59 protein-coding genes and 7 pseudogenes (1 of these 66 cut by a window edge) are annotated in these 55393 nt (G+C 49.9%); 33 read left to right on the forward strand and 33 right to left on the reverse strand.

Annotated features, from left to right (window positions below; genetic code table 11):
- Positions 1 to 70: 70 nt before the first annotated feature.
- On the reverse strand, positions 71 to 1090 hold the full coding sequence (gene pdhA / locus A3SI_RS12185) for a pyruvate dehydrogenase (acetyl-transferring) E1 component subunit alpha (protein ID WP_009056296.1): 1020 nt from the start codon (positions 1088 to 1090) through the stop codon (positions 71 to 73).
- 173 nt (positions 1091 to 1263) lie between these two features.
- Here pdhA and recF point away from each other — a divergent pair, with 173 nt between their 5' ends.
- Positions 1264 to 2400, forward strand: coding sequence for a DNA replication/repair protein RecF (gene recF, locus A3SI_RS12190; RefSeq protein ID WP_009056297.1), 1137 nt, complete (start codon positions 1264 to 1266; stop codon positions 2398 to 2400).
- 47 nt (positions 2401 to 2447) lie between these two features.
- Here recF and A3SI_RS12195 read toward each other — a convergent pair whose 3' ends face one another.
- Complete coding sequence (locus A3SI_RS12195) at positions 2448 to 2861, reverse strand: DoxX family protein (RefSeq protein WP_009056299.1); 414 nt, start codon at positions 2859 to 2861, stop codon at positions 2448 to 2450.
- A 24-nt stretch (positions 2862 to 2885) separates the two neighbouring features.
- A complete protein-coding gene (locus A3SI_RS12200) occupies positions 2886 to 3785 on the reverse strand; it encodes a sugar phosphate nucleotidyltransferase (protein WP_009056300.1) in 900 nt (299 codons plus the stop codon).
- A gap of 359 nt (positions 3786 to 4144) precedes the next feature.
- Between A3SI_RS12200 and A3SI_RS12205 the strand changes: the two genes are divergently transcribed.
- Complete coding sequence (locus A3SI_RS12205; RefSeq protein ID WP_009056301.1) at positions 4145 to 4483, forward strand: P-II family nitrogen regulator; 339 nt, start codon at positions 4145 to 4147, stop codon at positions 4481 to 4483.
- 111 nt (positions 4484 to 4594) lie between these two features.
- Positions 4595 to 5824: an ammonium transporter gene (locus tag A3SI_RS12210; RefSeq protein ID WP_009056302.1), complete on the forward strand. Its 1230-nt coding sequence runs from the start codon at positions 4595 to 4597 to the stop codon at positions 5822 to 5824.
- Between the two features lie 172 nt (positions 5825 to 5996).
- On the opposite strand, the gene nadC is transcribed toward A3SI_RS12210, so the two are convergent.
- Together nadC and A3SI_RS12220 are read right to left on the reverse strand one after the other, a co-directional pair.
- Positions 5997 to 6857, reverse strand: a complete 861-nt coding sequence (nadC, locus tag A3SI_RS12215; protein WP_009056303.1) for a carboxylating nicotinate-nucleotide diphosphorylase — start codon at positions 6855 to 6857, stop codon at positions 5997 to 5999.
- 90 nt (positions 6858 to 6947) lie between these two features.
- Complete coding sequence (locus tag A3SI_RS12220; RefSeq protein ID WP_162098453.1) at positions 6948 to 7340, reverse strand: DUF4783 domain-containing protein; 393 nt, start codon at positions 7338 to 7340, stop codon at positions 6948 to 6950.
- 255 nt (positions 7341 to 7595) lie between these two features.
- Here A3SI_RS12220 and gpmI point away from each other — a divergent pair.
- The 3 genes and pseudogenes from gpmI (at position 7596) to A3SI_RS12235 (ending at position 9930) form a co-directional block, all read left to right on the forward strand.
- A pseudogene (gene gpmI, locus A3SI_RS12225) lies at positions 7596 to 9124 on the forward strand (2,3-bisphosphoglycerate-independent phosphoglycerate mutase).
- Entirely contained in the window at positions 9121 to 9714 is a 594-nt protein-coding gene (locus A3SI_RS12230) for a hypothetical protein (protein WP_009056305.1), read from the forward strand. Before gpmI ends, A3SI_RS12230 begins: the two are co-directional and overlap by 4 nt.
- A 3-nt stretch (positions 9715 to 9717) precedes the next feature.
- Complete coding sequence (locus A3SI_RS12235) at positions 9718 to 9930, forward strand: hypothetical protein (protein WP_009056306.1); 213 nt, start codon at positions 9718 to 9720, stop codon at positions 9928 to 9930.
- A gap of 69 nt (positions 9931 to 9999) precedes the next feature.
- On the opposite strand, the pseudogene A3SI_RS12240 reads toward A3SI_RS12235, so the two are convergent.
- Positions 10000 to 11441, reverse strand: a pseudogene (locus A3SI_RS12240) (sodium:proton antiporter).
- Positions 11442 to 11847: 406 nt separating this feature from the next.
- On the opposite strand from A3SI_RS12240, the pseudogene A3SI_RS12250 reads away from it, so the two are divergent.
- Positions 11848 to 13073: pseudogene (locus A3SI_RS12250) on the forward strand (Glu/Leu/Phe/Val dehydrogenase dimerization domain-containing protein).
- Between the two features lie 132 nt (positions 13074 to 13205).
- Here the strand turns inward: A3SI_RS12250 and A3SI_RS21695 are convergent.
- From A3SI_RS21695 to A3SI_RS21705, 3 genes are read right to left on the reverse strand one after another with little or no spacing between them, the layout of a single operon-like run.
- Positions 13206 to 13412 carry a hypothetical protein gene (locus tag A3SI_RS21695; protein ID WP_262491785.1) on the reverse strand — a complete coding sequence of 69 codons (207 nt, stop codon included), beginning with the start codon at positions 13410 to 13412 and terminating at the stop codon, positions 13206 to 13208.
- Positions 13342 to 13839, reverse strand: coding sequence for an anhydro-N-acetylmuramic acid kinase (locus tag A3SI_RS21700; protein WP_316929193.1), 498 nt, complete (start codon positions 13837 to 13839; stop codon positions 13342 to 13344). Before A3SI_RS21700 ends, A3SI_RS21695 begins: the two co-directional genes overlap by 71 nt.
- Positions 13812 to 14291, reverse strand: a complete 480-nt coding sequence (locus tag A3SI_RS21705; protein ID WP_262491786.1) for an anhydro-N-acetylmuramic acid kinase — start codon at positions 14289 to 14291, stop codon at positions 13812 to 13814. The genes A3SI_RS21700 and A3SI_RS21705 overlap by 28 nt, the downstream gene beginning before the upstream one ends.
- Before the next feature lie 104 nt (positions 14292 to 14395).
- Between A3SI_RS21705 and A3SI_RS20925 the strand changes: the two genes are divergently transcribed.
- The 15 genes and pseudogenes from A3SI_RS20925 to A3SI_RS17625 all read left to right on the forward strand — a co-directional run bounded on the left by A3SI_RS20925 (position 14396) and on the right by A3SI_RS17625 (position 27523).
- On the forward strand, positions 14396 to 14638 hold the full coding sequence (locus A3SI_RS20925; protein WP_009056318.1) for an acetate and sugar kinases/Hsc70/actin family protein: 243 nt from the start codon (positions 14396 to 14398) through the stop codon (positions 14636 to 14638).
- 64 nt (positions 14639 to 14702) lie between these two features.
- Positions 14703 to 15113, forward strand: coding sequence for a type III pantothenate kinase (locus A3SI_RS20930; RefSeq protein WP_009056319.1), 411 nt, complete (start codon positions 14703 to 14705; stop codon positions 15111 to 15113).
- A 59-nt stretch (positions 15114 to 15172) separates the two neighbouring features.
- Complete coding sequence (locus A3SI_RS18980; protein ID WP_009056320.1) at positions 15173 to 15916, forward strand: hypothetical protein; 744 nt, start codon at positions 15173 to 15175, stop codon at positions 15914 to 15916.
- A gap of 134 nt (positions 15917 to 16050) precedes the next feature.
- The gene (locus A3SI_RS18985; RefSeq protein WP_009056321.1) at positions 16051 to 16389 is read left to right on the forward strand and encodes a hypothetical protein; all 339 of its coding nucleotides are present in this window, start codon (positions 16051 to 16053) and stop codon (positions 16387 to 16389) included.
- Between the two features lie 18 nt (positions 16390 to 16407).
- Positions 16408 to 17706, forward strand: coding sequence for a tetratricopeptide repeat protein (locus tag A3SI_RS12270; protein ID WP_040670858.1), 1299 nt, complete (start codon positions 16408 to 16410; stop codon positions 17704 to 17706).
- Between the two features lie 234 nt (positions 17707 to 17940).
- A complete protein-coding gene (lptC, locus tag A3SI_RS12275) occupies positions 17941 to 18414 on the forward strand; it encodes an LPS export ABC transporter periplasmic protein LptC (RefSeq protein WP_009056324.1) in 474 nt (157 codons plus the stop codon).
- Positions 18415 to 18435: 21 nt separating this feature from the next.
- Positions 18436 to 18663 carry a hypothetical protein gene (locus tag A3SI_RS12280; protein ID WP_009056326.1) on the forward strand — a complete coding sequence of 76 codons (228 nt, stop codon included), beginning with the start codon at positions 18436 to 18438 and terminating at the stop codon, positions 18661 to 18663.
- A 2-nt stretch (positions 18664 to 18665) separates the two neighbouring features.
- Positions 18666 to 19957: pseudogene (locus tag A3SI_RS12285) on the forward strand (hemolysin family protein).
- An 80-nt stretch (positions 19958 to 20037) separates the two neighbouring features.
- The gene (locus A3SI_RS12290; RefSeq protein WP_009056329.1) at positions 20038 to 22146 is read left to right on the forward strand and encodes a peptidylprolyl isomerase; all 2109 of its coding nucleotides are present in this window, start codon (positions 20038 to 20040) and stop codon (positions 22144 to 22146) included.
- Between the two features lie 106 nt (positions 22147 to 22252).
- On the forward strand, positions 22253 to 22519 hold the full coding sequence (locus A3SI_RS12295; RefSeq protein ID WP_009056330.1) for a DUF493 family protein: 267 nt from the start codon (positions 22253 to 22255) through the stop codon (positions 22517 to 22519).
- Between the two features lie 12 nt (positions 22520 to 22531).
- The gene (locus A3SI_RS12300) at positions 22532 to 22771 is read left to right on the forward strand and encodes a 4a-hydroxytetrahydrobiopterin dehydratase (protein WP_009056331.1); all 240 of its coding nucleotides are present in this window, start codon (positions 22532 to 22534) and stop codon (positions 22769 to 22771) included.
- Positions 22772 to 22774: 3 nt separating this feature from the next.
- Positions 22775 to 23482: a 16S rRNA (cytidine(1402)-2'-O)-methyltransferase gene (gene rsmI, locus A3SI_RS12305; RefSeq protein WP_009056335.1), complete on the forward strand. Its 708-nt coding sequence runs from the start codon at positions 22775 to 22777 to the stop codon at positions 23480 to 23482.
- A gap of 60 nt (positions 23483 to 23542) precedes the next feature.
- Entirely contained in the window at positions 23543 to 24250 is a 708-nt protein-coding gene (locus A3SI_RS12310; RefSeq protein WP_316929190.1) for an inositol monophosphatase family protein, read from the forward strand.
- A gap of 260 nt (positions 24251 to 24510) precedes the next feature.
- Complete coding sequence (locus A3SI_RS12315; protein WP_162098454.1) at positions 24511 to 27072, forward strand: AsmA family protein; 2562 nt, start codon at positions 24511 to 24513, stop codon at positions 27070 to 27072.
- 94 nt (positions 27073 to 27166) lie between these two features.
- Complete coding sequence (locus A3SI_RS17625) at positions 27167 to 27523, forward strand: hypothetical protein (RefSeq protein WP_009056341.1); 357 nt, start codon at positions 27167 to 27169, stop codon at positions 27521 to 27523.
- A gap of 23 nt (positions 27524 to 27546) precedes the next feature.
- Here the strand turns inward: A3SI_RS17625 and A3SI_RS12320 are convergent, their stop codons facing one another.
- Positions 27547 to 28467, reverse strand: a complete 921-nt coding sequence (locus tag A3SI_RS12320) for an AEC family transporter (RefSeq protein WP_009056343.1) — start codon at positions 28465 to 28467, stop codon at positions 27547 to 27549.
- A 204-nt stretch (positions 28468 to 28671) separates the two neighbouring features.
- On the opposite strand from A3SI_RS12320, the gene A3SI_RS12325 reads away from it, so the two are divergent.
- Positions 28672 to 28923, forward strand: a complete 252-nt coding sequence (locus A3SI_RS12325) for a hypothetical protein (protein ID WP_009056346.1) — start codon at positions 28672 to 28674, stop codon at positions 28921 to 28923.
- Between the two features lie 101 nt (positions 28924 to 29024).
- On the opposite strand, the gene A3SI_RS12330 is transcribed toward A3SI_RS12325, so the two are convergent.
- On the reverse strand, positions 29025 to 29399 hold the full coding sequence (locus A3SI_RS12330; protein WP_009056348.1) for a hypothetical protein: 375 nt from the start codon (positions 29397 to 29399) through the stop codon (positions 29025 to 29027).
- A gap of 426 nt (positions 29400 to 29825) precedes the next feature.
- Between A3SI_RS12330 and A3SI_RS12335 the strand changes: the two genes are divergently transcribed.
- The 4 genes and pseudogenes from A3SI_RS12335 to rpiB all read left to right on the forward strand — a co-directional run bounded on the left by A3SI_RS12335 (position 29826) and on the right by rpiB (position 32397).
- A complete protein-coding gene (locus A3SI_RS12335; RefSeq protein ID WP_009056350.1) occupies positions 29826 to 31094 on the forward strand; it encodes a serine hydroxymethyltransferase in 1269 nt (422 codons plus the stop codon).
- 24 nt (positions 31095 to 31118) lie between these two features.
- Positions 31119 to 31295 carry a twin-arginine translocase subunit TatC gene (locus A3SI_RS20935; protein ID WP_238531744.1) on the forward strand — a complete coding sequence of 59 codons (177 nt, stop codon included), beginning with the start codon at positions 31119 to 31121 and terminating at the stop codon, positions 31293 to 31295.
- Between the two features lie 116 nt (positions 31296 to 31411).
- Positions 31412 to 31947: pseudogene (gene tatC, locus A3SI_RS12340) on the forward strand (twin-arginine translocase subunit TatC).
- 18 nt (positions 31948 to 31965) lie between these two features.
- Positions 31966 to 32397, forward strand: coding sequence for a ribose 5-phosphate isomerase B (rpiB, locus tag A3SI_RS12345; protein WP_009056351.1), 432 nt, complete (start codon positions 31966 to 31968; stop codon positions 32395 to 32397).
- Between the two features lie 774 nt (positions 32398 to 33171).
- On the opposite strand, the gene A3SI_RS22790 is transcribed toward rpiB, so the two are convergent.
- From A3SI_RS22790 to rbfA, 3 genes are all read right to left on the reverse strand, one after another.
- On the reverse strand, positions 33172 to 33630 hold the full coding sequence (locus A3SI_RS22790) for an ABC transporter permease (protein ID WP_316929191.1): 459 nt from the start codon (positions 33628 to 33630) through the stop codon (positions 33172 to 33174).
- A 77-nt stretch (positions 33631 to 33707) separates the two neighbouring features.
- Complete coding sequence (locus tag A3SI_RS22795; RefSeq protein WP_316929192.1) at positions 33708 to 34403, reverse strand: ABC transporter permease; 696 nt, start codon at positions 34401 to 34403, stop codon at positions 33708 to 33710.
- Positions 34404 to 34411: 8 nt separating this feature from the next.
- On the reverse strand, positions 34412 to 34798 hold the full coding sequence (gene rbfA, locus A3SI_RS12355; RefSeq protein WP_009056352.1) for a 30S ribosome-binding factor RbfA: 387 nt from the start codon (positions 34796 to 34798) through the stop codon (positions 34412 to 34414).
- Between the two features lie 91 nt (positions 34799 to 34889).
- Here rbfA and A3SI_RS12360 point away from each other — a divergent pair, with 91 nt between their 5' ends.
- From A3SI_RS12360 to A3SI_RS12370, 3 genes are all read left to right on the forward strand, one after another.
- Positions 34890 to 35798 (forward strand): hypothetical protein, encoded by a 909-nt coding sequence (locus tag A3SI_RS12360; RefSeq protein ID WP_009056353.1) that lies wholly within the window; start codon positions 34890 to 34892, stop codon positions 35796 to 35798.
- Between the two features lie 253 nt (positions 35799 to 36051).
- Positions 36052 to 36291 carry a hypothetical protein gene (locus A3SI_RS12365; protein WP_009056355.1) on the forward strand — a complete coding sequence of 80 codons (240 nt, stop codon included), beginning with the start codon at positions 36052 to 36054 and terminating at the stop codon, positions 36289 to 36291.
- 34 nt (positions 36292 to 36325) lie between these two features.
- On the forward strand, positions 36326 to 38245 hold the full coding sequence (locus A3SI_RS12370; RefSeq protein ID WP_009056356.1) for an ABC-F family ATP-binding cassette domain-containing protein: 1920 nt from the start codon (positions 36326 to 36328) through the stop codon (positions 38243 to 38245).
- 169 nt (positions 38246 to 38414) lie between these two features.
- On the opposite strand, the gene A3SI_RS12375 is transcribed toward A3SI_RS12370, so the two are convergent.
- From A3SI_RS12375 to A3SI_RS12405, 7 genes and pseudogenes are all read right to left on the reverse strand, one after another.
- Complete coding sequence (locus A3SI_RS12375; protein WP_009056358.1) at positions 38415 to 38927, reverse strand: hypothetical protein; 513 nt, start codon at positions 38925 to 38927, stop codon at positions 38415 to 38417.
- A 33-nt stretch (positions 38928 to 38960) separates the two neighbouring features.
- Positions 38961 to 39871: pseudogene (sdaAA, locus tag A3SI_RS12380) on the reverse strand (L-serine ammonia-lyase, iron-sulfur-dependent, subunit alpha).
- Between the two features lie 150 nt (positions 39872 to 40021).
- Positions 40022 to 41011: an FKBP-type peptidyl-prolyl cis-trans isomerase gene (locus A3SI_RS12385; protein WP_009056364.1), complete on the reverse strand. Its 990-nt coding sequence runs from the start codon at positions 41009 to 41011 to the stop codon at positions 40022 to 40024.
- Positions 41012 to 41134: 123 nt separating this feature from the next.
- Positions 41135 to 41437, reverse strand: coding sequence for a hypothetical protein (locus A3SI_RS12390; RefSeq protein ID WP_009056365.1), 303 nt, complete (start codon positions 41435 to 41437; stop codon positions 41135 to 41137).
- Positions 41437 to 42384 (reverse strand): hypothetical protein, encoded by a 948-nt coding sequence (locus A3SI_RS12395; RefSeq protein ID WP_009056366.1) that lies wholly within the window; start codon positions 42382 to 42384, stop codon positions 41437 to 41439. Before A3SI_RS12395 ends, A3SI_RS12390 begins: the two co-directional genes overlap by 1 nt.
- A complete protein-coding gene (locus tag A3SI_RS12400; RefSeq protein WP_040670862.1) occupies positions 42365 to 42913 on the reverse strand; it encodes an RNA polymerase sigma factor in 549 nt (182 codons plus the stop codon). The genes A3SI_RS12395 and A3SI_RS12400 overlap by 20 nt, the downstream gene beginning before the upstream one ends.
- Positions 42914 to 42985: 72 nt before the next feature.
- Positions 42986 to 43393: an OsmC family protein gene (locus A3SI_RS12405; protein ID WP_009056371.1), complete on the reverse strand. Its 408-nt coding sequence runs from the start codon at positions 43391 to 43393 to the stop codon at positions 42986 to 42988.
- Positions 43394 to 43463: 70 nt separating this feature from the next.
- On the opposite strand from A3SI_RS12405, the gene A3SI_RS12410 reads away from it, so the two are divergent.
- Both A3SI_RS12410 and lipA read left to right on the forward strand, forming a co-directional pair.
- The gene (locus A3SI_RS12410) at positions 43464 to 44210 is read left to right on the forward strand and encodes a hypothetical protein (protein WP_238531745.1); all 747 of its coding nucleotides are present in this window, start codon (positions 43464 to 43466) and stop codon (positions 44208 to 44210) included.
- A 47-nt stretch (positions 44211 to 44257) separates the two neighbouring features.
- On the forward strand, positions 44258 to 45136 hold the full coding sequence (lipA, locus tag A3SI_RS12415) for a lipoyl synthase (RefSeq protein WP_009056384.1): 879 nt from the start codon (positions 44258 to 44260) through the stop codon (positions 45134 to 45136).
- A 149-nt stretch (positions 45137 to 45285) separates the two neighbouring features.
- Here the strand turns inward: lipA and A3SI_RS12420 are convergent, their stop codons facing one another.
- Genes A3SI_RS12420 through A3SI_RS12430 form a run of 3 tightly spaced genes read right to left on the reverse strand, consistent with a single transcriptional unit; the run spans position 45286 to position 46914 of the window.
- Positions 45286 to 45720, reverse strand: a complete 435-nt coding sequence (locus tag A3SI_RS12420; protein WP_009056386.1) for a UPF0158 family protein — start codon at positions 45718 to 45720, stop codon at positions 45286 to 45288.
- A 58-nt stretch (positions 45721 to 45778) separates the two neighbouring features.
- Positions 45779 to 46435: an alpha/beta hydrolase gene (locus A3SI_RS12425; RefSeq protein WP_009056387.1), complete on the reverse strand. Its 657-nt coding sequence runs from the start codon at positions 46433 to 46435 to the stop codon at positions 45779 to 45781.
- Positions 46432 to 46914, reverse strand: a complete 483-nt coding sequence (locus A3SI_RS12430; RefSeq protein WP_009056388.1) for a cytidine deaminase — start codon at positions 46912 to 46914, stop codon at positions 46432 to 46434. Before A3SI_RS12430 ends, A3SI_RS12425 begins: the two co-directional genes overlap by 4 nt.
- Positions 46915 to 47075: 161 nt before the next feature.
- Here A3SI_RS12430 and A3SI_RS12435 point away from each other — a divergent pair, with 161 nt between their 5' ends.
- Positions 47076 to 48425 (forward strand): saccharopine dehydrogenase C-terminal domain-containing protein, encoded by a 1350-nt coding sequence (locus A3SI_RS12435; RefSeq protein WP_009056389.1) that lies wholly within the window; start codon positions 47076 to 47078, stop codon positions 48423 to 48425.
- Between the two features lie 89 nt (positions 48426 to 48514).
- On the opposite strand, the gene A3SI_RS12440 is transcribed toward A3SI_RS12435, so the two are convergent.
- The 9 genes and pseudogenes from A3SI_RS12440 to A3SI_RS12470 form a co-directional block, all read right to left on the reverse strand.
- The gene (locus A3SI_RS12440) at positions 48515 to 49387 is read right to left on the reverse strand and encodes a DUF4249 domain-containing protein (RefSeq protein ID WP_009056390.1); all 873 of its coding nucleotides are present in this window, start codon (positions 49385 to 49387) and stop codon (positions 48515 to 48517) included.
- Positions 49279 to 49581, reverse strand: a complete 303-nt coding sequence (locus A3SI_RS20940) for a DUF4249 domain-containing protein (RefSeq protein ID WP_238531746.1) — start codon at positions 49579 to 49581, stop codon at positions 49279 to 49281. The genes A3SI_RS12440 and A3SI_RS20940 overlap by 109 nt, the downstream gene beginning before the upstream one ends.
- A gap of 52 nt (positions 49582 to 49633) precedes the next feature.
- Positions 49634 to 50779 (reverse strand): TonB-dependent receptor plug domain-containing protein, encoded by a 1146-nt coding sequence (locus A3SI_RS20945; RefSeq protein ID WP_009056391.1) that lies wholly within the window; start codon positions 50777 to 50779, stop codon positions 49634 to 49636.
- Positions 50780 to 51107: 328 nt separating this feature from the next.
- Positions 51108 to 51986, reverse strand: a complete 879-nt coding sequence (locus A3SI_RS20950; protein WP_238531747.1) for a TonB-dependent receptor — start codon at positions 51984 to 51986, stop codon at positions 51108 to 51110.
- A gap of 10 nt (positions 51987 to 51996) precedes the next feature.
- Positions 51997 to 53268: an IPT/TIG domain-containing protein gene (locus A3SI_RS12450; protein ID WP_040670864.1), complete on the reverse strand. Its 1272-nt coding sequence runs from the start codon at positions 53266 to 53268 to the stop codon at positions 51997 to 51999.
- 290 nt (positions 53269 to 53558) lie between these two features.
- Positions 53559 to 54167: a methyltransferase gene (locus tag A3SI_RS17630; protein ID WP_238531748.1), complete on the reverse strand. Its 609-nt coding sequence runs from the start codon at positions 54165 to 54167 to the stop codon at positions 53559 to 53561.
- 32 nt (positions 54168 to 54199) lie between these two features.
- Entirely contained in the window at positions 54200 to 54367 is a 168-nt protein-coding gene (locus A3SI_RS19370; protein ID WP_162098455.1) for a hypothetical protein, read from the reverse strand.
- A gap of 5 nt (positions 54368 to 54372) precedes the next feature.
- Positions 54373 to 54828, reverse strand: coding sequence for a ribonuclease HI (gene rnhA, locus A3SI_RS12465; RefSeq protein ID WP_009056404.1), 456 nt, complete (start codon positions 54826 to 54828; stop codon positions 54373 to 54375).
- A 2-nt stretch (positions 54829 to 54830) separates the two neighbouring features.
- Positions 54831 to 55393 (reverse strand): annotated as a pseudogene (locus tag A3SI_RS12470) (MarC family protein) (it continues 18 nt past the right edge of the window).

Consider the following 55393-nt stretch of genomic DNA (forward strand, 5'->3'; position numbering starts at 1 on the left):
TCTCTACATTATCCTAGCCTGTAGCAATAAAAAGCGGTAGTTTTCATCCACCGGCTTTCCTTGGCCGGAGCTATTCCATTACGAAAGGATAGTCTTCCTGCTGGTACACATCTTTAAAGGCGTCCTGCCCATCTGGCCACGGAGACTCCTCAGCGAACTTCACAGCATCCTCTACTTGTTTCTTTACGCGCTTATCGATTTCCTTAATCTCCTCTTCGGTCATCAGGCCATTTTCTAAGATAGTGGCTTTCACCTGCTCGATCGGGTCACGCTGCTTGTACTCTTCTACCTCCTCGCGGGTACGGTATTTCTGCGGGTCGGACATAGAATGCCCTTTATAGCGGTAGGTTCTAAACTCCAGAAGGGTCGGGCCTTCGCCAGCGCGCGCACGCTCTGCAGCTTCTGCCACTGCCTCGTGCACGGCCTCTACATTCATGCCGTCCACGGCGAATGAAGGCATGTCGTAAGCTTCACCGATGGTGTACAGTTCCTCCACATTCGAGGAGCGCTTCACCGAAGTTCCCATGGCATAGCCATTGTTCTCGATAACGAAGATAACGGGCACCTTATATAACATCGCCAGGTTAAACGCTTCATGTACAGCACCCTGACGCACGGCACCATCCCCCATGTAACAGATACATAGGTTTTTCGTACCTTGATACTTCTCAGCGAAGCCGATTCCCAAGCCCATCGGCACCTGAGCCCCTACGATTCCATGGCCGCCCATAAAGTTTTTTTCCTTATCGAAAATGTGCATGGAGCCTCCTTTACCTTTCGTGGTGCCTGTAGCCTTTCCGTAAAGTTCCGCCATGACAGCTCCCGGGTCAGTGCCTAAGCCCAGTGGGTGCGCATGGTCCCGGTAAGCGGTGATCCACTTGTCGTCCGGAGTTAAGGCAGTGATGGCGCCAGAGGCGCAAGCTTCCTGCCCAATGTATAAATGACAGAAGCCACGAATTTTCTGCTGTCCGTAGAGCTGACCCGCCTTCTCCTCAAATCTCCTCATCAGGAGCATGCTCTCGTACCAGTAGGCATAGGTCTCTTTCGAGTATTTCGTTTTTGACTTTGCTGTCGTGCTCTTTTTTGCCATATGATTAAATCTTATCTATCTTTGATACTTATTCCGGCTGCGAAAGGGCCTTATTTCGCTCCTGAAAATAGGAAGGGAAAGCGCTTCCGCTAATTACGCTGCAATATAAGGATTTAGAATGAAAATCGTATCGGAAGTACCGGAATTCGGATATTTCCGCTCCCACACCCGCCATGCACCTCGCTCAGTTACACCTGCACTTCTTTAAAAATTATGAACGTAGCGACCTGGAGTTCGTGGCGGGAATCAACTGTTTTGTAGGGCCTAATGGGAGTGGGAAGACGAATTTACTCGATGCCATTCACTATCTCTGCCTGACGAAAAGCGGCTTTGGCTTCACCGATTCTCAAAGCATCGCCCATCAATCCCAATTTTTTACGCTGCAAGCGGAAGTGGAAGGAAACACGGCCTTTTCCCTCTTAAAATGCATCCAAGAGCAGGGTAAGCGAAAGCTGTTTTACCAAGATGGGCGGCTGCTCGAACGCCTCGGGGAACATGTGGGCGCCCTGCCTGTGGTCCTGATCGCTCCCGATGATGCGGACATGGTGAAGGGGCCGGAAGAAAACCGGCGCAAGTTTTTCGATAACACACTCTGTCAGCTGGACCCCGTCTATTTGAAACGGCTGAGTCGCTACCAGCACCTGCTCAAGCAGCGGAACGCACTGCTGAAAACCATGCAGGCGAAGGGCCGTTTTCAAGCAGACTTCCTGGCTCCTTACGATAGCCAGCTCATACCGGAGGCGATCTGGATCGCCGAACAGCGCCAACAATTCCTAATGGATTTCGAACCTCTCCTGCAGGCGCAGTATCAGGCCATCACGGCCGGGCAGGAGCATCTGCAGCTGCAGTATGAAAGCCAAGCCCGCGACCCTGAGCAGTTCGAGAAGATGTTTCGCGAAGCGGCCTATCAGGATTATCTGGCCAAGCGCAGTACAGTGGGTGTCCATAAGGATAATTTCCACTTGTATCTGGACGGCCATCCGATTCGCAAGTTCGGATCGCAGGGGCAGGTGAAATCGGCCGCCATTGCCTTGAAGTTAGCGCAGTTTCTGGCCCTGAAGGCACGCGTGGGTTTTCCGCCGATTTTGCTGCTGGATGACATTTTCGATAAGCTGGATGATAAGCGGATTCAGTTTCTTTTGCGCCTCGTGGCGCAAAATGAATTTGGCCAGCTTTTCCTCACCGATGCCCGCCCAGAGCGCTCAAAAAAAATGCTCGCCTCCTTACAGACGAGCATTCGCGTATTTCCTGTGGAAAAAGGAAGGGTCTTGGCCGCTGAGGACATCGGACAGGTTCCTCCCTCGGAGTAGGCGTTTAGATGCATCTGGCCTCTTTTAGCTGGAGACCATCAGCACCGCTATCTTCTGCGTGGAAGGAGTTGCTTATCTAGGGATAGCGTCCCAGGCCCTGCCAGAAACTGAATCACAAAAATCAATAGAAACAAGAGCGATTTTTCCTGCTGCGGAAAAGGGTCCGCTCCATGCACCACGAAGGCAGCAACCACCATCGTGATGATGAGTGGAATCAGTGCGATGCGGCTCATAAACCCTAAGAGTAGGAGTATCGCACAGAAGAACTCAGCGAAAATAGCGAGCTGCAGCGATACTGCGGGTCCTAGGCCGATCGGGTCTGGAAAGCGCTCTAAGTTCGTGGTGAAGTTCGCGATTTTCGCCCAGCCGTGGGTCAGCATCATCAATGCGGACCCGATGCGCAGCAGGCTCAGGGCGATGCCGCTGAAGAATGGCTTGCTACTGAATAGGATTTTTTTCATTGTGATTCGGGTGGTTTTAGGAAGTTAAGACCAAAGTCCATCGGGGTATTCCCCCGCCTCATGAAGGGCTTTTAGGGCCGCGATCACCACGGGCTTATCCGCAGTGTAGGTGACGCCAAACCAGGTTTTGCCGCCAGGCAAAATCTCGAAGGCGGCCTTCTCCTCTTCGATCAGGGTATTCGCCACAGTCGGAATGTAAAATTCGGACTTGATATTTTCTTTATTAGCCGGTAAAAAGGCCTCCCACATGCGGGCAGTGTCCTGAAATACGCTATGGTGAAAGCCCCAGCAGTTCATGGATACGGGCGTGTCGGGCTGAATTTCGATTACTTCTTCGCCGTCTTTGTGGAGAATGCGGTCGCCGTCCAGTGCGATGGCCGTGCGCTCGGTCATGCCGATGAGCTGCCCTTTCTCGTTCGTCTCACAGATCCCGCGGCTGACGGTACCATTTTCGGAAAGCACGTTTTGGATCGCGAAACCCACCATGGCATGCAGGTCCGGACGCACCTCCTCGCTCAGGAAGCGGCCGAGCACCTGAAAAGCTTCCTTGCCATAGAAATCATCCGCATTAATAACCGCAAAAGGGGTCTGAACGGCCTCCTGCGCGCACAACATAGCATGTGCCGTGCCGTACGGCTTCTTGCGCTCTGGGTTCTGGAAGGCGGCAGGGACGTGGCTTTCGAGTGCTTGCAGCACAAAGTCCACTTCGATTTTTCCCTCCAGCTTGGGAAGAAACTTCTCTTTTACTAAATCTAAAATTTCTTCGCGGACGATAAAGACTACTTTACCGAAACCGGCTTGGATGGCATCAAAAATAGAGTATTCTAAAATAGTTTCACCGTTCGGGCCGAAGCCATCGATCTGCTTATTTCCGCCATAACGGCTTCCCATACCTGCAGCCAGTACTAAAAGTGTTGGTTTCATCTGTTTGTGTAGTTACATCAAAACCCAAAGGTAAGGCTTTTCATGGATACCGAAAATTTTTTTCTGTAGTCGGTTCCGTTACTTGCTGAGGCGCCCCTCATCTACATGCAGGCGCCTTCTCCAGATGTTCAGTCTAAGAAAAAGGGTGTTTTTTCTGAATCAGGGGGTGTTTAAGAGGTTGTTTTCCCTATAAAGATGCTTAGGAGTTATTTTTAGGGGTTTAAAAGTGGGTGCTCAAGCGATTTTTGCAAAAAAAATTCAGAAAAGTGCTTAAAAAAATAAGCCTGACTTTTCATTTTCGAGAATTTCGCGTACATTAGCTGCATATTTGCAATGAAACCACTAATTTATTATGTAAAATGAAAAAAATTGAAGCAATTATTAGGACTTCGAAATTTGAGGCCATCTACAGTTGTGTCGCAGGCTTAGGCGTGAAGTTCCTCACCTTTTATGAAGTGAAGGGCATGGGCTTAGAGCAGGCCCGTCCGCAGACCTATCGTGGCGTGGCCTATGAGCCGGCGTTTATTCCCCGCACGAAGCTCGAAATCGTGACCGTGGACGCACTCGTGCAGCCAGTGATCGACTGTATCCTGAATGAGGGGGCCACCGGTGAAGTGGGCGATGGGAAAATTTTCGTGTATGATGTATTAGAAGCCTACAGAATCCGAAATAAGGAGCAGGGCGAGGACGCACTGTAAAAGACTCAGCACCCGTATCCAAGTGGGGGATGTCCGTAAAGGCCTTTCCCTTTGCGCCTGAGGCGCAAAAAAATAGTACACGATTTAAAGCATTTTAAACCTATACAACCTATGAATCAAGAAATCTTTACCATTAACAATTTGTGGATTTTGGTTGCCACAATTTTGGTATTCATCATGCACCTGGGCTTCGCGAGTCTCGAAGCAGGGCTAACACGGTCTAAGAACACCGTTAATATTCTCTTTAAAAACACGCTTATCCCAGCGATCGGGCTCCTGACCTATGCCTTCATCGGCTTTAATCTCATGTATCCAGGCGATGCTTTCGCGGGAATGTTTATCGGCCTCGGTGGGATTGGGCTGAGCCTACCGGAAGGCTGGAATACCAGCGAGTATGCTGACTTCACCTTCTACACGGACTTTATATTCCAGGCCATGTTCGCAGCTACCGCGGCGACGATCGTGTCGGGAGCGGTGGCGGAGCGAATTAAGTTGGGGCCATTTTTGACTTTTTCCATCCTCTATGTGGGAATCTGTTATCCCATCGTAGGGATGTGGAAATGGGGCGGAGGCTTTTTAGATACGCTAGAGACTCCTTTTTATGATTTTGCTGGCTCCACCATCGTTCACTCCGTGGGTGGATGGGGTGCCTTAGTGGGGGCATATCTTTTAGGGCCACGTATCGGGAAATACACAGAGAAAGGCATGAAAGCGATTCCCGGGCATAGCATACCCATGGCCACGATCGGAGTCTTCTTACTTTGGTTCGGATGGTTTGGCTTTAATGGCGGTTCGGTGCTTTCCGCAGATCCAGGGGAAGTGTCACTGGTTTTCGTGACCACAGCCATAGCCGGCGCAGCTGGCGCATTCGGAGCTTTGCTGGCCTCTTATCTGAAGTTTAAAACCTATGACATCACGATGGTGCTAAATGGTATTCTCGCTGGGCTAGTCGGCATTACCGCGGGCGCAGATTTAATGGGCCCCGGAGAGGCGGCCATCATCGGATTTGTTGGCGGCATCTTAGTAGTACTTGGTGTCGTCTTCTTCGACAAATTAAAAATAGACGATCCCGTAGGAGCCATCGCGGTCCACTTGGTGGGGGGTATTTGGGGAACCTTGGCCGTCGGATTATTTGGTGACCTGGCAGGCGGGGCGCAAGTGCTCAGTCAGCTGATTGGTATCGGTGCCACCGCAGCATTCTGCTTCGGTACCAGCTGGTTAATCTTCTTTAGCTTGAAGCGCACCATCGGTATCCGTGTACCCGCAGCCGAGGAAATCGAGGGCTTGGATATCAATGAGCACGGCATGCATGCTTACCCAGATTTCGCTAAACAGGGGTAAGTAAAGTGAAAAGGATTTATTTTTTTAAGTGGGGGAAGGCGCTGCCGCTTTCCCCCTATTTTTATGTTGCTCAAACTGATCCTGTCTTATCCTTTCAGGGATACTGTACCAGCTTGAGGTAAAGTCCATAAAAGAGCCTTCAGAAGCCTGATAAGACCCAGCGTTTTTACCTTTAGCAGGCTTTCAGCGAGATATCCATGCTTTTCACATGATGGGTAAGCGCTCCGATAGAGATATAGTCCACTCCACACTCGGCCACATCGCGCAGCGTTTTTTCTGTAACACCGCCAGATGCCTCCACTGGAAAGCGACCATCGATTAGGGCTACAGCCCTTCGCATGGTCGGATAGTCCATGTTATCCAGCATAATTAAGTCGATTCCACCGACGCGCAGCACTTCCTCTACGTCTCCAAGGGTTCTGGTTTCCACTTCTATTTTTAGCTGTAAGTTTTCGGCTTTTAGGTAGGCCTGAGTGGCCCGTATGGCGGCTTCTATACCTCCGGCAAAGTCGATGTGGTTGTCCTTCAGCATCACCATATCATAAAGTGCATAGCGATGATTCAGGCCACCGCCTAGGATAACAGCCCATTTTTCCAGCATTCGAAAGCCAGGAGTCGTTTTTCGGGTGTCCATGACCCTCGCTTTCGTGTGAGCGATCAGACTATTAAAGTAATGTGTCTTCGTAGCGATGCCACTCATGCGCTGCAGGCAGTTGAGCACCACACGTTCGGTGCTTAATATCGCTGCGGCGGGCCCCTGGACGAGGAGACCTATGTCGCCCTGCTGCACCTCGCTACCATCGGCGAGCAGCAGGTCTACCTGTAAACGTGGCTCATAGGTTTGAAAAATCTTTTTCGCTAATTCCAGGCCGGCTATGATGCCCGAATCTTTTATGAGTAGGCGGGCACTGCCTTCACGCTCAGCAGGAATGCTGGCTAAGGTCGAATGATCTCCCGGTCCGATATCTTCTGCGAGGACAGCACGAATAAACTGATCCAGTTTTTCGTCACTGAGATAAGGTAAATTTTTCACGCCGTAAAGGTAAGCAATTCTATGGGAAAGCCGTAAAGTGCCCGTTACGCGGGCACCGTAAAAGCGCCGCCTACAGGTGTAAGCCCTGGCCTAACGTTCTACGATGGCCAGATAAAAGAGGGTGGTTTCCTCCCGCTGCTGGTTGAGCTTAATGATGACCTGAAAGCGTAGTGATGAGGTACTTAGTTCCCCCACATAGGTCTGTACCTGCTGCTGGCGGCTGCTATGGGAGATGGAAAAATCCTTCGGAGGGAAGCGTTTAAAAAAATCTTTTAATACGTATTCGGCTTGGACAGGGGAGTATTCCGCCTGCATGCCGCTCAACTTAATCTCCGCGCTGGAGCTGATCATGCGACTCAGACTGCGTGCATCTCCGCTCATAATGGCATCCACCAGAAAAGCTTCGTCCATGCGCGCTGCCGGACGCTCCACCCCGATGAAGGTGAGTAATAAGAGGATGCCGATATAACTGAGTACTTTCATTTCCATCACTTACACAAAGTGTGCGCCAAAAATAAATGTTGATTCTTTTTTTTGCAACCTTCCCGCCTGCGTGTTCGTTTGGAGACGCTTTTTATCTACCTGCAGGCGTTAGCGAAGGTGGTGGCTCTTGGTTTTCAGGGGGATTCTTGAAAAAAAAGGAAAGTTTAGGGCTGATTTTTTTACAAATGTGTAATTTAGCGCTGGCGAAAATTTCTCGCTCTTCTATTTCATCTGCAAATTTAAGCCAAGTATATAATGGACAAGAAGGTCTTACTCATGATCTTAGACGGCTGGGGGCTGGGCACAGACCCTTCCGTATCGGCCATCGCGAAAGCGAAAACGCCTTTTATCGATAGCCTTTTCGCGGACTATCCACATAGTAAGCTGGAGGCTTCTGGCCTTCAGGTCGGTTTGCCCGAAGGGCAAATGGGCAACTCCGAGGTGGGCCACATGAATATCGGTGCGGGCCGGATCGTGTATCAGGATCTCGTCAAAATTAATCTGGCTGTCCAGAATGGGGAGCTGAAGGAACATCCCGTGCTTCAGGAAGCCTTTCAGTATGCGAAGGCGCAGGGGAAGCGGGTGCATTTTATCGGATTAGTGTCCGACGGTGGTGTGCATGCGCATGTGGACCATGTGAAGGGGCTCTGCGATGCGGCGGCGGCTCATGCCTTAGAGGAGGTGTACGTCCATGCTTTCACGGATGGTCGCGATACAGATCCGAAGGGCGGGGTAGGCTATCTGCAGGACTTGATGGCGCACATGGAGGGCAGCACGGGTAAGCTGGCCAGCATTATCGGGCGCTATTATGCGATGGATCGCGATAACCGCTGGGAGCGTGTGAAACTGGCTTACGATGCATGGTGCATGGAGAGGGTGAAAGGGCCTATGACCTGATCGCCGCCCTGGAAAAGTCGTATGCTAATGGGGTTACAGATGAGTTCGTGCGGCCGATTATCGCCGTGAACAGTGAGAAGCAGCCGCTGGCTACGATCGCAGCAGATGATGTGGTGATCTGCTTTAACTTCCGCACAGATCGGGGTCGGGAGATCACGCAGGCGCTGACGCAAAAGGATTTTCCTGATTTTGCGATGAAAAAGCTTCCCCTGCACTACATCACATTTACAACTTATGACCATACGTTCTCCGACGTTCGCGTCCTGTTCGAAAAGGACAACTTGACGAATACGCTCGGTGAGGTGCTTGCCCGTGCGGGCAAAAAGCAGATTCGCATCGCAGAGACGGAAAAATATCCCCATGTAACATTTTTCTTTTCTGGCGGCCAGGAAGTGGAGTTTGCGGGTGAGCAGCGGATTCTCTGTCCCTCTCCGAAAGTGCCTACCTATGATTTAAAGCCGGAGATGAGTGCCTTTGAAATCGCGAGCAAAATCAATGTAGAGCTGCAGCGAGGAGAGGTGGATTTTGTCTGTTTGAATTTTGCTAATCCGGATATGGTCGGCCACACGGGTGTTTTCGATGCGGCTGTAAAAGCCTGTGAAGCAGTGGATACCTGCGCAGAAAAAGTCATTAAGACGGCTTTGGCCAAAGGCTATACCACCATCGTGATCGCCGATCATGGCAATAGTGATGTGATGGTGAATCCGGATGGCAGTCCGAACACGGCGCATACGACTAATCTGGTGCCGTGTATTCTGGTGGATGCAGCAGATCGTCTACCCATCCGTGATGGCAAGTTAGGGGATTTAGCGCCTACGATTTTAGCGCTCATGGGCATAGAGAAGCCGGATGAGATGACGGGCGTTAACCTGGTGGAGGCACTATGAGAAAGTGCACGTATAGCAGCCTTTTCTTGGCACTGCTGCTCCTTTTGGGCGCTTGTGGCTCAGGAGGGAGCGAGAATCAGGAAGAGGCTGCCTATTTTCCGATTAAAACTTGGACTGAGGTCCAGGCGGAGAATTTGGATGGCTTCCAAGTGCGCAAACAGGTGCGTGTCGGGAGTCATGAGGAAATTCTGGAAGATACCTTGGATGCTGGGGGCTGGTTAGAACTTTTCGAGGTTTTCTTAGATGCCGATATCAATACCTCTTCTTTGGCGGCGGCTTACGAAACGAGCCGTAAGGATAATGTGCTTCGGCATGAGCTGCGTCCAGGAGAAAAGGGGCGAGTCAAGTGGATCGAGGTGCGCTACCTGCAGAATGAGGTGAAGGAGGTGTCGTTTTCTGCGGAAACAGATAATTTTTTCTATCAGACGTCGGTTTCAGGGCGCTTGATCATGCATGCTGCGCGTCAGCATTTAGATCAGTTTCGGATTTCTGCTGAGCAGAAAATTTTATTCCGAGCGCCGACAGTGCTGCAGGTGACGGGGCATGTTTTGCCAAAGGCGGATGCCGTGCTGCCACGCTTGGACCCTTGAGCTATGGGCCTGAGCCCTACTTTCCTATTTTGGGATGAGGGGGCAGGCCGAAAAGCTTGTTTTAGTGATTTTGGGGAAAAAGAAAGCAAACGAAAGCAAACGAACATCAAAAAGAAAGTAAACGAAGCCAAACGAAAGCAAACGAACACGATTTTTCCTCAAAACGAAAGCAAACGAAAGCAAACGAAAGCGATCAAAAAAACAGCTCTAAGTTAGAACACGCCCGATCGCTTAAATTGAGAGCCGCGCATAGCGGCTCATTAAAAACGCATATTGCCTATTTTTTTACCCTGCAAAGGCGAAAAACACCAGCCATACCAAGAAGAGCACAGGAAGCAGCAGCGGGAGAGAAAAGCGCAAGATGTACCCAAAGAAAGAAGGCATCTTAATGCCGCTTTGTTCAGCGATGGACTTCACCATAAAGTTCGGCCCATTTCCGATGTAGGTCATGGCGCCGAAAAACACCGCCGCTATGGATATGGCCATCAGCTCGAAGGCAGAGTTTTCGTAGCCGTCCAGGGCAAATTCCCGCACCATCTCGAGTGTGCCGATACTCGCCCCCTGTGAAGCCATGGCCGCGGCCAGAAAATTCAGGTAGGTGGGGGCATTATCCAAAAAGCCCGAAAGAATGCCTGTGCCCCAGAAGAGGCTGTTCGGTGTGATGAGGGCGGCACCTTCGGGGGACTTGGCAAAATTCCCAACCAGTTCCAGAGCCGGCATCATGGTGCCGAAAATCCCGATAAAGATAAAGGCCACTTCCCGTATAGGCTCGAAGTTAAACTCATTGCCCTTCAGGGCCCGCTTATCCGCCAGACGATAGGACAAATAAGCGACGCTAAGCATGATCAATTCCCGCAGAAAAGAGAAGGTCTGTCCGTCATAGTGGATTCCCGGCACCCATGGCAATACATTCGGGTCAAGAAATACGGCGACGATGACGATCAGAAGCCAAAGAAAATTTTTACCTCCGATCAGCTGGAAGCTACTGGCAGAGGGAGTGGAAAGGGGCTTTTGCTGCTCTGCAGCGCCACCAAATTTCCGATCGATAACGTAAAAGGCTACTGCGAGCAGGCTGAGGGCAAAAATCCATGCGGGCCAGTTATGGCTGAGGGTCCAGAAGAAGGGCACGCCTTTCAGGAAGCCCAAAAACAGGGGCGGGTCGCCGATCGGGGTGAGGGCTCCGCCGATGTTACTGACCATGAAAATAAAGAAAATGATGTGGTAAGCCTGAATAGTGTCTTTGTTTAAACGAATAAAGGGTCGGATAAGCAGCATACTGGCCCCGGTGGTGCCGATGACGTTCGAGATGAGTGCGCCGATGAGCAGGAGGCTGACGTTCGCCAGTGGGGTGGCCTCCTTGTCGATCTGGATGAGGATGCCCCCGGAGGCGATGTACAGGGAGGCCAGCAGGGCGATAAACTGGACATATTCCGCCAAGGCATGGACGGCTCATGTGCATTATGCAGCACGAAAAGGTAGTAGCTGATCACCACGGCGGCCAGGCCCATAGCTACTTTCGGGTAGTGGTGGTGCCAAAAATGTTCATAAAAAAGAGGACCGGTGGCGATCATCAGCAGCAAGGTCACAAAGGGAATAACCAGCCAAATGGGTGCTGTGGCATGTTCCCCGTGCTCTTCTTCGGCAGGATCTAAGGCGTGAAGGCCTCCCTCCGTAGCTGCTAACTGCGCGTTGTCCGCTTCAGTGCCGTCACTGAGCTCCTCGGCCAGTGCTTTCGTTTCTTCTGAAAGTATCTCATCTACTACCACGGTGGCATAAGGAGCTGCATCGCGGGTATTTTCGGCGAAAGGGTGCCCGCTTAGGGGCAGGAAAATCAGTGTCAAGAGGAAAAATAAACCTAGTAAAGGAGACTGTTTCATTCGGGTGTTTCAGCTATAAGGGTGTTGGCTAAATGCCTCCCATCCCTGTGGGCGGCATGCAAATCGGGCATTAAACTACAGATATTTTTGCAATGCAGCCTAATTTTTCCCGGACTTACGCAAGAATTTACGGTGTCGGCTTTTTTATTTGCTGATTGGTCGCTGCAACATGTGTTGAAATTTACGGTTTAAACAGCTGAGGCGCCGAAACGCAGTTAAATTTAGCTATTTTTGTGCGCGATAAACCCTATATAACATGAAAGAGCTACTGAAAAAATTTGAGAATCAAGCGCCCGAGGTGGTATTCGAATGGCATGATAGCGAGACGGAGGCCTGCGGCTGGGTGGTGATTAACTCGCTCCGCGGTGGCGCGGCGGGTGGCGGGACGCGCATGCGCAAAGGCCTCGACAAGCGCGAAGTGGAGTCTCTAGCCAAGACCATGGAGGTGAAATTTACTGTCTCTGGCCCTGCCATCGGAGGGGCGAAGTCGGGCATCAACTTTGATCCGGCGGATCCACGTAAGGCGGGCGTGCTGGAGCGATGGTACAAGGCGGTGATGCCACTATTAAAAAACTATTATGGCACGGGTGGCGACCTGAATGTAGATGAAATCCATGAAGTTATCCCGATTACGGAGTCCTATGGGCTTTGGCATCCCCAGGAGGGGGTGGTAAATGGCCATTTTAATGCGACCGAACCTGAAAAAATCCGTAAAATCGGGCAGCTCCGACAGGGGGTTTCTAAGGTGCTGGAGGATCCAAAATTCACCCCGAACGGACCGAAAAAATACACTGTAGCCGATATGATCACGGGATACGGTGTAGCCGAAGCCGTGCGGCATTTTTATGGCATTTACGGTGGCGCCTGGCGGGCAAAAAAGCCATCATTCAAGGCTGGGGAAATGTGGGCGCAGCAGCGGCTTGCTTCCTAGCCGTGGAAGGGGTGAAGGTCGTGGGGATCATCGACCGTGCAGGCGGGCTGATTCGAGAGGAAGGCTTCAGCTTGGACGAAATTCGGCAGCTTTTTATCGACCGGAAGGGAAATACCCTGGTCGCAGAGGATATGTTGTCTTTTGAGGAAGTGAATGCGAAGATCTGGGATGTGCCGGCAGAAATTTTTATCCCTGCGGCTGCCTCTCGTTTGGTAACGGCGGATCAGGTGGAGCGCATGGCTTCGGCTGGCTTAGAGGTCATCTCTTGGTGGGCGAATGTGCCTTTTGCGGATCCTGAAATTTTCTTTGGCCCGATCGGGGTCCTGGCGGATGAGCGCGTGGCTGTAATTCCAGATTTTATCGCTAACTGTGGCATGGCGCGTGTGTTCGCGTATCTGATGAGCGAGGGTGCCCAGGTGACGGATGAGGCGATTTTTCAGGATGTCAGCGAGACGATCGCGCGGGCGCTTCGGAAAACCTATGCGGATAACGCCGCTAAGACGGGAATCGCTCAGCGTAGTTTTTCTTTGGCGCTGGCGCAGCTGGTGTAAGTGGGCTCACCTGTAAAAAATAGGAGGAGCTAAATGCTGGCTCAGACCTGAAATGAAAAAGGCAGATTCCTGAGGGGGAGTCTGCCTTTTGGTGTTTTTTGCCCTTCAGGCAAAGGGCTCGTCGCGGACAGTTTAGTCCATGCTGCGCTCTCCGAAGAAGGCACCTCCTAAGCTGTCTCGGCTGGCCCCGGTGACGGCGTGGAGGGTATTTACGGCGCCGCTTGCTTTCAGGGCGGCCATGAAGGCGAAGATGAGGGCCTCTTTAAATTCAATCAACTGGGCCGGGGCCGGAAAAATGGAAAGGTGCTTGCTGCGAAGTGCTTTGGCGAGCTGCAGCATGAAGAAGCTGTTGTAGGCACCACCTCCGGTGACCAGGATTTGGGCGTGCTGTTCGGCATCCGCGCGGGGGAATGCTAGCGGCGATGACCTCTGCAAAGTGCCGGACGAGGGTGGCGAGGGCATTTTCCGGGGCGATACCTGTTCCGAGGGCCTCGAAAAAGGTGGGCATATCCTCTCTTCCGAGTGATTTGGCACCTGTGCGCTGGTAATAAGGCAGGGTTCGGAGTCGGGCGAGGGCCTCTTCGTCCACCTGTCCGCTGGCAGCTCCCTCACCACCGGCATCGTAGGGCTGCCCCCTTTCATTCGCAAAATGATTCAGCATGAGGTTAAAGGGGCTGCAGTCGAAGGCGCGTCGCTGTCCTCCTTCGGTAAAGCTGATATTCGCGATACCACCGAGGTTCAGGCAGGCATGGAAGGAGCCGAACAGGAGGCGTCGCCGATAGGAACGAGGGGAGCTCCCTGTCCGCCGAGCTGCACGTCTAAAGTTCGAAAGTCCGCATAGACGGGGATTCCTGAGGCAGCGTACAGGGCCCAGGGATTGCCGATTTGGATGCTAATGCCCGCGTCAGGACGATGAAATACGGTATGTCCATGGGAGGCGATAAGGCTGGGTTTCAGTTTGTTTTCGGCACAGAATGCCGCCACGGCCTCCCCCATCCAAGCTCCCAGTTCGCGATCGAGGAGGAAGAGTGCTTCAGCTTCGAGGGTATGCGCCTGGGGAAGTTTTTCGCCTAATTTTTTAGGGAAAGGGAGCGTTTTGGAGGCGAGTATGCGGTAGGACCAGTTTTGGCCTTCTTCTTTTTTAAAGGTGCAGCAGGCCAGGTCCAGTCCGTCTCCGGAGGTGCCTGACATGAGTCCTAGGGTGGTAAATGTTTTCATGATCGGGTTAATTCTTGTTAAAATGGCGCCTTCTCTGTTAAATCTTTCTCCTCTTGCCTGTAGACCAAAGGTATTTGGTTAATTTAGCATTTAAAAGCGTACAAGTGAGGAATTTTCTAGTCGTCGATAGTGGTAATACATGGGTGAAAGCTGCGCTCTTTCAGGAGGATAGCCTTCAGGAGGTCTTCATTTCGGAAGACTTGCGGGAGGTTTTGCGCTGGGCGCAAGGTTTTTCCTATCAGGAGGCGCTGGTGAGTTCGGTCAAGTATGATGTGGCGGAAATCCAAGCTGTTTTTGGCTCCGATGTGCGAATTTTAGGCCCTGAAACCCTGTGCCCATACAGGTAGCTTATGCTACCCCGGAGACTTTAGGGGTGGACCGAAAGGCGGCTTTAGTGGGTGCGCGTGCTGGGTGCCTGAGGGGCCTCTGCTGGTGGCGGACATGGGAAGCTGCGTGACCTATGATATCTTGACGGCTGAGGATGTATTTCCTGGAGGGGTGATCGCTCCAGGCTTTCGGATGCGCGGGCGGGCGATGCATGCCTTTACGGCACGGCTGCCTGAAGTGGCGATCGCCCGATTCGATCCGGTGCCTTTAATTGGGAATGACACCATTTCTTGTATGCGCAGTAGTTTGTATTATGGGATTGAGTTCGAATTACTTGGCTATTATGAGCGCCTGAAGGCTGAATATCCGGGTTTACGGGTGATTATTTCAGGAGGAGATGCGCATTACTTTGAAAGATTAGTAAAAGACCACATATTTGTAGTTCCGAATTTAGTTCTGTACGGGCTGAATCGCATATTGAAGTATCATGTATAGCAGATATAAAAGGAGTGTAGTGGCTGCGCTGGCAGCCTTTTTTTATAGCAGGTGGCGCCATGGCGCAAACGGGCGTCAGTACCTACAGTGCTTTAGGCTTAGGGGAGTTTAACTTCAGTGGCCTAACGCATAATCAGGCGATGGGGGGGCTAGGGATCAGCTATGGCTCCGGCTGGGCGATTAACAATGTAAATCCAGCGTTATCGACCAAGAATACGGTTTTCAACTTTCAGTCCGCCTTAAATTACCGAAATGTGCAGGCCACCACCACGGAGCAGACGGAGCAGTTAGATGGTGGAGGGCTTTCTTACTTGGCGATGTCACTGCCTATAAAATCTGGAAAAACCACAGTAGGGCTTGGCCTAAATCCGATTACAGGGTCTAACTTTTCCTTGCAGGCGGAGCGACCTGTGGTGAATAGCGATCTTTTATCCCGTTCTGAAACTACTGGTGGCGGGGGGATCTCGGAGGCTTACTTGTCATTGGGTCAGGAGTTGTTTAAGAATTTCAGTTTAGGTGTTCAGGGCTCTTTTTTATTCGGCTCGGTGACAACCCTTAACAGGATCAGTTTATTAGACGCAGAGGGGAATCAGACGGGAACACGTTCGGAGTTATTCAATCGCTTTTCGGCAGCACATTTTTCGTATAAGCTCGGGGCGCATTATTTTTTCCGCATGGGAGAACGTAATTTCATTCACTTAGGAGCCATTTATCAAGCGTTTGGGGATATAGGTGGAAATCAGTTGCTCAGATCGCAGATTTTGGCGAAGCTCGTGATCCTAATTCAGGTGGAAATATTCTAATCGATAATGAAAATACATCCTTTTTCCTGCCTCCACGCATAGGATTTGGTGTAAGTTATGAAAAAATTAATAAATTTGTATTAGGCCTTGAAGCACAGTATCAGGACTTTTCCCAGGCCACAGGATTCGATGGTTTGAATGCGGGACTGGGAGAAACGATTCACATCGGACTAGGCGGTCAGTATGTTCCAGACTATTTTGCTTTCGGTAATTTATTCAAAAGAATCACCTATAGAGCAGGTCTGGAATTTCAACAAACGCCTTTTGTTGTGAATCAAACCCAAATAAATGATATTGGCATAAATTTTGGCGGATCCATTCCGCTGAACAGTTTGTCTCTCGCCAATGTAGCCGTGAAATTGGGGATGAGGGGAACAACAGACGGTGGTCTTATCCGAGAGAATTATGTGAATGTGAGTTTAGGATTTAGCTTAAACGACAACACTTGGTTCTTTAAACGAGAATTTGATTAAACTATACTAATTACTATCATGAATTTAAAATCTGCATGTATTGGTTTGATGGCCTTCGCTATAGCGGGAGCAGCACAAGCGCAGGTCTTTAACTGGCCTGAGGATGAACAAATGGAGGCCAAAGCGCGCGAGTATAATGCCGCTTATGTGGACTACATGAAGTCAGAGCAGTTCGTAGAAGCGACGAAACCGCTGCACTGGTTATTGGTTAATGTGCCTAATTTAAATGAGTCTATTTACATTAATGGTGTGAATGTCTATAAAGGTGCTGCTGACCAAGCTACAGATGCCGCGAAAAAGCGTGAGTATCAGGATTCTGTCATGACAGTCTACAACCTCAGAAACGAGGTGTACCAAAATGAGAATAAGTGGGTAGAAACGAAGGCCTTCTATGCGTATCAGTTTTATAAGGATGATAAGGCCATGCTCGGCGATGCGCTCGGAGTTTTCGATCGCGTTTTCGAAGTGAATGGTACGTTAAATTACCCTTACACAGTGGCTTACTTTGATCTGGTAAGAAGGCATTATGTGTTTAATAAGGCCTTCGAAGATGCTGAGATCTTAGAAGTCTATGATAAAATCGATGCTATCCTGAAGGAAGCGGAAGGTGACGGCAAAGACGTTTCTACGCAGAAATCACAGATGGAACAGCTATTGGTTTCCATGAACTTAATTGACTGCGACTTCATCGAGAATACCTTAGGCCCACGCTTTACCGCAGATCCTGCTAACGAAGTGCTCGCACAGCAGATCTTCAAGTATGCGTACCAGTATAAGTGTATGAATACGAATGCGTTCTTAGCGGCTTTAGAATTAATCGACTCTAATGACCCTACTTTCTCTACCTCTCAAGTGCGCGCGATGCGTTATATGCAGAATAGAGAGTATGATAAAGCACAGCCTGTATTAGAAAAAGCACTTACTTTGGCAGAAACAGACGTTCAGAGGGCTTCTGTTCAGATGGACTTGGCACGTATTCATGCGCAAAACGGTCGTAAAAGTGCCTCAAGAGCCGCGGCTTTGGAAGCTGCTAAATTAGATGCAGAGAAAGCAAAAGATGCCTGGGATTTAGTGGGCAACTTATACATGACTTCCTTTAACGACTGTAAAGGTGGTGTGAGCCGTGCGAAAGACATGGCGGTATACATCGCAGCTTATAACGCTTTCCAAAAAGCAGGTAACAGCAAAGGGATGGCAGATGCGAAGTCACGCTTCCCATCTAAGGAAGAGCTTTTCACGGAAAGTTTGGCAGTTGGTGACAGCATGAGTGTAGGGTGCTGGATCGGTGAAACAGTAACCTTAGCCACGCGCGACTAATTATCTTATCGGATTTATACGTTGGATATAAAGGGTTTGGGACGGCTTTTGAAGTCGTCCCTTTCTTTTTGTTGGGGCAGAATTGTTAGGTTGGCTGTGCGTACGTATAGCTGCAGTGTGAATTAGGGTGTTAACCTGCTTGTAAATTTGTGTTATCTTTGCGCTATGGATAGGTTGAGAATAGTTTTATGCCTACTGGTTTCCGTTTGGATACTGATCGGCTGTAGGGAAAGCATGGACACTTCTCTGCTTCAGCCTTATTTAGGGCCTATTTCTACAGTTTATGATGTGGATTTAGTCCATTCCGATTCCGCCATCGTTCGTATTCGGATGGAGGCAAGAAAGCAGCTGGACTTTGAGGATGGTAACAGAGAGTTTCCGGAAGGTATTTTCATTCGTTTTTATGATGAAAATGGAAAAATGACTAGCACCATTCGTGCGGATGTCGGCTACTACGATCGGAATGCCAACCTGTACCGAGGTGTGGGGGATGTGCAGGTGGAAAACATAGAAAAGGAGCAGCGCCTAAATACAGAGGAGTTATTTTGGGACCCTACGGCGAAAAAAATCTTTACAGAAAAATTCGTTACGATTCGTGAAGGAGAAACCTTTTTACAAGGTACTGGAATGGATGCGAAAGACGATTTTTCTGAGTACACGATTTATAAAATTTCTGATGGAAGGACGATTCTTCCGGAGGATTCCTAAGCCTAAAAGCTTTAATTTGACGTGAAGACAGCAGATACGATATTACTTTCCTTAACAGCAGCTTGTTTTATCATCGCTGCACATCAGACATTGGTGGCGGGTATTATGGTAAGTTATCCTTACTTTATGTTGGTGGCGGCCATGCTTTTCTGGTATCAGTTCCGTAGGAAAAAGCGCGAAGAAGCTGAAAAGTCTGCCGAAAATCAAAATCAGGCAAGGTCTAAACCGAAGAAAAAGCCGAGGCGTTAACTATGATAAGCACGACATTTATTTTTCCTGTACTCGCTACCCTATTTTTTTCGGCCTTTTTCTCAGGCTTGGAAATGGCCTTTATCTCCGCGAACAAGTTGCAGATAGAGGTAGAAAATAAACAGGGGGCACTGACGGGAAAGATTCTTTCTTCTTTTTTACAGCAGCCGGGGCAGTTTCTGGGAACCACGCTGATCGGGAATACCATAGCCCTGGTTCTTTACGGGATTTTTATGGCGAACCTATTAGAACCGCTATTTTTAGAGCTGCTACCGAACAGCATGGAGAATCAAGCCACCCTACTGGTCACACAGACCGTGGTGGCTACTATCGTCGTCCTGATTACGGCTGAGTTCATTCCCAAGAGTATTTTCATGCTGAATCCGAATGGCCTTTTAAATGCGCTGGTCATTCCATTTCTTTTCGTCTTTTATTTGATGTATCCTGTCGTATGGATCGTGGTAGGCCTGAGTCGTTTTTTTATCACCCAGGTGTTACGCTTGCCTTATAGCGAAGACAAGCCCGTCTTTAAAGTGACTGACTTGAATGCGTTTATTCAGGATAAGTTGAGCTTAGCGAAGGGAGAGTTAACCGAAAGGGGCATGGAGGTGGATGCTAAAATTTTAGATAAGGCAGTAGAGTTTAAGACCATTCGCATCCGGGAATGTATGGTTCCGCGTACAGATATCGTGGCTGTGGAGGTGGATGATAGTATCCAGGAGTTGCAGGAGGCCTTTGCGTCGAGCGGGCACTCGAAAATAATCGTTTACAAGGAATCCATCGATGATGTAATCGGTTACTGTCATCAGCTGGAGCTTTTTAAACATCCGAAGACTATTCAGGAAATTCTTACCCCGATTATTATCGTCCCGGAGTCCGCTTTAGCGAATGAGCTACTTATACAGTTTATTCGGGAGCGAAAAAGTATGGCCTTAGTGGTGGATGAGTTTGGGGGCACCTCGGGGATCGTAAGCATGGAGGATATCATCGAAGAAATCTTCGGTGAGATTCAGGATGAGTACGATACGGAAGAGCTCACCGAGCAAAAAGTATCCGATACAGAATATCTACTAAGTGCCCGGCATGAGGTAGATTACTTAAATGAAAAGTATAATTGGCAACTCCCCTATGGAGAGTTTGAGACCTTATCAGGATTTATACTATCTTTGACCGAGAATATCCACAAAAGGGAGAATCCGTGACTTTCGGCCCATTTACCTTTACAGTGGTAGCCAAGCAGGACCATCGGATAGAAACCATACGCGTAAAAATTCATGAGCCGTTAAATTCTTAATACTTACTGTATTGATGGACATTTAATTTTGAATTTCCATTGAGATGTAATTATTTTGCGGCACTTCAAAAATTAGAAGAATGGCATTAATAAAGAAAATCAGACAGAAAACAGGTCTAGCGATTGGAGTTATCGCAGTAGGGTTAATTTTTTTCCTCGTAGGGGGAGATATTTTAAGTCCGAACTCTACTCTATTAGGAGGTACTTCTAACAAGGTAGGTGAAATCGCTGGTGAATCGATCACCTATGAAGAATACATGGCCGCGATAGAAGAGGCGAAGTTTGTCTTCCAAAATAATACGGGAAGAAGCCCCTCGGATGCAGAGATGTTTAGCATCCGTGAGCAGGCCTGGCAGGCCCTTATCGTGGAGCGTGTGTTTCAAAAGCAATACGACGCCCTAGGTATGATGGTTTCTGATGCTGAGCTTGTGGACATGGTTCAGGGTAGAAATATCATCCCAGAACTGCGTCAGTCGCTTACGAATCCCGAAACGGGAGAATTCGACCGTAGCCAGCTGATTGCCTTTCTTCAATCTTTAGACGGAGCCGGACCAGAGCAGCGTGCCTTTTGGGCGCAGCAAGAGCAGACTTTCGCAAATGCCAGGCTACGCTTAAAGTACGATAATTTACTTGCTACCTCAGAATTTGCTAATTCGAAAGAGGGGCGCATGGAGCATATCGCTTCGAACTCTGTGGCGGATGTAGACTTGGTGTTTATTCCTTTCTACGCCCTAGAGGATGCTACAGTGGAAGTAACTGACGCTGAAATCAAGCGTTACTATGATGCCAATAAAGAAAAGTTCCGTGTCGATAAAGCAGCTGACTTGGAGTATGTACGCTTTGACATGCGTCCGAGTGCTGAAGATTCTGCAGCTGTTCGTGATGAAATCTTACGCTTAACGGAAGAACTCAAAGGAACCACACAAGATTCAGTTTTTGTGCTGCGTAACTCTGACATGAGAAGACCTTTCTTGACCGTTCTTCCTGGAGATAACCTACCGGAAACACTTCGTTTAAATGTAGATGAAATCGAAGCAGGCGAAACGTACGGGCCTTTCCTTTCCTCTCGCTCTACTTTCGTTTCGTATAAGATTACAGATAAGTTCGACGGAACACCGCGCATGCGCGCACGTCACATTCTTTTCGGTACGCAAGGTTTAGACGATAGCGAAAAAGAGGTCGTACGTGAGCGTGCAAGAGGAATTTTAGCAGAAATCAAAGACGGCTTGGAGTTTGCTGCGGCAGCAGCGCAGTACGGCGAGGACGGGACCTCTCAGCGTGGTGGTGATCTTGGTTGGTTCGCAAAAGAAGATTTCGTAGATGAGTTTGCGAATGCGGTTTTTGCAGCACGCAACACGGGACTCTTGAATGATGTCGTGGAAACAGAGTATGGCTTCCATATTATCAGCGTGACAGAGATGCCAAAATCCGAGACCCATAAAATAGCGGTTTTGGAGCGTGAATTAGGGCCTTCTGATGCTACACGTAATGAGGCTTTCAGAAATGCAGATCTTTTCGCTGCTACGGCAAATGATAAAAAATCCTTCGAGGCTTTAGTTGAACAAGAAGGGTATAGAAGATTACAGGCGAATGGCTTAGCTCCTTTCTCGCGAAATCTAAACAATCTGCAAAACGCGCGTGAGGTGATCCGCTGGGCATTTAATGATGCCTCAGAAGGCAAGGTGTCGCCTGTTTTCGAGCTGGATGATACGTATGTGGTGGCCTTACTTGTATCGCGTACAGATGAGGGATATGCTTCCTTAGCTAACGTTCGTAATGAGATTCTAGCACAACTTCGTAACGAGAAGAAAGGGGAGAAAATTAAAGAGCAGCTCGCTGGCTTAGAGTCTTTTGATGCGATGAAAGAAAAGTTCGATGAGTTCGCTTCTAGAGAAAATGTGGCGGATCTACGTTTGAGCTCTAATGTGCTTCCAGGAGTGGGCTTTGCGCCGAAGGCGATAGGTGCCATCTTCGGTATGGCTGAAGGAAAAATCGGGGCTCCTATTTTAGAAGAGAATGGTGTGATCATAGCGCGCGTTAATAGTCGTGTAGATGCCGGTGAAATCGCAGACTACACCAACTATCAGCGTCAGCTGGCAGCCAGTTCTTCGCAGCGAACAGCGTATATGATTATGATGGCTTTAGAGGAGCTAGCGGATGTAAAAGACTTCCGTTATAAGTTCTTCTAAATCACAAATGAGACAAGAGGGCCCGTGGAAGTGATTTCACGGGTTTCCTTTTTTTAGGTGAATGGTTATCTGCGAACCAAATGGACACGTACAAGTTACTATTCTAATGAAAGAGAAGTTTAATGAAGCGGCTTTTAAGGAGCGGTTAGAGGCACAGACCAGCTTTCCGACCCTATATCCCTTTAAATTTATTGTTCCTAAGAAGAGTTTAGCGGAGCTTAAGGCACTTTTCCCGAATCGTCAGCTCGTGTTTAAGGACAGCTCTAAAGGAAATTACACCAGTGTTTCCTTTCAGCTTATGGTGCCGAATAGCGAACGCATCCTGGAGGTGTACCGAAAGGCAGCTACTGTCGAGGGACTTATCGCCTTATAAAATAAAAAGACTATGTGGAAAGAAGTAGATCAAAAACTGTGTAAAACATTTACCTTCGGAGACTTTCAGGAGGCTTTCGCTTTTATGACGCGCGTAGCTTTTCTAGCTGAGGCGCAGGGACATCACCCGAACTGGAGCAATGTGTACAATACAGTCGAAATTCAGCTGACGACGCACGACGCGGGTAACACTATTACGGAGAAGGACCATCAGCTGGCAAAGGCCATAGATGCTGTTTTGGAAGCGAAGTAAGCCATGGATTCAGCGGAAATTCAAGCGTCCACACAGCTCTTTCTAGTGCCTACGCCTGTGGGTAACCTGCAGGACATGACGTATCGTGCGGTGCAGGTGCTTCAGGAGGTGGATGTTATCTTAGCAGAGGATACGCGGACGAGTAGTAAGCTGTTAAAGCATTTCGCTATTCAGCGCCCACTGCAGGCGTATCACATCTTTAACGAGCATAAGGCTGTGGATCGCCTCATCGAGCGGATGCGCGCCGGAGAGGTTTTTGCCCTCATTTCGGATGCCGGTACGCCGGGGATTTCGGATCCCGGATATCTGCTCGTACGGGCTGTGGTGCAGGCAGGGCTGCGGGTCTCTACCTTGCCGGGAGCTACGGCTTTCGTGCCGGCACTGGTCAACTCAGGGCTGCCGAACGATCGGTTTGTGTTCGAGGGTTTTCTGCCCCATAAAAAAGGCAAACAGCGGAAGCTAGAAAGTCTAGCAAAGGAGGAACGCACCCTGATCTTTTATGAGTCGCCGCATCGAATCGCGAAAACTCTCCGCATGATGGAGGCTGTTTTCGGTCCCGATCGCGAAGCCTGTCTCTGTCGTGAGTTATCGAAAAAGTTCGAAGAAAATAGGTACGGTACCTTAGCGGAGTTGGCAGCAAGTGCTGAAGCCGAGGAGGTGCGAGGAGAGCTGGTGCTGATCGTAGCAGGAGCTGCTCCCGAGCTGTGGTGAGTGGTGCAGATCGCCCGAAAAGAAGTAAAAAATGGGATAGATTAGCAGTAGATGCTGCTGATGAAACAGAAGATGATGGATAAGTATACGCAGCCCGCCCTAGTGGAGGGGCTTTTGGCGGTAGCCAAAAAAGCCGGCGCCTACATCCGTAAGGAACGGGAGAGCTTTTCTTATGAAAATGTGGAGCATAAGGGCTTTAATGACCTGGTTTCTTATGTGGACCAAAATGCCGAGCGCATTATCGTGGAGGGGCTTTCTGGCCTGCTTCCTGAGGCGGGGTTTTTAGCAGAGGAGGGTACCGCCGAGGAGGGGAATCAAGCGATTAAATGGATCATCGACCCCCTAGACGGCACGACGAATTTCGTGCACGGTATTCCTGTATTTTCCGTCAGTATCGCACTCGAAGTAAATGGTGTGCTGACGCTCGGGGTCGTGTATGAAGTAAATCGCGATGAATGCTTTCATGCCGTTAAGGGGCAAGGGGCTTTCCTAAACGGGAAGGCGATTCGTGTAAGTCCAGCTACCTCGCTGTCGCAGGCTTTGATTGCGACAGGTTTTCCTTATAGTGAATTCGATAAGCTGCCGGCTTACATCCACGTGATGCAATTTATGATGAAGAATTCTCACGGGCTGCGCCGCATGGGAAGTGCGGCGGTGGACCTGGCCTATGTGGCCTGCGGGCGTGTAGAAGCTTATTTTGAGTATAATTTAAATGCGTATGATGTGGCAGCTGGTGCGCTGCTTGTCCGTGAGGCTGGGGGCAGGTGAGTGATTTCTTCGGTGGTCCCGCTTATGTATATGGAAGGAGTATCGTCGCGGTTACGCCGGCGCTACAGCAAGAGGTCCTGGCGGTGATTCAGGAGGCTTGGGAGCAGTAAGCTAGGCGTTTTGCTTCTAAAAAGAGGGGCTAAAATGACTGGTCAGGCAGCGCATCCTTTGGTGAAAGGTGCGCTGCTGCTATTTCAGTAGTTTTTTGGTGCGGCTTTTGTGCTTATTTTTAGGAATTTCGACCAAATGCTATGTCTTCCATGAAAAAAGCGCTCAAAATCTTCGGCCTGTCCCTAGCAGGTCTATTTTTAGTCGTACTCCTTCTTCCCTTTCTTTTCCGCGGCAAAATCATCTCGATGGTCGATGAGGCCATTCAGGAGGCTGTGATCGGAGAGGTGTACTATGACCGGGAGCAGGTAAGTTTAAGCCTTTTTAGCCGCTTTCCACACATGGCGCTTCGTTTAGGTGATTTCGGTATCGTCGGTGAGGAGCCGTTTCGAGGGGATACACTCGTCCACGTGGAGGAGCTGCAGGTGGACTTTCGGCTTTGGTCGCTGCTGTTCGGTGATTACCCTACGCTATCAGGCATCCATCTGAAAGGGGGAGAACTTTATGTGAAGGTATTGGCCGATGGGACGGCAAATTATGACATTCTCCCGCCCTCAGCAAGTGAGGAGGCCCCTGTGGAGGCAGGTAATTTCCGGATTGGCATCGATGTCTTAGAGCTGCAAGATGTTTCCGTCATCTACGATGACCGCGAGCTAGACTTTTTTATGGCGCTAGGTGGGATCCGTGCGCTCGGTTCGGGAGATTTTACGAGCAGCACCTTTGAAATGCCCTTACGTATGGAAGCGTTTCTGGCAGATATGCGTTATGAGGGCATTTCGTACCTTTCCCAAAAGCACTTTAAGGGGACCACTACCGTAGATGTGGACTTGGACGCCATGCGCTTTGGCTTCCTGGACAGTGACTTATACCTGAATGCCTTTCATTTCTTCTTAGATGGGTCCCTCTCGCTTCCTGAGGAGGGAATTGGCTTTGACCTACGTGCCGGGACGCGGGAAAGTGATTTTAAGACCTTACTGTCTTTGGTCCCCGGCATGTACTCGGAGCAGTTTTCGGCTATCGAAACGGCGGGTACTATCGAGTTTTTAGCAGAGGTGAATGGAATTTATTCCGATGATGCCACTCCTGCTTTCCTCGTGCAGCTGGGTGTAAGCGAGGGCATGTTCCGCTTTCCGGACCTTGCGCTGCCAGTGCGTGATGTAGGCCTGGAGCTGGTGCTGGCGAATACGACAGCCGACTGGACGAACACGCGCTTGAAATTAAGTGATTTCCGTATGCTGTTTGGTGATAACCCTTTTGCAGCAGAGCTGCAAATCGAGAATTTTAAAGATTTCCCGATGGAGGCGCGTCTGGATGGGCGGCTGAATCTCGGGGAGCTGACGGCTATTTTCCCTATTCCTGACCTGACGCTGGGAGGAGAGCTTAGCATGCGTGGGGAGGCCAAAGGAACCTATGACAGCACACTGCAGACCTTGCCTGTTTTTTCGGCTGACTTCACACTGAAAGATGGCTTGGTACGGAGAAAGGATCTCCCTGCTGCGTTAGAGGCGCTTCAGGTGCAGGCGCGTATCGGTAGTGCCAGCGGGCGTTTTGAAGATTTCATGGCGGTGGTCTCCCGCATGTCGGCGCAGATCGATGGAGAAACACTTAGCGGGGAGGCGACGTTCAGAGACCTTTCCAACCTTAGCTGGGACCTGCGGGCCTCAGGTGCTGCCAACTTGGCTACGCTGATGGCGCTTTTCCCTCAGGAAGGCATGCAGCTGGCGGGTCGTGTCGGTGGGGAGATCGCCGCTCGTGGGGATATGCGCACCTTAGAAGCGGGTCGCTATACTTCCCTTTACAATGCCGGCACCGTTACGCTATCAGATTTTGTGTTTCGCTCGGCGGATGTACCGCAGAAAGTCGAGATCAAGCAGGCAGAGGCCAGTTTTAACCCGGACAACATAGCCTTGAAGCGCTTTTCTTCTGTGCTAGGAGAGAGTCCACTGGAGGCTTCTGGTACGCTGAGCAACTACATGGGCTATCTTTTCCGAGAGGGAGAGGTGCTCCGAGGTGAACTTATACTTGCTTCAGCGCGCTTTAATGCGAACGAGTGGCTTAGCGCAGATGCCAGTGCGACGGAGTCCACCGAGTTAACAGTTTTAGCCCTGCCGCGCACGATAAACTTTCAGCTTGGCCTGGCCATAGAGGAGCTGCTGTATGATAATTTACGTTTGGAGGCTGTTCAGGGCACCGCTCAGCTGGCGGATGGTGTGCTTCGTGTTCGAGATGCTGGCTTGAGGACCTTGGGCGGACAAGTGCGTATGTCGGGAAGCTATGATCCGCGGGATCTGGCTGCTCCTCGCTTTGATTTTAACTTCGGGGTGGAGCGCTTGGATATTCGGCAGGCTTTCGAAGCGTTTAATACGGTTCAACTTTTAGCTCCTGTGGCGCAGCATCTGGAGGGTGTATTTTCCACAGACTTGTCTTTCGGCGGGCTTTTAGCTTCGGATATGATGCCGGTGATGGCTTCACTGGATGCGAAGGGCGCTATCCGCATTTTAGAGGCAGCGTTCCAAAACCCTTCGTTTACTTCAGGAATCAGTGGTCTAATCGGCCTTCGTCAGGAAGAAACGCTACGTTTTCGAAATATGCGCATTCCGATCACCATCGATAATGGTGTACTAGAAGTAGAGCCTTTGATCTTCGGCTTTGGGACTATGAGGCAAGGCTGCAGGGGAGCACTGCCTATAACGGAAGTATTCGTTATTTACTAAATCTGCAAATCCCAGCCGGTCGATTCGGGCAGCAACTGAATTCGGCGCTGGCACGAGTCAGCGGGGCGACGATCGCTGAGGATGCCCCATTCCTGTGGCCTTATCGATAGGGGGCACCTATGCACGTCCGACTTTCGGTTTAGCGGGAGAGGGAAGTATCGAGCAGCTTTTGGCTTCTGCGGTGCGTGCGCGACTCGGTCAGGAGCGTGAGCAGCTCCAGCGAAGTGTAACGGAGGAGTTTCGTCAGCGGGAGGATAGTGTAAAAACAGTGCTTAAAGCAGAAGCGGAGCGGGTGCAGGACAGTGTGCGCAGGGAGGCAGAACGCCGCGTGGAGCAGACTCGTGAGCGTGCGGCGGAAGAGGCCCGTAACTTGATCCGAGGGGTTATCGGGGGCAGCAGAAATCGTCCTGCTACCGTCCCCGATACGACGAAGCGGAATAATGAGGAGTAGGTGGCGGCAGGTTGTTTTGGCCGTCAGGCCAAAATAAACGACTCTACTACCCAGTACCAGAGCGCGATGGTAAGGAAGCTGAGCGGGATGCCCACGCCTACCATCAGGGAGGCCAGTCGCGGATTTAGGTTATAGGAAATGGCCAAGATGGAGCCAGTAATCATGGGTGCCATAGCCATTTCTAAAACGGTGATTTTAAGCGGAAGACCTCCGAGAGGGCTAAGGCCTCCGAAAAGAAGCCAGATTCCAGCGGGGAGTAGGAGGAGCTTAAAGGTCAGACCTGTCCAGAGTTGTCGGTCGCGGAAGGCGGATTTTTCGATTTGCAGTTGGAGTCCCACGGCCCCTAGCGCCACAGGGGTTAGTGACTGCGCGAGGGTTTCCAGTCCAAAACCGAGGATGGGGTGTACGGTCAGCTCGAGTAGGTTCATGCTGATGCCGATGATAAAAAACAGGAAGGGAGGGAAGGTGATCACCTTTTTGACTAGTGAGCTTTTGCTGCTTTTAGCTGCGCTGTAGGTGTTCGCGACGATCACGGCCAGGGTGCTGACCAGGATAAAGGAGCCTGCCTGATCGATCAGTAGTGCGATTTTTAGTCCTTCGGTTCCGTATAAGGCATCGATAATCGGGAAGCCAACGAAGGAAGTGTTCGCGAGTCCTCCTGTCAGGGTTAGGCAGCCGATGGTGCCAGGGCCCCAGTTTCTCCAGGAGCCGATGAGGTGGAAGAAACCCCAGGCCAGCAGAAAGCTGAGCCATGCTGCTGCGATGGGCAGGAGAAGCTCGGGGCTGAGTGGCAGCGTGGGCAAGTATTTCAGAGCGATGGCGGGCAGCACCACGAAGATCAGGTATTGGTTTAGGAGTTTGGCCAGTTTTTCTGGCTCTCTGAGCTGTTTGCGTAGGTACATCCCCAAGCCCAGAGAAATAAAAATGAGTGCTATTTTCGCCATAATGTTGTCCGTGTAGGGCTAGTGGCCTTGGTCGGAGATTTAATTTTGCGCTGTGCGCAAATATACGGAAGAAAGCCGCTGTGGGTGTGTTTTTTCTTTTCTACTTTTAGGTTATGCCGTCCGTCTGGGACTTAACAGAAAGATAACCCATTAACTTTCAGTGGTCTTGTGAGGTGATGTACCTTTGTGTCAAAGATTAAGGCAATGCGTGTAATTCCAATTCAGATTAATGGCGAGCAGTTCATCCCGGTGGATCATCTGCATTTCGATCAGGCAAATGATTTACGGGCTTGGTTACCGAATGAAGCATTTCGGTCGGTGCGCTATGAGGGTTTGGTGATAGAGAACTGTATAGCGTATGCGTCCTATGTGGCTTGGTGCAAGCTAAACGGTGTGGGCATGCAGTCGACTCCTCGCGGGGCAGACAGTGTGGCTGCATACGATCTCTTTTTTTAAGGGGCTTTTTTTTCGTGTTAACGGCGTGCTAGTGGATGCTAGAGTTAGCGGCGCTTGCTCGTGGATGATTATCGCGAATGTGGTGGACAGGGTGTAGCAGTTTAGGGCAGCCCGAACTGTTTTCTTTTTTCGGCGAAGAATTTTTTTAGCTCTGGGTAGTAGGGGCTTTCAGCCTCGGGGATGCCTGAGACTGTCAGGGCCAGGTTTCCTGTGGCGTCTAGACCTTCTTCTGCTTCGAGGGTTTCGATCATGCGGATGACCTCTTCTAAAGCGAGTGGCTGTGTGCAGGATTCTGGGCTTATGAGGATTTCATTCCCATAGAAGTCTACTGCGTCAAATCCGTATCCAGTGGGGCGTTCGTGTATATAAATGGTAATTTCTTCACCCCAGGCGCTTTCCGGGTAGTGTAATTTAACGAAGATGTTATTGTTTTTAGAGAGGTCTGAGTAGTCGGCTGGTGTAAAACTATAGTTCATTTTCGCGTGCGTTAGGTGGCAATAAAAGGCCTTATGCTGACAAAGATTCACCGCTCTCTTACAATAATACGTAATACCTTGTGCATCGGTGGCCAAATGAGTACTTTTACATATCACAAACTGAACAAAGGTAGTCAATTTCCGTAATGGGGTACTATCGAAGGAGTCACTTTTATGGATTCTAGTGTCAACCTTTCTAGGTTCTGTGAGTTTATATCTTGTGAATTCTTTTTTAATACACTATAAAATGCGGAAAGGGCTTCGGATGTACCGGAGTCTTTTTTTTTGTTTTTGGCCCTCAGCTACAGGCTTTTGGCCCAAGCCTACTTTTAGGAGACACAGCGGGAATTCTTCAGGCTAATTCAGGGGTTTAAATTGGAATAATAGTCGAATAGCCCTAATTTTACATTCAAATCATTTTGCATTATGAAAAGAGATCAGGTTGTATTTGACCTTATAGCACAGGAGGAGACCCGTCAGCGGGAAGGTATCGAGCTTATCGCGTCAGAAAATTTCACTAGTAAGCAGGTAATGGAAGCTGGTGGCAGTGTGCTGACGAATAAGTATGCCGAGGGATTACCGGGTAAGCGTTATTATGGTGGCTGCGAGGTAGTGGATGAGATAGAGGAGTTGGCGATATCCAGAGCGAAGGAGCTATTCGGTGCCACTTGGGCGAATGTGCAGCCTCACTCAGGTGCACAGGCAAATGCGGCCGTATTTTTAGCTTGTTTACAGGCTGGTGATGCTATTTTGGGTTTTGATTTAGCGCATGGAGGTCACTTGACCCATGGTTCTCCGGTGAATTTTTCGGGTAAACTCTATTCTCCACATTTTTATGGTGTGGAAGAGGAGACTGGCTTGATCGATTACGATAAAGTAGAGGCAAAAGCTTTAGAGGTGAAGCCGAAGTTATTAATATGTGGTGCATCTGCGTATAGCCGTGACTGGGATTATGAGCGTTTACGTGCGATCGCCGATGAGGTGGGTGCGCTATTGTTAGCAGATATTTCGCATCCTTCGGGTTTAATCGCGAAGGGGCTGTTAAATGATCCTTTGGAGTACTGTCATATTGTAACGACGACGACACATAAGACGCTACGCGGTCCTCGAGGGGGCTTGATTTTAATGCGTGAAGATTTCGATAATCCTTTTGGCATCACGAATCCGAAGGGTGAGCTGCGCAAAATGTCTGCACTTTTAGATAGTGGCGTGTTCCCGGGTACGCAGGGAGGTCCTTTAGAGCATATTATTGCGGCGAAGGCCGTGGCCTTTGGCGAAGCCCTAAGCGATGAATACCTCCACTATGTGGTGCAGGTGAAGAAAAATGCTTCCGTGATGGCTGATGCCTTCGTAGCCAAAGGGTATCAGTTGATTTCTGGCGGAACGGATAACCACCTTATGCTTATCGACCTAACGAACAAGGGGATAACTGGAAAGTTAGCAGAAGAAACCCTCGGTAAGGTCGCGATAACGATTAATAAGAACATGGTTCCTTTCGATAAGCGTTCGCCATTCGTTACTTCGGGTATGCGTGTCGGTACAGCGGCAGTGACGACGCGTGGTCTAGTAGAAGCAGACATGGAGCGCATCGTGGATTTAATAGACCGTGCGCTAGTCGCTCATGACAACGAAAGTGAATTGGCGGCGATTCGTAAGGAAGTGAATGAGTGGATGGTACAATTTCCTTTGTATTAATTTCAGACAGGTAGGAGCTAACAGGTGGCATTAGATCAGTATAGAGAAGAGGAAGAAGAGGGCATGTCCTTTTTAGACCATTTAGAGCAGCTGCGCTGGCATCTGCTTCGGTCTGTGGCGGCTGTCCTTATTTTAACAATAGTGGCTTTTTTAGCGAAAAGCATCGTGTTCGGGCAGGTGATCCTAGGCCTTCTAAGGTAGAGTTCATTACGTACACGACCTTATGTCGGGTGGCTGAGGCGCTGAGTATTCCGGCCTTATGCATCGATTCTCTTCCTTTTACGATACAGAGTCGGCAGATGACGGGGCAGTTTTCCATGCACTTGACGAGTAGTGTGGTGGTCGGCATCATCGTGGCGTTCCCGTACATTTTCTGGGAGTTTTGGCGCTTTATAAGCCAGGGCTTTATGAGAAAGAGCGGAATGCAGCGCGTGGGGCGGTGTTCTTCGTTAGTTTGTTGTTTTTTATGGGAGCGAGCTTTGGGTATTTTATCCTCTCGCCCTTGTCCATAAATTTCTTATCCAACTACCAGCTGGATCCGTCTATTTTAAATGAATTCGATATCACCAGTTATGTGACCACGCTGATGATGCTGGTCTTAGCTTCAGCGATCATGTTTCAGCTGCCGGTGGTGATTTATTTTCTGTCTATGTCCGGGCTGATTACTGCCGCTGTGCTAAAGGTGTACCGTCGCCATGCGATCGTGGGTATCTTGGTTATCGCGGCGATCATTACGCCACCAGATGTGATATCGCAGATTTTGATCGCGATGCCGATTATGGCGCTATATGAGGTCGGTATTATGATCGCGAAGCGACTAGAGAAGAAACGCAAAGATGAATTAGCCTCTTAACGTATACGTAAACACATTATGAAGATTGGAATAGGGGGAGATCATGCAGGATTTTCCTATAAGCAAGCGATAATCGCTGTTCTGGAAGAGCAGGGCCATGAGGTAAAGGACTTTGGTCCTTTCTCAGATGCTTCTGTGGACTACCCAGACCATGTACATCCTTTATGTCAGGAGTTGCTCGATGGAGCCCTTGACAAAGGCATTTTAATTTGTGGAAGTGGCAATGGTGTAGCGATTACCGCGAATAAATATGCGGCTATTCGGGCTGCCTTAGTATGGGAACCCGAGTTAGCGCGCTTGGCACGGCAGCATAATGACGCGAATGTTCTCGCCCTGCCGGCACGCTTCATCTCTTTGGATGTGGCGCAAGCTTGTGTCGAAGCCTTTTTGCGTACGGATTTTGAAGGTGGGCGCCATGCTGGGCGTGTCGCTAAGATTTCTTGTTCTTAAAGCCGATAGTTGAGATTCGATTTTCTAGGGTACCTGTAGTAGCTGCAGGTGCCTTTTTTTATGGCCAATTTTGGAGGTGGTGCCAAGCAAAGAAAAAAAAGAAAAGGGCATAAAAAAAAGCTGTAAGACAGAATCTAACAGCTTTAGTCAATTAACAATAAACCCAAAATAACCAGCTGTAAGGGAAGGATTCGAACCTCCACGAGGCGGTTAGGCAAGAACACGAGCTCCATGTTCGCTTTATTCCGGACTCCTCACCCCCGAGACAGGAGGGCTTGTCTGCCAGTTTCAACACCTTACAGTATATGTTTGATCGCTTGATAAGGAGAAAACCTTCTGTTTTCTCTATCGCTGTAGGGGAAGGATTCGAACCTCCACGAAGCAGTTAGGTAAAATACGAGCTCGCTATTTACTTTATTCTGTGCTCTTCACCCCCGAGACAGGAGGGCTTGTCTGCCAGTTTCAACATCCTACAAGATGGTATCAAGAGTAGCTATTTTTTTCTGGTTGTGAGAACCTTATGTCCTTCTTGATGATGTAAAGGTAAGAAAAGGATTGATATTTTAAAAATTAAGCAATGAAATAGCTTAAAAAATACGTAAAAAATAATGAAGAGTCGATTTTATTGCGTTATCGTTAATTTAGGTTGTGCGAACTGCCTTGATTTTATAAATATCGCAATCTTAATGGAGAAAAGTGCGCATTTAGAGGTGATTTTTTTCGAAAGAGGTAAAAATAGCCGATTTCTATTGAGGTTTTCGTAAAATAGACGCCTTATAATCCTTTCGCGTCCACTTGTGAAGCGATCCAGGCAGGGCGATAGGAGGCGAGTGCAGTGATGATACACACTGCGATACCCGTCCAGAGGAAGTCCGTCCAGATCATTTTTACGGGATAATATTCGACGATGCTGCTTTCCACCCCGAAACCTACAAGGCCGAACTGTTCTTGGAGAAAGCATATCAAGAACCCGAGTATCAAGCCGATACCAGCGCCTGTGCTGGCGATAAGGGCACCCTGCTTTAAAAAAATGCGGCGCAGAAGGGACTTTGGCGCGCCCAGCGCCACCAGTAAGGCAGTATCTTTCTTTTTTTCGATTGCCATCATGGAGAGGCTAAAGAAAATATTAAAGGAGGCGATGGCTAAAATGAAGGTGAGCGTGATAAACACAAAGAGCTTCTCGATTTTTATCGTGCGCAGGATCGCGGCATGCTGTTCATCGGTATCTTTCACGCTGAAATCTTCCCCGAAGAGCTGTTGGATTTCGCGCTTCAGTTTGCCGATGGCGGCTCCAGGGCGTACCTGAATTTCTATGGCAGTCCTGCGGCCTCATAGCGAAATAGGTCCTCCACAAATCCCAAGGGGGCGATAATGTAGCTGTCGTCAAATTCCTTTTCCACACTAAAAAAAGAGGAGGCGCGTATCGCGGCTGCATTATACAGCTGTCGGGGGTCGATAGAACCTGCCCGTGCTGTGGCGCGCGGATAAAAGACCTGCAGCGGTTCGAATTCATTTTGTAAGTCCAGCGAAAGGAAATAGCCGACCCCTCTTCCCACGACGGCGAGCGGCTTTTCATCCGTTCCCAGGTCTAAGGTTCCCCAGGTGTAGCCACTGGCAAAGCGCTCATGCAGCAGGTAATCCCCACTTACACCTTTTAGGCGTGCCAGGTGCTGGGCATCTCCGTATTTAAAGAGTGCATTGTCTTCGATGACTTCTGTGAGCAGTTGGATATCGGCATGTGTGCGAAGTGTTTCCAGAATCTCTGGATCAGGAATAAAGGATTTGCCGCGCAGCAGTTCCACTTTTAAGTCCGCATCGAAGGAGGCGTACAAGCCACGCACCAGCTGTTCGAGGCCATTAAACACGGAAAGCACGATAACCAGCGCCATCGTGCCTACAGCCACCCCGATCATCGAAATATTCGACAGGATGCTGATGAAATTTTTCCGTTTTTTACTACGAAAGTAGCGGTAGGCGATAAAAGTAGAAGGGCTTCCTGACTTCATGTGGTCTTTTAACGCGCGTCTCTCTCGTCGTCCTCATCCTCCTCGTCTTCTGGAATATCCAAAGAAGAGATCACCTTATCCATGTGCTGGGCATAGGTGGCGGAATCATCGCCGAAAAGTGCCAGCTCCGGAATTATCCGTACCGACTTCCCGATGCGATTTCCTAAATGCTTCCGCAACTCACTTTTAGCTGCCTGTACACGGTCGAGCAGCTGCTCCTTATTTCCTGTCAAAAAACTTATATATACCTTCGCCAGGCCTAAATCTGGGCTCATCAGCACGCGCGTCACCGTAATCATCGTCCCCGAACTGAGATGCTTCATCTCCCGCTGAAAAATTTCGCCAATTTCTTTTTGGATCAGCTTGCTGAATTTTTGTTGTCTCTTCGTCTCCATACGTATATTAATGCGGACAAATTTAGTGAATTAAATGATGAAGGGTTAATTTCGCATCATCTCTTTCTTTATTAACGCAGGCATTGACGAATTGATTACGTTTTTTAAAATTATCGACCCCCTACGTGCCTTAGCGCTTTTCGGCATTTTACTGGCTTTAGCCCTCCTTCAGTGGACCGTTTTCCCCCTGGGGCAGCTGCAGGTAGAGTTAGGCTGGGAGCTCTTAGGTAAGCGGATCTTAGATGGCCAGACCCTCTATGTGGGAGTCGTGGATGACACCGCGCCCCTTTCTGCCCTGGTCTTTACCCTGCTGCAGTGGCTTTTTCCGGCACAGGTATGGCCGCACCGGCTGATCGCGCTACTCCTCATTTTCGCACAAGCGAATTATCTAAATAGCCTTTTGGTGCGGTATGGCGCCTTTGAGCTAACTACCTATGTGCCTGCCCTATCGGCGATTTTTATCTACGCCTTTAATGCAGAGTTTCTGCTGCTATCGCCCATGCTGATGGGGAGCTTTTTTTTACTTTTGGCCCTGGGCCAATTGTTTTCCCAGACCGTGCTTCAAGAGGAATCTCTTTCTTCCACTACGCTCCTAGGCGTCTATGCCGGCATGGCTGCGTGTTTTCACCTGCCTTTTCTGGTCTTTCTCCCTTTCTTTTTAATCGCGGGAATCACCATCTCTGGCTTTACCTTTAACCAAGTCTTGCTGACCCTGGTGAATTTTTTTCTCCCCTTAGGCTTTTTAGCGCTGTATTACTTCTGGATCGATGCACTGCCCAGTTTTTACCATGAATTTCTCCTCGGGACGCGGATAAAAGATGTGTATAATCACTTGAGCCTCTTGCAGGCCCTTGTGGTACTGGCGGTGCCTTTATTTTTCGCGATCCTCGGCTTTACGATCGGATCAGTAAAGAGAGGCTACACAAGTAAATCAGCAAAAACAAAAACAACTCATGCTGCTTTATCTATTTTTCGGTGTGGCCACGATTCTGCTGTCTAATCATATTTCGGCGATGGAGTGGCTGGTGGTCGTGCCTGCGCTGGCGTATTTTGCTACGAAGCCCCTCCTTTTCATCAGCTCGAATCGCTGGCGTACCGGCGTGGCAGCTGCTTTTTTTTCTTGTCCTCCCGCTTTCGGGCCTTGCCTTTAATTATTACATGGAAAACACTGCCAGAAATGTGCTCTACACCGTGAATCAGGCAGCAGAGCTCCGCGCCTGAAGGGCAAAACTCTCTGGGTCCTCGGAGACGATATGAGCCCTTACGCCTATGGGGAAATCGCCACCCCCTTTTTAAATTATAAAGTGTCCAGCCGCATTTTAGAGGCGAACTCACCCTTTGCGATTATGCGGATCGAGCGTGCGATTCGTTCGGAGATGCCCGAGCTTATCTTAGATCCGGAGGGCCGCTTCGAAAAGTTAATGTACCACATTCCCTGGCTCCAAGACCGCTATGTCCCTTTCGGAGAAGGGAGGTATCAGCGGCAGGATTAATCCTTTTTTCAGGATTTAATGTGTAATTTGCAGCATGAATTATTTATCCATATCCGGTCTCACGAAATCCTTCGGCGAGCGGGTACTATTCGATTCCATCGCCTTCGGTTTAGACCAGGGACAGAAGGCTGCCCTCGTCGGGCAAAACGGTGCCGGTAAGTCCACGCTCATGAAAATTATTATGGGTTTAGAGCTTGCCGATAAGGGAGAGGTGGTGATCAATTCTGGGATTCGCGTGGCCTACGTGCACCAGAACCCGACCTTTGCCGCAGGCATGAGCATCTACGATACGATTTTCGACTCGGGAGAGAATGAGGCCCTCGCAGTCGTCAAAGCGTATCAAAAAGCTACCCTAGAGGCAGAAAATGGTCGCGCAGATGAAAAGCTGCTGCAGACACTTTTTGATCGTATGGACAGCCTACAAGCATGGGATTTCGATTACCAAATAAAAGAGATTTTAGGCAAACTCGGTCTGCATGATACGGATGTGCCGGTAGAAAAGCTCTCAGGGGGCCAGCGGAAACGTGTCGCACTGGCACGCGCCCTGCTCGCCCAGCCGGATCTATTGCTACTGGATGAACCGACGAACCATCTTGACCTAGAGACGATCGAATGGCTGGAAGAATACCTTTCGACAGCGAATTTAAGCTTGTTTATGGTGACCCACGACCGCTATTTTCTCGATCGAGTGACGAATATGATTTTCGAGCTGGATGATCGACAGCTTTTTAAATATAATGGCAACTATGGCTATTTCTTAGAGAAAAAGGCACAGCGAAAGGAGCAGGAGGCGACGGAGCAGGAAAAGGCCAAGAGCCTCTACAAGAAGGAGCTGGACTGGATTCGTCGCCAGCCGAAAGCGCGTGGTACTAAAGCGAAATACCGCGTGGATGCCTTCGAGCAAACCAAGGAAAAAGCCTTTAAAAAGACAGAAGAGCGTGAGCTTAGCTTGGGCCTGACCACGCAGCGCCTCGGGAGCAAAATCTTGGAGCTGGATAAGGTGGTCAAGCAGTATGGGGATAAAAAATTAATCGATGGCTTTTCCTACACCTTTAAAAAAGGCGATAAGGTAGGCATCGTAGGGCCGAATGGAGTAGGAAAAACGACCTTTCTGTCGCTGCTGACCGGTCTGATCGAAGCTGACCAAGGGGCTGTCACGAAGGGGCAGACCACCGTTTTTGGCTATTACCGCCAAGAGGAGGATCGCTTCGACGAATCGAAAATACTTATCGATACCGTGAAGGAGGTGGCGGAAGTGGTCACCGTAGCGGGTGGGGCCACCATCACCGTGTCCCAGTTCTTAAACCGCTTTGGTTTCCCTCCTAAGCAGCAGCATACGCCGATCGCTAAGCTGAGTGGAGGAGAGCGCCGCCGCTTACAGCTGCTCCTCGTCCTGATCACGAATCCTAATTTCCTGATTCTCGATGAGCCGACAAACGACCTGGATATCGATACCTTAAATACGCTGGAGAGCTTCTTGGATGATTTCCCGGGCTGTCTACTCATCGTCTCGCACGATCGTTACTTCATGGACCGGCTGGTAGACCACCTGTTCGTTTTCGAGGGGAACGGTTTTATCCGGGATTTCCCAGGTAATTACACCGACCTGCGCGAAGAAGAACGCGAGCGTAAGGAAGAAGCGGCTCGCCTGCAGCGGGAGCAGAAGCGCGAGGCGCAAAAAGAAGCCAGCACTCCCGCACCCGTGGCAGCCCCTGTCTCGGAGAGCACCTCTGTCAGGAAGGCCACTTTTAAGGAGAAACAGGAGTTTGAAGCTATTTCTCAGGAGTTGGAAGAGCTGCAGGCAGAAAAAGAAACGTTGATCGCACAAATTTCCGCAGGCACGGAGGATCATGAGCGCCTTTTAGCATGGTCGGGCAGGCTGCAGGAAGTGGACGAACGACTCGACGCCCTTGAGCTTCGCTGGCTAGAGCTGAGTGAGCTTGCTGGATTGTAAGGCAGGTATGTGGTGCCTGTAAGGAGGTGAGAATCCTGGGGAGTAACGCTGCGCTACTTGCTGACAATTTTTGCCCTGGTTACAGCACGAAAAAGTCCCCTATCATTAAATCGTTAGGGGACTTTTCGTAAAGGTGCTTTGGCCCAGCGGGCCAAAGTTATGTGAGCACTTAACGCGTAAAGTTTAGCGTGAGGGTAAAAGTTTCTACCTGCAGTTCTTGAGGGATAAGTGCACCGATGTCAGAAGAGCTTTCTAAAACCAGACGATTCGGTGTCAGCGTACGGATGGTCGCTTCTATCGTGAGGCCTTCGCTGCTTATGGTGAGCACTTCACCTTCACGCATCAGCGTGCCGGAAAGTAATTCTTCCCCATCGAATAGAAGGGTTTGGCGTGGAGCTTCTTGCCCGCCGGTGGAGAGGACTGCTTCCATTTCGAAGCCTCCTGTGCTGCTGACCGTTTCCAAGATTTCATCGAAACGGACGATGAGGTCTGTGCTTACGGTCTCCCCTTCCAAGCGTGCGTTTATGGGGAATACACCCACATTTACTCGTCCATCCGCTTGAAAGCTGGCATCTTCTAAGGTCCAGCTTCCATCGAGAAGAGAAACTCTGGGTTCATCATCGGTACCACAGCTCATTAAGAGCAGTGCGGGCACAAGGAAGACTAAAAGTAGTTTTTTCATAATTAGCTTTAATTTTCTAAGCAAATGTACGAATTATTCACTTATGTTCTCATCAGGAAGAATTTCTATATCTTCGATGAGAACTTTTTTAGCGATCTGCTGGCCTGTCAGCGTGGCTGCGAGTCCTCCCAGGGCTGTTTCTTTGTATTTACTTTCCATGCTGGCGCCGATTTCGCCCATGGCTTCCACGCACTCGTCTACTGGGATCACGCCACTTACGCGGGCGAGGGCGATCTGGGCGGAGCTGTTCGCGATAGCTGCAGCACTGGCATTACGTACGACACAGGGTACTTCGACCAGTCCAGCCACGGGGTCACAAACCAGGCCGAGCATGCACTGTATCGTGATGGCTACAGCATTAAACACCTGGTCGATATCACCACCGAGGGCATGAACCATACCGCCTGCCGCCATCGCTGCAGCTGAGCCCGTTTCCGCTTGGCAACCGCCCACAGCGCCTGCCAGACTGGCCTTTCGCTCGATGATCAGGGCTATTCCAGCTCCTACTAAAAGGCTCTCCACGATACATTCGTCGGAAAGACCATGAATTTCCTGTAGTGTATATAGCGTGCCGGGAAGTATGCCGGAGGCGCCCGCCGTAGGTGCTGCCACGACACGTCCCATGCACGAGTTCACTTCCTTCGCTGCCAGTGCGCGAGCGATAAGTTTTTGGAATTCAGGGGAGAGGACCGCCACAGGATGCTGGTACACCTTTTTGGCTCCGTTTTGGATCATGCTGATCGGGACTGCATGTCTTCTTTTAGGCCCGTGTCCACAGCCTCTCGCATGACTTGATAGGCCGTTAAAAGTCCGGAGTAGATGGCGTCTCGCGTGGTGTTACGCTGGTGTATCTCGTAGCTGATGACGGCTTCAAACAAGGGGATGTTCGCGGCCTCACAGTGGCGCTGCCACCCGCTGAAGCTGTCAAATAAAAACTTGGTCATGGAATAGATGGGTTTATATGGGAACAAAGTTCGTAAAAAAACAGATAATCCATGCTTCTAGTTCTTTCTTCTCAGTAACTATATGAAAACGGCCACCGCTCTGGGAGGGTGGCCGTATCCGTTCACGGTGCTGGGTACACGGGTTACGGATTAATTGGAAGTATTTAAGCGCAATACGTTAGTAACGCGTGCTTTAAATAAGATAGGTTCGAACGGTCGGGCTGTGGCCGGTATGGCGCCCTGACGGATGAGGTCCCGGCGAATTTGTCTTGGGAAGACTTGTACGCCCTCATTGCCGTAGGCCAAAATAGACGGCACAATAACTTCCATTCGCATATCGTCTACGGCCGCTGTGAAAATCTGTGGAATAAATGCAAACTGGTTTTCAGCACCTACCTCGATGGTCGGCGCCTGGCTGCCGGAAGCGCTGGCAAAGGCGCTCGTCTCATCCAGTTGCAGCATTTCGAATTCGAAGGTGACCAGATCGCCTGGAGTCAACTTATGCTCTTCTAAGGCCTCTTCTGAAACGGAGGTCCAGATCCAAAGGTCCTGCGTGGGGCTTACACGTCGAAATCGTTCTTCCAGGCCATTTTCTTCTTTGTAGGCTTGAATGCTCTGCGCTTCGAGGAGCTCCAAGCTGTCGTCATCTAAGATAAACTCCCAGCGCACACGAATGACCAAGTTAGAAGAGGGCTGTATGAGCTGCTCATAGCTGTAGTCTCTGTAAGCTAAAAAGGAGGGGACGTAGAGGGTAAACTCTTCGCCTTCACGCGCTAGGCCTGCGGCCAAATTAATGACTAGCGGTATGAGGCGATCTTCACCATGCTGGAACACACTCAGCGGCGCTTCTGGACCCCAGCGATCATCGATAAGCTGTCCCTCTGTCGTACGAATTTCGTAGCGGATGGCCACTTTATTTCTGTTTTGGATCTGGCGGCCAGTCGGGTTACTGACTTCTTTTACCCAGAAAAATCCTAGTTGGCTGGATTCTGCCTGAATGTTGTTTTGGTCGAGAAAGGCGCGCAGCCGTTCGTTATCCCGCTCGGCCATGCGATCTGCATCAGAAAGCCCCTGTTCGAGGCAGGCATTTAAACTAAAGAGGATCGCCAGCGCTAATCCCAAAATGGAGTACTTACGCATGTTACTTGAATTGATAAGAAATTCGCACATTCACACCGGTTAGGGTGAAAGCCTGATCGAGGAATGTTTGATTATTAAGTGAAAATTTATAAAATGGCTCGATCATAAACAAGGTATTTTTTCCTAGGTCCTGTTCGTAACCCATCGCGAGCTGTATGAATTGACCATTTCCGCGCCTGAGTCAGTATCTGGGCTGAAGGTATTCGTGAACGTCTCGCTCATGCTGCTGGCTTCGACTCCTTGCGCATTAAAGTTAGGCACCGCAAAGGTGGCGGTAGCCTGCTGGTTCGCATACATCATGTGGGAAACCCCACCTGCGATAAAAAAGCCGCCCTCTCTCCTGTCGAGCACCTTATACCGCATGTTTATGGGAATTTCGATCTGCGCGAACTGAAGGGAGGTTCCCTGAGGTACGGCCACACGCATCAGGCATTCGGCTGTGCAAAACCTCTGTCCCCGGAAGCTGGCTGTGTGGCCATGGCCACCCGCTGTTCGACAGCAGGTCCTGCTGGCTGAAACTCTTGCCGTGCTAAGCTAAGCCCTACATCCACCTGCATGCGTTTACCGATTTGAACCCCTCCATGAATGCCCGCCCCAAAGGCCAAGGGAGAAGATTGATTCGCTACTGCTTGTGGACTAAGGAGCAGGCCGATATGGAAAGCTCGAGGCGCTCGATCCTCAGAAGGGTTTTCCAGACGTTCAGCTAGCGTAACGCTCAGCTGTTCAGGCTCTCGCGGAGCGGATGTCGCACTGATGTTCGGGAGGACGACTGCACCTGCTCCGCTGCTTGGCTTTTCCACAGGTGGCAAAATCCAGTTAGGAGTGGCGGTAGATGTAGTGGCTAATGTGACCTCACGAAGGTCTTTTAGGGTGGGGAGTCCATCCGTGGTAGCCACTGGTTTAGGTGTTCCTTCCGTGTTTTCCGGCGTCTGCTTTGCCGCCTGCGGCAAAGTCTGTGCGAGGACTTCCCTCTGAGCAGAAATTACTGCTACCGAAGAAGCCCCTTCTGGCTCTGGGGAAGGGGTGCTCGCCCTACCATCCAGCTCCTCTATGTCTTTCGGCTCGGGCCGGATGGGAGAAACAGAAAAAGAGCGACTCGCCAGCGACAGGCTATCGGCACCTCCACTAGAACTTAACAGCTGCGGATCTGCTGGCATCCACCAGGTGGAAAGGCCGAAAAACCCAAAAAGGAACAGTGCCGCCGCCCCCGCAAAACCCGCAAAAAAGTATTTCCACTTCCGCGCTATCAAAGGGCCTCCCTGCCACTTCCGCCGCGCAAAGTCCTCCCAAGCCCCCGGAGTGTAGCCGGTATCCAAGCCCTCGAGCTCCGCGCGCATTTTATCCGCTAGTCGTTTATCGAACCGCTCCTTCATTCTTCTCCGCATTTAATTGAAGCACTTTTTCTCGTAATTTTTGTTTGGCGCGTGCCAAGTACGTTCTCGATGAGCTGGAGGGGATTTCCAGGGTGTCCGCGATTTCATTATGCGAATATCCCTCGATTTCGTACATGTTAAAGACGATACGCAGGAGCTCAGGAAGGCCGCGTAAAAGCTGCATCAAATCCTCTACCGAGAGGGCATCTAAGACCCCAGGATCTAAGGTTTCAGAATGCGCCTTTTCGATGTCCATCACGGCGAAATACTTGATGCTTCGCCGGTAATAATCGATAGAAGTATTAATAACGATGCGCCGCAGCCACGCTTTAAATGACTGCTGCGGGGCATACGTGTCCAGTTTGTCGAACACCTTCATGAAGCTGTCATTTACGATTTCACCCGCCTCTTCTTTGACATTAGCGTAGCGCAGCGCGATGCCCATAGCATACCCATAGTAATGCTTATACAGCTGCTCGAATGCCTTCTTATCGCCGTCTTGGGCGCGCTTCACGTAATCGTGTTCCAAACTATACTGGGTTCCTTGGTCCTTACTTACCCTGAACGCAGGCGCAAGTAAAAGTGCTACAGTCGTGGAGTATTAAAAGTGAAACGTGACCTCCTGCTTCAGGGCAGGGTCTAAGCTAAGGGCCACCGGGCAGGTCTTGGCCGCACGCTTTAACTTGTCTATAAATTTCGCGTCGAGGTCGGCGGCCTCCGGCCAAAAAATGTTCAGGCGAATCTCTGCTATGCGACGCGGGTCTGAGGCCATCACTTTTTCTACCTCCCAGTGCATACCGTCTAACTGCACCCCATCCCGCTCAGCGACGATGCCCATAATCGTGACCATACAGCTTCCCAGGGCCGCTGCTACTAAATCCGTCGGGCTAAAGGCCTCTCCACGACCGTGGTTATCCACCGGAGCATCTGTAAGTACTTTGCTTCCAGAGGCTACATGCTCCATCTCTGTGCGTAATTTACCTAGGTAAGAACTTTTTACTGTTGGCATAAAACTTCTTTTTTTCGTTGTAGTTTAGTAACTTATAAGCGAATTTAGCGTTTTCTTAGCGTATATCTCCATGAACATAAAATTCTTTCCATATCTCCCCGTATGCCTGAGTGCGATACTCTTGTTTTTCTTCGCTACGGCGGGACTAGCGCAGCGTGATGATGCAGGAGATTACGAATACGATCGTGAAGTTTTCGTCGGAGTAAATAAAAATACAAACGGGGGACTCATTGGCGGAATTTCCGGAAAGATGGGTACACGCATAAACGATGAGCTTTTCCAGTTTTATGGCTTAGACTTAATGAATGTCCGCCATCCTAAGGAGGTGCGCTATAATACCATCTTAGGTAATTCCTATGTTTTCGGTAAACAAAATCACCTGTACAGCATTCGCCCCTATTACGGTAGGGAACTTATTTTGTTTAAAAAAGCTGCCCAGCAGGGGGTGCAAGTTTCGGCACTAGTGGCAGCAGGACCTTCACTCGGGATTATAGCTCCCTACATCATCGAATATTCGATCAGTAGAACGGAGACGGTACGTCAGCAGTACGATCCCGAGATTCATCAGAGCCGCTTTAATATATTGGGAACAGGTCGCGTTTTCGAAGGCCTAGGTGATTCCGAATTTGCCATCGGCGGAAATGCTAAAGCTGCACTTTTCTTTGAATTCGGATCTTTTCGCTCTAGTGTCATGGGAGTTGAACTCGGATACCAATTTGAGGGTTTCACTAGAGAGATTCCAATCATGGTAGGTGCCCAAAATCGCAGCATCTTCCATTCCGCTTATTTCACCTTCTATTACGGATTTAGGAAATAAGCCCTAATTGGCGTTTCTTTGTACTTCTATTCATTAAATCCCATGCCATGATAGAACTTCCAGTTGTATCCCAAGACGAAACCAAGCGAAAAAAACCCAACTGGTTACGGGTAAAACTACCAGTGGGGAAAGAATATGCCAAAGTAAGGAAATTAGTTGATGAGCATAAGCTACACACCATCTGTGAAAGTGGAAACTGCCCGAATATGGGCGAGTGCTGGGGAGCCGGCACGGCTACTTTCATGATTTTAGGGAATGTATGCACGCGCTCTTGTTCCTTCTGCGCCGTAGCTACCGGCAGGCCACCTGAGTATGATACTGATGAGCCGCGTCGTGTAGCTGAAGCCATTAAGCTAATGGGAGTGAAGCACGCAGTAATCACCTCTGTTAACAGAGATGAGCTTAAGGATAGAGGCGCCGAAATCTGGTATCAGACCGTTATAGAGACGAAAAAAGCTTCTCCGTCCACTACCATTGAGACCCTTATTCCTGATGTGAAAGGCAACTGGGACGCGCTCTATAGAATGATCAGTGGCGGGCAGGAAGTCGTTTCTCATAATATGGAAACAGTGAAGCGCTTGTACAGAAGGGTTCGGCCACAGGCCAAATACGAGCGCTCCCTAGAACAGATTAAGCTCACCAAAGCATATGGAAAGCGTACCAAGACGGGCATCATGCTGGGTCTAGGCGAGACGAAAGATGAAGTCTACGAAGCGATGGATCATCTAGCCGCTCACGGATGTGATATCCTAACCCTCGGGCAGTATCTGCAGCCCACCAAAATGCATATTGAAGTGGCTGAATTTATTCATCCGGACCTCTTTGATCACTATCGGGAAGAAGGCTTAAAGAGAGGACTTAAGTATGTAGAGTCAGGCCCACTTGTGCGGTCTTCTTACCATGCCGAGCGGCATGTAAACGTTTAAAAAAAAATTATCTAGCGATACAAAACCATAAAGGCTTCCTGATAGAGAAGCCTTTATGGTTTTTATACTGTTAAATTGGTCCGATTTACTTTTCTAGCAGCAAAAGGGAAGCGCAAGCTGGCGCATCTACTATACTTGCTGTGATACGCTTAGGCGTAGTTAAAGCTATCCACCTGTTCCATCACCCAGTCTTTATATTTATCGAGGCGATACTCTTTCCAGATTTCTTTCATCTTGGGCGCTCCATCGATCAGAAACTTAAAGGCAGTACTGGCTTTTGGCTTACTTAAGGCATTAAAAAGCTCATCTTGAAAGCCCTTATCTTTTACCTGACGTAGCACGAAGTCCTCCATCATTTTATGCTCCTGGGGAGCTTCCATCCGCACGAATTCCGCAAAATTATCCGGATCATCCTCTATCTCGTCTAATATATCCTCCTCCTCAGGTGTTAGATCATAGTTGAAGTAATCTTCATCATCTGGGAGGTGAAATATTTTTTTCTGGTCTACTTGGTAGAAGCAAACCATCCCCTTAATTAAGTGAGCCGCTATGGTCTCGACTTCATGGTTAGAAAGGCTTAACATTATAGTATGTGAAAGATAAATTTTAGGGAAAAATACAGGAAAGCAATTTAAATTCAAATCAATGCGTGAAATATTCTATCACTTTTACGAATGTTTCTGCATCTATTTCGTGTCCCCCTTGAAAAGTCAAGCGCTGAACTGGAAGGCCTGTCTCTTGGATAAAGGCTTCTTGTTTTGCTAGGGACTCGGGAGTCACCCATTCGTCCTGCTCTCCCAGAATGACGCAGAGTTTTTCGATTTTCCCTAGGCTTTCCTTAGCCTGCGCCACTTGTATATCAGCAGCGAAACCTGAGCCCCAGAGCGCCAGACCTGAAATGGGAAAAGGAGTCTGCGTCGCCCAGCGGCTTGCGGTAGCTGCGCCCTGTGAAAACCCAAGGACGTAGAGCTTCGGTGGCTGTGGGTAGGGGGAGAGTACCTTTTCTAGCAAGCTATTTAAGTAATTTGCGGTGTTCGCGATCGCCATCTCACGCTCGTAACGCGTCATCCAGTTGGCTCCGACGTGCCCCTGGAAACCTTTGATGTAGCTCAGGTTCGGCGCGTCAGGCAAGATAAATAAACGCTTATCGCTATCGAAGGCACTGAACTTGCGCCAGAAGTATTGGCCTAGCTGATGATAGCCATGCAGTAGCAGCCAAACTTCAGGATACTGCTGCTGAGGGTCTCGGCTGAAATGGACTGCAGATTGGCTGCTGTAGGTATGATAGGCTTTAATCAACTGTTCAGATCGTTAAAACGAAAGGGGAGTAGCTGGTCGATGCCGCTGGCTTTCAGGAGCTCACCCTTCGGTGTGTACATGATGATTTCAATGGGTTTACCGAATTTTATCTCGTATTCATTAATGGTCTGCCGGCATAAACCACAGGGTGTGACCGTCGCAAAGGCGGTATCGGCACGTCTTTTCGCTACGATTAAGATCTTTTGCGGTGCCTGATCTGGGAAGTTACTCATCGCATAGCTCAGTACTGCCCGCTCGGCACAAACCCCTACAGGAAAAGAGACATTCTCTTGATTATTTGCGACAAAAATTTCGCCATTCTCCAGTAAAAGCGCTGCACAAACCAAAAAGTCTGAATACGGTGCGTGGCTATTAGTTATTTGGGCTAGAGCCCGCTCGAGCAGCGTACGCTCCACAGGCTGTAACTCTTCTGGAGCTAAAACACGCAGCGAAACATTAAATTCTATTTTCTTACACATAGTACTACATACATTCCTTACATAGGTCTGCTAAAACAAAGAAAAGGAAAGAAATGTTAGAAACCCCAAAAAAACCGTTTAAGATTTTCGTATTGTCGTTTCTTTTCGTCATTTTCCCCGTATGAACGCAGTATAGACCCGATTAAACCTAAAATAACTTTATGCCTACCATTCTAATTATCGGTGCAGGGAAATCTTCTACGTATTTAATCCAGTATTTGTTGGATACGCTTCAGCCGAAAAGCCGTAAATTACTTTTAGCAGATTTAAATTTGGAGACAGCGCGAGAGAAGCTGGCTGGATATGCGGACGCAGAGGCTGTGGCCTTAGACCTGCAAGACGCCAGTGCACGGAAGCAACTCATTCAGCGGGCTGATGTCGTCATTTCCATGCTGCCTGCCGCGATGCATCCCTTGGTGGCGAAAGACTGTTTAGCCTTTGGGCGCCATTTTTTTACAGCTTCCTATGAAAGCGCGGAAATGCGGGAGTGGAAAAGCACCATAGAAGAAAAAAAGTTATTCTGGCTAAATGAAATGGGCTTGGACCCTGGCCTAGATCACCTCTCTGCGATGAAAATTATAGATGAAGCACGTGCCGAAGGAAATGAGATAATCGGCTTTAAAAGCTTCTGCGGAGGGTTAATTTGTCCAGAAAGCCCACAGAACCCTTGGAAGTATAAGTTTACATGGAATCCTCGTAATGTGGTGCTGGCTGGGCAGGGGACGTCGCGTTTTATCCGAAATGGCCGACTGAAGTATGTGCCATACCACATGCTTTTCCGCAGAACCGAGCCCGTGCATATCCCAGGCGCGGGAGACTTCGAAGCCTATCCGAATCGAGATTCTTTGAGCTATCGAAAAGTGTATGGCTTGGAAAATATCCCTACCCTTTTGCGTGGAACTTTGCGAAACAAGGGCTTCTGTCGCAGCTGGGACTTTTTCGTACAGCTCGGCATGACCGATGATTCTTTCATCATGGATCTTCCTGAGGACTTCACCTATCGACAGTTTACTAATACCTTTCTTCCCTTTCACGCCACGAAAACAGTGGAGGAAAAAATTTTGGAGCTGCTGCCTTTTGCCGATGAGGCACTCCTCGAGCAGGTACGTTGGTTAGGACTCTTAGCGCATACACCCATGAAGCAGCGAAAGGGCAGTCCCGCCATGCTCCTCCAGGGCGTCCTAGAGGAAAAATGGGCCCTGGGTCTGGACGACAAAGACATGATTGTCATGCAGCATCAGTTTATTTTGCAGCGGCCCGATGGAACGCGGCTCGAACGGCTGTCTAACCTCGTCGTGAAAGGGGAGACGCAGGAGCGTACCGCTATGGCCAAGACCGTCGGCCTCCCCCTTGCGATCGCCGTGGATCTTTTTCTCGACGGAAAAATTCCCCTCATAGGACTACATATTCCCGTTCAAAAGGAAATTTATCTTCCCGTGCTTGAAAAAATAGCGCAAGCGGGAATTACTTTCCAAGAAACCACGCGATTACTAGAGCCTGCTGCCCCCTGAGTGCCTGTTTCAGCGAGGGATTTACGAATCGGACGGGTCCCCATTTTCCTTTGGCCGGTAGGCCAAAGATGCCGCATCAGGGCGATAGCCTATAGAGGTGGAGGGCTCCAGTCCGCGGGCCGCTCGGTATTCGTGTTCGGAATTACACGGCAGTCGTCTGTTATGAGCGCAGGGGTGGCGCGCTCGGTTAAATGGGCTGCCTGTACATACACGTGGCGAGAAGATTCAGCACCAGCGATAAAATAGCCTAAGACTAACTCATTCGGATCCGTGAGGCTGACCATGTTCCCACGAATCATCGCGGGCGGCTGATCGAATACAGAGCCTGTGGTATTGAGTTGCTGCTCGACTAGGGTCAGAAAGCGGTGTGCAGAGGCGGAAATGCTGATTTGTTGCACACGTGCCCGATAGGTGTCTCGGAAGCGGAGGCCATTATCTGCGATAAATGCGATTTCTCGACTCGTGCTGAGGCCGTTAAAATCCGTGTCCGCACTGACGCGAAAAGGCTGGATGCGTGGGGTTTCGTCGAGATAACAGATCGAACAGCAGTCCTTAGGGGCGGGGCCGCGGGGATCTGTAGGGTGGTCCGGGGGAAGAGTGAAAAGTTCCGGGTTGGCCAGCACCACATGCGTGATGTCGGACAGGCGCCAGTAGTAAAAATTACGTGCTGCTGCTGGGTCATCGAAATGCGCGCGAAGTGCCACGCCCACGGCATCCTGTAGGCGATCCTGCGTAGGTACTCTTCGTGCACTGTAGCTGACGGACCTGAGCTCGGGCACTGCCTCTACGTGTTCGGGCAGGGAGGTGTACATGTTCCCATCGCTGGTTTCGATGATGAGCGTATAACTTTTACCTACTTCAGTGCGAAAGGTCTCGGGTGTTTCGTAAAGTCCCTGCGCCACCTCTGTGAGAAGCGTGAAGGTACCATCACTACTGCGAATAGCCACCGTCGCCTGAACCACTGGGCGTACGAGCCCTGAAAGATGCTTCCATACGTATCCGAGCGCGTCAGACGGATCTGATGCGCGCGTGCCGCTGTCGTGATGTAGCCTTCCACAGTCAGGAGGCGGCTACCCTCCTCCACCTCCACCTCAAAAGGATCTATGCAGCTCAGACAGCAAAATAAGAAGACGATTGTAAAGATGCGCTGTACCATGACTAAAACTGTAAAGAGTAGCTTAAGGATGGGAAAGGAATACCTAAAATAGCTAGACGAAAGGCCTGAGGAGGGCGCCCGCCTGATCGGCAAAAAACAAGGAAAATGGATTCCTTCGCCCATAGACATTCATTACCGAAAACGTCCAGTCCCCATCCGCAAACCTACTTTTTCCATTAAATTTAAAATTATATGCCACATCCAGACGATGAAAATCAGGTATCCGCTGCTGGTTACGATCCGTAAATAGCGCTAAGGCATTTCCTGCAAAATCAAACTTGGCCACAGGAAACGTGATCGGACGGCCCGTGCTATAGGTGAACGTGGCGGAAAAGCTGCTCAGGGCACTCAACTTGTAATTACCGATTAAGGTGAGCTCGTGCGGCTTGTCGAAATTAGAAGGGAACCACTCTCCCCGATTAATCGCAAACTCCTCGAATGGGGTAATCACCTGTCGTTCACTTCGCGAATAGGTGTAACTCAGCCAGCCCGTCGTGCGCCCTAAATTTTTACGTATGAACAGCTCCGCCCCATAAGCTCGCCCTCTACCCGGAAGTAGCTCTGTTTCCAAGTGGTTTTGCAAAATTAAATTCGCACCATCGATGTACTCTACGCTATTTTGCATATCCTTATAGTAGAGCTCTACTGAGGTTTCGAAGATGTTCGACTTGAAGTTTTTAAAGAGGCCTATGGAATATTGATCCACTGTCTGCGGGCGCAAAAAGGAGTCACTCAGCTTCCACACATCCGTAGGGGCAATCGTGGCCGTGTTCGAAATCAAGTGAATGAACTGATACATGCGGTTATAGCCGCCTTTCAGCGAGGTTTCTGCATTTAGACTGTAGCGGAAAGAAACCCTTGGGCCCCAGCCCGAATAGGTCTCGATCGCCTCCCCCGCTGCGAAGGCTGTCTCCTCCAGGATGGGGGCTGTCGCCAAAGGCCGGTCCGGAGCATAGGTACGGACATTTCGTGGACCTAGGTAGCGATAATAGTCGTAGCGAAGACCATAAGAAAGCCCCAAGCGACTACCCAGCTCCAGGTCGTGCTGGAAAAATAGGCCGCTTTCATCTGCAAACTCTCGCTGTACCGCACGGGGCAGAAGTTCGGCCTCAGGCCTGGAAGTAAATCGCCCGGTGCCACTTCCAGCCGCTTGCTGTCCCCGCCGAAGGATAAAACCTGAGCAGGGGATAGCTGCCAAATGCCCTGCACACGAAGCCCCTGATCGCGGATACCGGAATTTAGATCGAAGGCCATAGCTCCCCGTGGGTTGGAGATCGTAAATGTATAATCCGTATGATGGACTGTCGCAGCGACACGAAAGCGCTCGCTGAATTTCCCTTCATACTGCAGGGAATGACTCCTATTCGTCCAGGAAATGGTCGTGTCTGAGGCTAAAGCGAAGTCATCGTAGCTATCATAAAAGGAGTAGGTGAGTTGATGCTGCTCACTTAACTCGGCATAAAGTAAGGCATTTACATCGTAAAAATTCGCCTGACTCGTGCGCAGCTCCGGATTGTTTAGCGCCCCTAAGAGCCAGTTGATGTATGAGCCCGAGCCCCCAGCTGAAAAGAGACTTTGTCTTTTACCACAGGGCCATTTAGCGTAGCCTTGCCTGAAATCGTGCTTAGCATCAGGCTGCCTCCATAGCTGTCTAGACTCCCTGTCTTCGGCGTGACCGCCAAAATAGACGCGCCTCTACCGCCATACTGGGCGGGGACCACAGCTTTAAAGAGCGTAAAATCAGTAATGATGTCAGGATTAAATGCGGTGAATAACCCAAACAGGTGTGTGGGGTTATAAATAGGTGCTCCCGCAAAAAGAAACAGATTTTGGTCCGCTCCTCCTCCTCGAACATTTAAACCTGCCGCTGCCTCACCGACCTGACTGACGCCCGGGAGGGTAGCCATAGAGCGGATAATGTCTACTTCTCCTAAAAAAGGGGGAAGTTCTTTTAAATTACTCGTACTTAAGGTTACTGCGCCGAGGGAGGTGCTGCGAATATTTTTTTCAGGATCTCGACCGAAGATGACGACATCGTCCAGCTGGAAATCTTCCTGCTGCATGCGTAGGCTGATGCGGCCGTCTCCTACAGCAGTAAAGGGGTACAGGATCGTTTCGTATCCCACGTACCGAACTTCTAAGAGGTACTCTGCACGTGAAAGCACGAGCTCGAAATTACCATTTAAATTCGTGATCTGGGTGCTCTCTTCTAATTCTATCACACGGACAGTAGCACCTACCAGAGGCTCTCCGGTAAGCTGGTCGGTGATTCTTCCCGACAGCCTAATGCCTTCGCGCTGACCGACATCCCTACCGATTACCACACGCCCCTCCTGCTGCGCGAATACAGCTGCGCTAGAAAAGATCCCCCAAATTAATGCGATATATACTCCCCAGTGTCTCATCTTTTCTCCCTTAAAAACCATTAGGATCTAGTTCCCACAGTGTCACCGCACCGGGAATCTGAACTTCAGGGCTTCGCAGCAGGTAGATGCTGTTATTCAGCTGATAAACTCCTACATTCAAAGCATTTACTGCACCCGAAAAGTCACGTGCCCGTACCCAATTTTTTTCTTTTGGGAAATATTCCCATACCTGACGCGAGCGATTCGCTAAACCGAGTAGCACACGTCCCTCCTGAACTTTGGCAAAGCCAAAACCTCCCCCTAGCTCTCCTGGGAAAATATCTTCTGCGATCCAGTCTTCTGCCGCTGCATCGAAGCGTACTAAACTCCGATTATCTTCTCGGATCACATAAGCAGATCCCTCGAAAACAAAGTGGAAAAGGCCGCCATGGAGGTCAAAAGGGGCATTTTGAAGCCGAACCCAGCTTCCTGTCTCGGGGGTATAGCGATGGACTTCCCGCTGGCTTAACCCTGTATTTCCCCCGCAGACATACAGGCGCCCATTTAACTCGAAAGCTAGGGCCTGCACGGCGATAAAAGGAAGGGAGGCTAATGGCTGAAGGCTCCCCGTCTCCGTGATCTGGTAAAAATCAAAAGCAGGTGTAAAAGGAGCCCGACTTAATGTTGCGGAGCCCCCTCCTAAATAATTCTCTGTTTGGAAAGCCATCCAAAGCGGACGTTCGGGAAGTAAGTCGCCACTTATCCATTCACCGCCGCCTGCGCCATCGTAACGAAAATGATTTTCGATGAAAAAAGTATTGCGGTTAGCACCATTCAGGTAAAAAAACTGTGTTCCTCGCTGGAAATAGTTGCCATTCGCCAGCCGTAGGGTGTTGGAAAGTGTATTGACTTCTTCAAAACGGCCACGCGGATAGCGGAAAAGTGCCTCCAGCTGCCGCTCCTCGCCCTGTGCCACTATGCGGATGGGCACTTCGGGCTGCTCTCCTGCAGGGGGCACACGTACGCTCAGCAGTGACTCAAAACGTAGGCTGAGCACCTCGGCTTCTCGTTCGCCGAAAAAGACGCGTGTGTCAGCTGTGAGATTACGTCCCACGATCTGAACTACAGTACCCGCGGGGCCATTATTCGGACTAAAGGAGGTGATATCCGGGTCTAAGGTCTGAAACTCAATCCTCGGGGCGATGCGCTCCTGCTCTCCCTGCAGGATAAATGCCGCGACACTGTAGCTGGTGCGCAGCTGTAAACCACTGAACTCACCGATAAAGCGCCCAGGGTTTTCGCTAGCGCCTAATGACAAGCGCTCTAGCTCCCTCCCTGCCACGTCATACAAGATAAACCGTGCTCCTCGGCCTGAAAGCGGCTGGAGGTCAGCACTCTACCTAAAACACGCACGCGCTCCCCACTAGTATAAAGAATCTCTTCGGTAATAAGCGAGAGGTCTCGCTCAGTCTCTTCTGTGCAGGCCAGTACCAACAGTATAAAAAATATACCTACCCCTCGATATAAAAGTAATTTGCACGCCATTCATTGAAAATAATGTCTCAAATAAAAGCAGGAGTAACTGTAATCCCAAAAAATGTTCGACTAAAAAAGCGGTCAGAAACGAAATATTTAGATAAGTATTAAAATATCGTCAAAAAATCCTGTAAAAGACGGCGGTAGTCTGTGCTGTACTGCCCATCCGCTTCTTTGATATATAAAGTAGCGGTCGGGAAGGGTAGCCCCCCCAGGTGTAAAGGAGTAGAATAGGACTGGTTTTCTTCCACATTGCGCCCTAGCGCAAAGAGCCCAAGCTCCCGCAAAACAGGCTTGCCGGGACGGTCGTACAGGCTGAGGGACTGCCAGCAGCGTGAAACCTTCCTGCCTCATCACTTCTCGAAACTGCGCCATCTCCGCCGCTGGCAGGATTACATACGCCAAGCCATGTGGGGAGAGGTGCTTGGAAAGGCCCTTAGCTAACTCTTCTAGGCTGAGGGTAAGTGCGTGAAGGGCTTTGTTTTTTTTCGCCTCCTTGCCCAGCAGATGCTGTGCGAAATAGGGGGGATTACTCACGATCAGGTCGTAGCGTTCTGCGGCTTGATGCTGCTGTAGGGGCTCCATGCGCACCGATAAGCGTGCCGCAAAAGGGCTGGCCGCCATGTTTTCGCATGCTTCCTGATACGCATCAGGCTCTGGCTCCAAACCGAGAATGTGGGCATGCGGAAGGCGCTGGGCAAGCATCAGGGCAATCACCCCCGTGCCCGTCCCAATGTCTAAAACCCGTAAGGGTGCTGCATCGGATCTAGCAGGCCCAGCAGATAAGGCCTCCAGTGGACAAGAAGCCCCCAGCACGCAGCGTCCGTGCCTACTTTCAGGCCACTGTGCTGATGGCTGACCCGAAACTGCTTGAACTGAAAATAAGGAGCGCTACTGCGTGGCATAGGCTTTAGGGGTTTTCGGCCTCGTAGCCCCGATCCGCCGGTAGGTTTTGGCCCAAGGCCGCCTCCACTGCCAGCTGATCGCAGCGCTCATTTAGGGGATGACCGGCATGGCCCTTCACCCACTCGAAAGTAGGCTTATAGCGGAGGTGCAGGGGGATGTAGCGCTTCCAGAGGTCGATGTTTTTTTTATCCTTAAAGCCTTTTTTCTGCCAGTTCCACAGCCAGCCCTTCGTCACGGCATCCACCACATACTTGGAGTCCGAAATCACACGTACCGGAATATCTTCCCGCTTTAGGAGCTCCAGTCCGACGATGACGGCCAGCAGCTCCATTCGGTTATTCGTCGTCCTGCGAAAACCGCCGGAGAGCTCCTTCTCGTGGCCTTTATACTGTAAAATGGTGCCGAAGCCTCCGGGACCGGGGTTGCCGCGTGCGGAGCCATCGGTGTAAATGTGAATCATGCTTAAAGAATTTCAACCCCTGCTAGGGCGGTTTTAAAGATTTTAATGGCGATGGACAAGAGAATGATGCCGAAAATGCGCCGGAGAACATCTAAGCCGGTTTTGCCCAACTTCCGCTCCAGCCAGTTCGTGCTTTTCAGTACTGCATACACGATGAGCAAGTTGATCACGATACCGACTGCGATGTTTGGCTGCGTGTATTCTGCCTTTAGCGTCAAAATGGTCGTCAGTGTGCCTGCTCCCGCCACCAGCGGAAAGGCGATCGGTACGATGGAGGCTCCGGCCTTTGCGTCGGGATCAGGCTTGAAAAGCTCTATCCCTAAAATCATTTCCGCCCCGAGGGCAAAGATGATCAGGCACCGGCGATCGCAAAATCCTCCACACCGATTCCAAAGAGGCTGAGGATGGACTTGCCGACGAATAAAAAGAGGATCATCAGCAGGCCCGCGGCCAAAGTCGCCTTTTCGGATTCGATATGTCCTACTTTCTGACGTAAATTAATGATAATCGGGATGGATCCCAAAATGTCGATGACGGAAAACAGAATCAAGGTCACCGAAAGGAT

The organism is Nitritalea halalkaliphila LW7, from assembly GCF_000265075.1.
Lineage (GTDB): Bacteria > Bacteroidota > Bacteroidia > Cytophagales > Cyclobacteriaceae > Nitritalea > Nitritalea halalkaliphila.

Excerpts from the sequence above, each read along its gene's own strand:
- A3SI_RS12310 (WP_316929190.1), top strand. The coding sequence starts at position 23,543 with ATGAAACAGAAGATGATGGATAAGTATACGCAGCCCGCCCTAGTGGAG.
- A3SI_RS12230 (WP_009056305.1), top strand. The coding sequence starts at position 9,121 with ATGAGAAAGTGCACGTATAGCAGCCTTTTCTTGGCACTGCTGCTCCTT.
- A3SI_RS12410 (WP_238531745.1), top strand. The coding sequence starts at position 43,464 with ATGAACATAAAATTCTTTCCATATCTCCCCGTATGCCTGAGTGCGATA.
- A3SI_RS12385 (WP_009056364.1), bottom strand. The coding sequence starts at position 41,011 with ATGCGTAAGTACTCCATTTTGGGATTAGCGCTGGCGATCCTCTTTAGT.
- A3SI_RS12375 (WP_009056358.1), bottom strand. The coding sequence starts at position 38,927 with ATGAAAAAACTACTTTTAGTCTTCCTTGTGCCCGCACTGCTCTTAATG.
- A3SI_RS12330 (WP_009056348.1), bottom strand. The coding sequence starts at position 29,399 with ATGAACTATAGTTTTACACCAGCCGACTACTCAGACCTCTCTAAAAAC.
- rnhA (WP_009056404.1), bottom strand. The coding sequence starts at position 54,828 with ATGATTCACATTTACACCGATGGCTCCGCACGCGGCAACCCCGGTCCC.
- lipA (WP_009056384.1), top strand. The coding sequence starts at position 44,258 with ATGATAGAACTTCCAGTTGTATCCCAAGACGAAACCAAGCGAAAAAAA.
- A3SI_RS18980 (WP_009056320.1), top strand. The coding sequence starts at position 15,173 with ATGGCGCAAACGGGCGTCAGTACCTACAGTGCTTTAGGCTTAGGGGAG.
- A3SI_RS12205 (WP_009056301.1), top strand. The coding sequence starts at position 4,145 with ATGAAAAAAATTGAAGCAATTATTAGGACTTCGAAATTTGAGGCCATC.
- A3SI_RS22795 (WP_316929192.1), bottom strand. The coding sequence starts at position 34,403 with ATGAAGTCAGGAAGCCCTTCTACTTTTATCGCCTACCGCTACTTTCGT.
- rpiB (WP_009056351.1), top strand. The coding sequence starts at position 31,966 with ATGAAGATTGGAATAGGGGGAGATCATGCAGGATTTTCCTATAAGCAA.
- A3SI_RS12365 (WP_009056355.1), top strand. The coding sequence starts at position 36,052 with ATGAGCCCTTACGCCTATGGGGAAATCGCCACCCCCTTTTTAAATTAT.
- A3SI_RS12325 (WP_009056346.1), top strand. The coding sequence starts at position 28,672 with ATGCGTGTAATTCCAATTCAGATTAATGGCGAGCAGTTCATCCCGGTG.
- rbfA (WP_009056352.1), bottom strand. The coding sequence starts at position 34,798 with ATGGAGACGAAGAGACAACAAAAATTCAGCAAGCTGATCCAAAAAGAA.
- A3SI_RS12295 (WP_009056330.1), top strand. The coding sequence starts at position 22,253 with ATGAAAGAGAAGTTTAATGAAGCGGCTTTTAAGGAGCGGTTAGAGGCA.
- A3SI_RS19370 (WP_162098455.1), bottom strand. The coding sequence starts at position 54,367 with ATGCCACGCAGTAGCGCTCCTTATTTTCAGTTCAAGCAGTTTCGGGTC.
- A3SI_RS12320 (WP_009056343.1), bottom strand. The coding sequence starts at position 28,467 with ATGGCGAAAATAGCACTCATTTTTATTTCTCTGGGCTTGGGGATGTAC.
- A3SI_RS12420 (WP_009056386.1), bottom strand. The coding sequence starts at position 45,720 with ATGTTAAGCCTTTCTAACCATGAAGTCGAGACCATAGCGGCTCACTTA.
- A3SI_RS12210 (WP_009056302.1), top strand. The coding sequence starts at position 4,595 with ATGAATCAAGAAATCTTTACCATTAACAATTTGTGGATTTTGGTTGCC.
- A3SI_RS12290 (WP_009056329.1), top strand. The coding sequence starts at position 20,038 with ATGGCATTAATAAAGAAAATCAGACAGAAAACAGGTCTAGCGATTGGA.
- A3SI_RS12435 (WP_009056389.1), top strand. The coding sequence starts at position 47,076 with ATGCCTACCATTCTAATTATCGGTGCAGGGAAATCTTCTACGTATTTA.
- A3SI_RS12315 (WP_162098454.1), top strand. The coding sequence starts at position 24,511 with ATGAAAAAAGCGCTCAAAATCTTCGGCCTGTCCCTAGCAGGTCTATTT.
- recF (WP_009056297.1), top strand. The coding sequence starts at position 1,264 with ATGCACCTCGCTCAGTTACACCTGCACTTCTTTAAAAATTATGAACGT.
- rsmI (WP_009056335.1), top strand. The coding sequence starts at position 22,775 with ATGGATTCAGCGGAAATTCAAGCGTCCACACAGCTCTTTCTAGTGCCT.
- A3SI_RS12270 (WP_040670858.1), top strand. The coding sequence starts at position 16,408 with ATGAATTTAAAATCTGCATGTATTGGTTTGATGGCCTTCGCTATAGCG.
- A3SI_RS12200 (WP_009056300.1), bottom strand. The coding sequence starts at position 3,785 with ATGAAACCAACACTTTTAGTACTGGCTGCAGGTATGGGAAGCCGTTAT.
- A3SI_RS12370 (WP_009056356.1), top strand. The coding sequence starts at position 36,326 with ATGAATTATTTATCCATATCCGGTCTCACGAAATCCTTCGGCGAGCGG.
- A3SI_RS17630 (WP_238531748.1), bottom strand. The coding sequence starts at position 54,167 with ATGCTTGCCCAGCGCCTTCCGCATGCCCACATTCTCGGTTTGGAGCCA.
- A3SI_RS12390 (WP_009056365.1), bottom strand. The coding sequence starts at position 41,437 with ATGCGTGTGGCCGTACCTCAGGGAACCTCCCTTCAGTTCGCGCAGATC.
- A3SI_RS21695 (WP_262491785.1), bottom strand. The coding sequence starts at position 13,412 with ATGCTGCAGCTCGCCAAAGCACTTCGCAGCAAGCACCTTTCCATTTTT.
- A3SI_RS12195 (WP_009056299.1), bottom strand. The coding sequence starts at position 2,861 with ATGAAAAAAATCCTATTCAGTAGCAAGCCATTCTTCAGCGGCATCGCC.
- A3SI_RS12235 (WP_009056306.1), top strand. The coding sequence starts at position 9,718 with ATGGGCCTGAGCCCTACTTTCCTATTTTGGGATGAGGGGGCAGGCCGA.
- A3SI_RS12395 (WP_009056366.1), bottom strand. The coding sequence starts at position 42,384 with ATGAAGGAGCGGTTCGATAAACGACTAGCGGATAAAATGCGCGCGGAG.
- A3SI_RS12300 (WP_009056331.1), top strand. The coding sequence starts at position 22,532 with ATGTGGAAAGAAGTAGATCAAAAACTGTGTAAAACATTTACCTTCGGA.
- A3SI_RS12220 (WP_162098453.1), bottom strand. The coding sequence starts at position 7,340 with ATGAAAGTACTCAGTTATATCGGCATCCTCTTATTACTCACCTTCATC.
- A3SI_RS20950 (WP_238531747.1), bottom strand. The coding sequence starts at position 51,986 with ATGAGACACTGGGGAGTATATATCGCATTAATTTGGGGGATCTTTTCT.
- A3SI_RS21705 (WP_262491786.1), bottom strand. The coding sequence starts at position 14,291 with ATGAAAACATTTACCACCCTAGGACTCATGTCAGGCACCTCCGGAGAC.
- A3SI_RS12335 (WP_009056350.1), top strand. The coding sequence starts at position 29,826 with ATGAAAAGAGATCAGGTTGTATTTGACCTTATAGCACAGGAGGAGACC.
- A3SI_RS12405 (WP_009056371.1), bottom strand. The coding sequence starts at position 43,393 with ATGCCAACAGTAAAAAGTTCTTACCTAGGTAAATTACGCACAGAGATG.
- lptC (WP_009056324.1), top strand. The coding sequence starts at position 17,941 with ATGGACACTTCTCTGCTTCAGCCTTATTTAGGGCCTATTTCTACAGTT.
- A3SI_RS20940 (WP_238531746.1), bottom strand. The coding sequence starts at position 49,581 with ATGGTACAGCGCATCTTTACAATCGTCTTCTTATTTTGCTGTCTGAGC.
- A3SI_RS12430 (WP_009056388.1), bottom strand. The coding sequence starts at position 46,914 with ATGTGTAAGAAAATAGAATTTAATGTTTCGCTGCGTGTTTTAGCTCCA.
- pdhA (WP_009056296.1), bottom strand. The coding sequence starts at position 1,090 with ATGGCAAAAAAGAGCACGACAGCAAAGTCAAAAACGAAATACTCGAAA.